This is a genomic window from Kitasatospora sp. NPDC059648 (assembly GCF_042734825.1).
Taxonomy (GTDB): Bacteria; Actinomycetota; Actinomycetes; order Streptomycetales; family Streptomycetaceae; genus Kitasatospora.
In genome coordinates this window covers 73259-130242 of record NZ_JBHWDU010000011.1, presented here as the reverse complement: position 1 = coordinate 130242, position 56984 = coordinate 73259, and the positions used below count along the sequence as shown (strand labels likewise).

The window sequence follows — 56984 nt, the reverse complement described above, 5'->3', positions numbered from 1 at the left end:
ACGCCGCCTTCGAGACCATCCTGCCCGCCCTGGGCAGCGGCAAGTACGACGTCGGCACCGGCAACTTCGGTGTCACCACCGCCCGGCTGAAGACCGTCGACTTCGTCACCTACATCGACGACGGCCAGGGCTTCGCGGTGAAGAAGGACAACACGACGATCCAGCCGGTCACCGACCTGGCCCAGCTCTGCGGGCTGACCATCGGCACCGGCGCGGGCACCACCTTCGAGACCACCCTCAACGGCAGGAAGGGCGTCTGCGCCGACGCCGGGAAGAAGCCGTACGAGGTCAAGGCGTTCAGCGAGGGCGGCGCCCTGCTGACCAGCCTCCAGCAGGGCCGGGTGGACGTCGAGATGTCCACCATCAACGGACTGCGCCACCAGGCCTCGCAGGAGGCCGCGGGGGTGCGCTTCCTCAACGAGTTCCACCGGCTGGACGTCGGCTTCGCCTTCAAGAAGGGCTCTCCGCTCACCCCGGCCTTCCAGGCGGCGGTCAACCAGCTGATCAGGGACGGGACGTACGAGCGGATCCTCCGGAAGTGGGGGCTCGCCGACTCGGCGATCAAGGAGTCGCAGATCAGTCCGCCCGAGCACCCGTGAGCGTCGGGCCCGTCGAAGGAGTCCTCCGATGACCGTCAGCACGCAAGCACCGCCGGCCCCGGCGAGACCGGCCGGCAGCCCCGGCACCGCCGCCGGCCTCGACCCCGGGGAACTGGACGGACTGCGGACCGTCCGCGCCCGGCACCCGTGGCGCTGGGCGGCCGGGATCGCCGCCCTCGTCGTCCTGGTCCAGTTCATCCACGGCCTGGCCACCAACCCCGCCTGGGACTGGGCCACCTTCCGGCTCTACTTCACCGCCGACACCATCCTCCAGGCGATCGGCCGCACCCTCGAACTCACCGCGTACGGCACCGTGCTGGGCTTCGCGCTCGGCGCCGTGGTGGCCGCGATGCGGCTCTCCCGCAGCGCGATCCTGCGGACCCTCGCCTGGGCGTACGTCTGGGTGTTCCGCTCGATCCCGCTGATCGTCCAGCTGGTGTTCTGGTTCAACCTCTCCTACCTCTACAAGCGATTCGGCTTCGGCATCCCGTTCGGCCCGACCTTCGGCGAGTTCGAGACGGTCGGGGTGCTGGGCGCGCTCGGCGCCGCGGTGCTCGGCCTCGGGCTGCACCAGGCCGCGTTCGCCGCCGAGATCATCCGCGGCGGCGTCATCGCCGTGGACGCCGGCCAGCGCGAGGCCGCCGCCGCACTGGGCATCCCGCGCGGGCGGCAGGCCTGGCGGATCGTGCTGCCGCAGGCGATGCGGAGCATCCTGCCGGCCGCCGCCAACGAGGTGATCTCGCTGCTCAAGGGCACCTCGGTGGTCTACGTGATGGCCATCGGCGAGCTCTTCTACCAGGCCCAGGTGATCTACGGCCGGACCGGCCGGGTGGTGCCGCTGCTGATGGTGGCCACGGTCTGGTACGTGGTGCTGACCACGGTGCTGTCGATCGGCCAGTACTACGTCGAGCGCTACTTCTCCCGCGGCGCCCGGCGCACCCCGCCGCCCACCCCGCTGCAGCGGCTCCGGGCCTTCGCACGGAGCCTGCCTGCCCGTACCTCCGGAGGGACCTCGTGACGACACTCACCGGGCCGCAGAGCACCGACGAGCCGCGGACCGCACCGATGGTGCAGGTCCGCGGCCTGCACAAGAGCTTCGGCCAGCTGGACGTGCTGCGCGGGGTCGACCTGGACGTCCCGGCCGGCTCGGTCACCGTGGTGCTGGGCCCGTCCGGCTCCGGCAAGTCCACCCTGCTGCGGGCGATCAACCACCTGGAGAAGCTCGACCGCGGCTACGTCGCCATCGACGGTGAGCTGATCGGCTACCGGCGCTCCGGCGACCGGCTGTACGAGCTCAAGGAGCGCGAGGTGCTGCGCCAGCGCACCGGCATCGGCTTCGTGTTCCAGAACTTCAACCTCTTCCCGCACCTGACCGTGCTGGAGAACCTGGTCGAGGCGCCGATCGCCGCCCTCGGCCGGCCCCGCGCCGAGGCCAGGGCGACGGCGCTGGCCCTGCTGGAGCGGGTCGGGCTGGCCGACAAGGCCGCCGCCTACCCCCGGCAGCTGTCCGGCGGGCAGCAGCAGCGGGTGGCGATCGCCCGGGCGCTGGCCCTGGAGCCCAAGGTGCTGCTGTTCGACGAGCCCACCTCGGCGCTCGACCCCGAGCTGGTCGGCGAGGTGCTGGACGCCATCAAGGACCTCGCCCGCAGCGGCACCACGATGATCGTGGTCACCCACGAGATCGGCTTCGCCCGCGAGGTCGCCGACACCGTGGTCTTCATGGACGGCGGCGTGGTGGTCGAGCAGGGCCCGCCCGCCGAGGTCCTCGACCGCCCCCAGCACGAGCGCACCCGGGCCTTCCTGGCCAAGGTCCTCTAGCCGAGGCCTGTCCGGCGGATCTTCCCCGGCACGCCCTGGTTCCCCGAACCCCAACCCCCCCTCACCGAGCAGGAGTTCCGCCATGTCCCTACCCCGTCGCGCCCCCGTGACCGCCGCCGGCGCGCTCGCCGCCGCCCTCGTCCTGGCCGGCTGCGGCAGCGGGGCCACGGGCGCCTCGGCGGGACTCGCCCCGGCCAAGGGCAGCACCGCGCCCAACGGCACCGTGGTGAACCTGTCGCCCGAGCAGAACCGGGTGACCACCCCCGAGGTCGACGCGATCGCCGCGCTGGTGCCGGAGGAGATCAGGAAGAGAGGCACGCTGAAGGTCGTCGACTCCATCGGCACCACCCCGCCGCTGGACTTCTACGCCAACGACGACAGGACCATCATCGGCGTCGAGCCGGACATCGCCTCGCTGATCGGCAACGTGCTCGGCCTCAAGGTCGAGTTCAACCCGGTCTCCTGGGAGAACATCTTCGTCGGCCTGGACAGCGGCAAGTACGACGCCGGCCTGTCCAACATCACCGTCACCGAGGAGCGCAAGGAGAAGTACGACTTCGCCACCTACCGGCTGGACGTCCTCGGTTTCGAGGCGAAGAAGGGCAGCGGGATCAAGGTCACCGGCGCCAAGGACCTGGCCGGCCGGTCGGTCGGCGTCGCCACCGGCACCAACCAGGAGAAGCTGCTGATCGCCTGGAGCGAGGAGGACGTCCGCAACGGCCTCAAGCCGATCGACATCAAGTACTTCTCCGGCACCGAGTACTACCTGGCGCTCTCCTCCGGCCGGATCGACGTCTACACCGGCCCCAACCCCAGCCTGGCCTTCCACGCCGTGCAGACCGGCGGGACCGAGGTGGTCGGCACCTACTCGGGCGGCGGAGCGGACGTCCTCGGCAAGATCGCGGCGACCACCCACAAGGACAACGGGCTGGTCAAGGCGCTCAACGAGGCGCTCAACGAGGTGATCAGGAACGGGACGTACGGGCAGGTGCTCAAGCGCTGGGGCCTGGAGAGCGAGGCGGTGCAGACCTCCGAGATCAACCCGGTCGGCCTCCCGAAGCCGAAGCCGTAGGTTTCGTTCACCCGTTCGTCCCCGCCCGCCGCTATGGTGGCCCCCGACCCTCCGGCGGCGAACGCCGTTCGGGCCCGGTCGAGTTGGGGGACGGCATGCACAAGGGCGAGGTGCTCGGCGGTCGCTTCCGGCTGGACGAGTGGCTGGGCAGGGGCGGCTTCGGCGTGGTCTGGCGGGCGATCGACACCGTGCTGGACCGGCCGGTGGCGGTGAAGCTGCTGCTGGCCGAGCACGCCACCGACCGGGAGGCGGTCGGGCGGTTCGTCCGCGAGGCCAAGCTGGCCGGCAACCTGTCCAATCCGCACATCGTCACGGTGCACGACTACGGCCGGGTCGCCGACGCCACGGGGGACATCCACTACCTGGTGATGGAGCTGGTCCGCGGCCGTCCGCTGTCCGCGGTCCTCAAGGCCGGCCTGCCGGACCACGGGCGGGCTCTGGTCTGGATGGCGCAGGTCTGCGAGGCGCTGGACGCCGCGCACCGCAGCGGGGTCGTGCACCGGGACATCAAGCCCGAGAACGTGATGATCGCGGACAGCGGGGACCGCGCCAAGGTGCTGGACTTCGGCATCGCCCGGCTGCTCACCCAGTCCACCGGGCTCACCTCGACCGGAAGCGTGGTCGGCACCGTCCCGTACCTGGCGCCCGAGTGCTGGTCCGGCGGCACCGTCGACGGCCGGACCGACCTCTACGCCTTCGGCGTGATGCTGTACGAGGTCAGCACCGGCCGACGGCCGTTCCGCGCGGACTCGCCGTACGAGTACATGCACAAGCACATGGAGGAGATCCCGCCCCGGGTGCGCGGCAGGGACCCGGAGCTGGCCGAGCTGGTCGCCCAGCTGCTCGCCAAGCGGCCCGCGGACCGGCCGGCCGACGCCGGGGAGGTGCTGGAGCGGCTGCGCCGGATCCGGCCCGGGATGCTGCGGCCGGACGACCCCAGCCCGGAGCAGCTGCGTCGCCGGGCCGACCTGGCCTGGCAGCACGGCGCCGGGGGCCGGCCCGGGCAGGCCGTGGAGATCCTGGCGCAGCTGGTCCCCGACTTCGCCCGGATCTGCGGACCGGGTGACCTGCGCACCCTGCGCACCTGCCACGACCTGGCCCTCTGGCTGGCCCGGGACGGAAGTCGCGGAACCGCCGTGGCGCTGCTGGAGGCGTTGACCGGGGAGCCCGGTACGGCCGGGGAGGCCCGGGCCGACCTGCGGCGCGACCTCGCGCACTGGCGGCGGGAGGCCGACCGGCTCGGCCCGGGCCCGGCGCGGGCGACGCTAAGCGCCCGGGTGCTGCTCGGCGGTGGCAGTGGTGGCAGTGGCGGCCCCGACGGCGGCCGGGGCGGCGCCGGCGGCGGCGCGCAGCGCGGCTGAGGCGCCCGCGGCGATCGGGTCGCCGTGCCCGAAGACCGCCGTCTCCACCGGAAGCGCGGCCAGCCGGTGGAAGGCGGCGAGGGCCCGGGTCGGGTCGGTGTGGAACACCCCGGGCCGGGTCTGCCCCTGGACGTTGGACACGACGTCCCCGGTGAAGAGCACCCCGGGCCCGGGCAGGTGCAGCGCGATGCTGCCGTCGGTGTGGCCGGGGACGTGCAGGACCACCGCGCCGCCGCCGATCTCCAGGACGTCCCCCTCCTCGACCTCGCGGTGCACCGGGCAGGGGTCGGCGGGCGGGATCGGCGGCAGGCCGTCCCAGAGCTGCTGCTCGAAGGGGCTGAGCACGGGCGGCGCCGCCGGCTGCTCGCGCCGGATCACCGGAGCCTCCAGCCGGTGCGCCACCACCTCCGCGCTCCAGCGGCGCGCCAGTTCGGCGGCGGAGCCGGTGTGGTCCTCGTGGTGGTGGGTGAGCACGATCCGGCGCACCGTCCGCGGTTCCAGGCCGATGCTGCGGACGGCCTGCTCGATCGCGTCCGCCGATCCGGCGACGCCGGTGTCGATCAGGGTCGGTCCGTGGTCGTCCCGCCAGAGGTAGGCGGTGCCGAACTCCAGGGTGATCATGTGCAATTCGTCGCGTACCCGGGTGATCTCCATGCTCCCGATCATGCGCGCCTCGGCGCCCCGGCACACGGGCGTTCGCCCTGGGCGTGCGGACTTCGCTCCCGGCGGACCGGCCCTGCCGACGCGGGTGTCAACCGTACGGGCCGCCGATTCGGGGCCCCGGGCCACTGTGCGATTTGATGGGAATCCGCCCATCGGAACGGTCTGGTCCACCCGCCGGGCCGTTGATATACCTCGTTGCCAGACTCGGGAGCGGTGTCCGTGCCGCCCCGGTGAGCTGCGACGAAAGGCTGGTGACGGATCGATGAAGCTCCTCCGCGTCGGACCCCCGGGTGCCGAGCGCCCGGTCGTGCTGGGCGAGGACGGCACCGCGTACGACCTCTCCGGGCGGGCCCGCGACCTCGACGGGGCCTTCCTGTCCGGGCTGGACACCGCCGCGCTGGCGCGCGAGGTGGCGGCCGGCGTGCTGCCGGTGGTGGACCTGGACGGCCTGCGGGTGGGTGCGCCGGTGGCCCGGCCGGGCAAGGTGGTCGGCATCGGGCTCAACTACCGCGACCACGCGGCCGAGGCCGGGGCCGCGATCCCGGCCGAGCCCGTGATCTTCCTCAAGCCGAGCTCCACCGTGGTCGGCCCGTACGACGAGGTGCTGGTGCCGCGTGGCGGCGAGAAGACCGACTACGAGGCCGAGCTGGCGATCGTGATCGGCCGCACCGCCCGCTACCTGGACTCGCACGCCGAGGCCGCCGGGGTGGTCGCCGGCTACACGATCGCCAACGACGTCACCGAGCGGGCCTTCCAGTTCGAGCGCGGCGGCCAGTGGGACAAGGGCAAGTCGGCGGAGACCTTCACCCCGCTCGGGCCCTGGCTGGTCACCGCCGACGAGGTGGCCGACCCGCAGGCGCTGGCGCTGCGGCTCTGGGTCAACGGCGAACAGCGGCAGGACGGCAGCACCGCGGAGATGATCTTCCCGGTGCTCGAACTCGTCCGCTACGCCAGTCGGTTCATGGTGCTGGAGCCCGGCGACGTGATCATCACCGGTACCCCGGCCGGGGTCACCCTGGGCCGCCCCGGCACGCCCTTCCTCGCCCCGGGCGACATCGTCGAGATCGAGATCGACGGCCTCGGCCGCCAGCGCCAGGTGCTCGGCAGGGCGTAGCGGCGCGGGCCCGGCCGCCGGGCCGCCCCGACCCTTGGCACGGGGGTCGGGAGGGCCGTCAGCGCGCCGGGGAGGCCCGTCGGCGCGCGGGGGAGGGCCGCCGGCGCGTCGCAGCCACCGTCAGCGGGCCTCCAGCACCGCCCGCAGCCGCTCGGCCCGGTCGGCCCGCGGATCCTCCAGCGCGAGCAGCCCCGCCAGCACCTCCGCCGTCTGCGGATCGTGCAGTGCCGTCGCGGCCGCCATCGCCGTGAACTGGTCCACCAGCCAGTCCCGCAGGCCTTCCACCGGCAGCGCGCGCCCCTCGTCCAGCCAGCTCAGCGACGCCCCCTCGACCACCGCGATCCACGAGCGCACCAGCAGCGTCAGCCGCGGCCCGGCCTCCCGCACCCCCAGGTGCCGCAGGGTCCGCTTGAGCGCCGCCCGCCGGACGTCGTCCACGATCGCCGAGGTCCGGGCCGTCTCCACCACCGAACCGCCGCGCAGCAGCGCCGAGTAGCCCGCGTCGTGCTCGGCCACGAAGGCGAAGTAGCCGTCCAGCACGGCCGCCAGCTGCTCGGACGGCGTCCCGGTCAGCGGTACGGCGAACCGGCTGGTCAGCTCGTCCGCCGCGGTGCGCAGCGCGGCCTCGTACAACTGCTGCTTGCCGCCCGCGAAGTAGCGGTAGACCAGGGGGCGGGAGGCGCCGGCGGCCTCGGCGACGTCGTCCAGGCCGACCTCCTCGGGCGGCCGGGAGGCGAACAGCTCCAGGGCGACCGCGATCAGCTGCTCGCGCCGCTGTTCGACCGGCAGCCGCCGGTAACCGGAGCGGCGCGGACGCGGTGCGGGGGCGGCCGGTGCGGGGGCGGGGTCGGTTGCCGTGGTGGGGCGGGCTTCCATGGAGCCCCAGCGTAATGGGCGTCGGACCGATCGGGGCCTGTCGCGCACCGGATCTTTCCGAACGGGCGTTTGTGCCGCACGGCAATCCGCCCGGCAGGCTCCCACCGGCCGTCAGATCGCCTACCACAGCAGGTCAACGGTCGGTTCCGGGGGCTTGCAATCGGCCCGGGCAACGCGATGATGTCCGGATGGCTGAAGAACTGATCAACTCCGGCGGCGACACCCCCCGCCGCATCGCCGACGGTTACGTCCAGGCCCTGGCCGACCTCGACCCGCTGACCGCGGTCTACCTCGGCCTCAACCCGGAGGACGACCGGCTGCCCGACCTGTCCCCGGCCGGGGCCGAGGCGATCGCCGACCTCGCCCGCCGCACCCTGGCCCGGCTGGACGAGGCCGAGCGGGCCGGCACCGCCGAGGACGAGGCCGAGCGCCGCTGCGCCCGGCTGCTGCGCGAGCGGCTGACCGCCGAACTCGCCGTCCACGAAGCGGGGGAGGACTACCGCGCGGTGCGCAACCTGGGCTCCCCGGTGCACAACACCCGCGAGGCCTTCACCCTGATGGCGACCGCCACCGAGGAGGACTGGCAGCTGATCGGCCGTCGACTGGCCCGGTTCCCGCAGGCGTTGGAGCAGTACCGGCAGACCCTGGCCGAGGGCATCGAGCGCGGCCTGCTGTCCGGCCCGCGCCAGGTGGAGACGGTGGTCGGCCAGTTCGGCGAGTGGCTGGCGGGGGAGACCCCCGGCGGATGGTTCGGCGAGTTCGTCCGGGCCGCGCCGGAGGGCGTGCACGCCGAGCTGTCCGGGCCCGCGGTGGCCGCCGCCGAGGCGCTGGCCGCGCTGCGCGACTGGATGCGCGACGTGTACGGCCCGGCCGCCGCGGGCACCCCGGACACCGCCGGCCGGGAGCGCTACGGCCGCTGGGTGCGCTACTGGACGGGTGCCGACCTGGACCTGGACGAGGCGTACGCGTGGGCCTGGAGCGAGTTCCACGACCTGTACGCGCAGATGGAGGCCGAGGCCGAGAAGGTGCGCCCGGGCGCCGGCCCGATGGCGGCGATGAAGTGGCTGGAGTCGGACGGCCCGGCGATCGAGGGCGCCGACGCCGCCCGGGAGTACCTCCAGGGCCTGATGGACCAGGCCGTCCGGGACCTCCAGGGCACCCACTTCGACCTGGCCGAGCCGGTCACCCGGGTCGAGTCGCGGCTCGCCCCGCCCGGCAGCGCCGCCGCGCCGTACTACACCCAGCCCTCGCTGGACTTCAGCCGCCCGGGCCGGACCTGGCTGCCGGTGCTCGGCGAGGAGCGCTTCCCGGTCTGGGACCTCGTCTCGACCTGGTACCACGAGGGCGTTCCGGGCCACCACCTGCAGCTCGCGCAGTGGGTGTACGTCGCCGACCGGCTGTCCACCTACCAGGTGAGCCTCGGCGGGGTGAGCGCCAACATGGAGGGCTGGGCGCTGTACGCCGAGCGCCTGATGGACGAGCTCGGCTACCTCACCGACCCCGGCCACCGGCTGGGCTTCCTCAACGCCCAGATGATGCGGGCGCTGCGGGTCATCGTCGACATCGGCATGCACGTCGGCCTGGACTTCCCGGCGGACTCCCCGTACCGGCCGGGCGAGCCGGTGACCCCGGAGCACGCGCGGGACTTCTTCGGCCGCTACTGCGGACTGTCCGCCGACTTCCTGGACAGCGAACTGGTCCGCTACCTGGGCATGCCCGGCCAGGCGATCGGCTACAAGCTGGGCGAGCGCGCCTGGCTGCGCGGGCGGGCGGCTGCGCGGGCGGCGCACGAGGCGCGCGGCGAGGAGTTCGACCTCAAGGCCTGGCACATGGCGGCGCTCTCGCAGGGCTCGCTGGGGCTGGACGACCTGGTCGCGGAGCTGTCGGCGCTCTGAGGGTGCGGGACCAGGACTCCGGGACTCGGTCGCGGATCCCGGAGCCCTGGTCCTCGCCCGGGAGCCCTGCTCGCCCCCTGCCGCGCGGAGGGGAGGGGAACGGAGCGGCCCGGGCCGACCGGCGGCGGGTGACTGAAAGTTTGCAGCAAGGCCTTGCAGTCAACCTCCGGCCCCTGCTTGACTCCTGGCCACCGTCCAGGATCAAGGAGGCGCCGTCGTGCGGCAGTCCGAGTCAGTGGAGTTCGACCTGCTCGTGGTGGGCGGGGTGGGCGTGGACACCGTCGTCCGGGTCGAGCGGCTGGAGGTCCCGCCCGGCGACTCGCGGTTCGTCGAGCCGGTGCGCGACTACGTCGGCCACACCGGCAGCGGCGTCGCCCTCGGTGCCCACCACCTGGGCCTGCGCACCGCCCTGCTCGACTTCCTGGGCGACGACCCGCAGGGCGACCTCGTCCGTGCCGCCTACCGCCGCCACGGCCTGCACTTCGCGCACCTGACCAGCCCGTACGGCACCCCGCGCGGGGTCAACCTGGTGGACGCGGACGGCCGCCGGTTCTCCTTCTACGACGGCCGCCACCCCGCCGACCTGCGGCTGCCGCGCGACTTCCACCTCCCGTACGTCGAGCGCAGCCGGCACGTCCACCTGTCCATCACCGGCGTCAACCGGGACATGTACGCCGACCTCCACCGGCTCGGCCGCACCACCTCCACCGACCTGCACGACTGGGACGGTGAGAACCCGCACCACCGCGACTACGCGCTCAACTCCGACCTGGTGTTCCTCTCGGTGGCCGGCTGCCGCGGCCGGCACGAGGCGGTGATGCGCTCGATCCTCGCCGAGGGCCGGGCCGCCGTGGTGGTCGCCACCGCCGGCGCCGAGGGCTGCCACCTGCTCACCCGCGAGGACGGCGTGCCGCACCACCTGCCCGCCGTCGACCCGGGCCGCCCGGTGGTGGACACCAACGGCGCCGGGGACGCCTTCGTCACCGGATTCCTGTACGCCTGGTTCCGCGGCCACGCGCCGCTGGACTGCGCCCGGGCCGGTTCGGCCGCCGGGGCCTTCGCCTGCACCTCGGCCGGTACGCACACCGCCTTCGTGGAGGCGTCCGTTCTCGATACCCTCCTGGGGCGTGTCCGACAATTCGCGCCCGGCGGGAATTGCCGGACAGGCCCACGACACGTCTGACCCGGTGACCTTTTCTCATCGAGCTCCAAGCCTGCGGTAACGACCTTTCCAGGCTGAGGCGTCATAGTCATGGACCGAACGGACGCCAACGAGCACGGCAGGAGACACAGGCATGGGCCAGCACCGCCGCCGGAGTTCGCGCCGCCACCGTCTGCTCGCCCCTTCGCTGTTCACCGCGCTCTCCGCGCTCGTGGTGGCCGCGGTCATGGCCGGAACCCACGGGTTCGACCCGTCCGACGCCTCCGCCGCCGGGAAGGAGGCCCGCCGCACCCGGGCCGCGGCCCCGGCGGGCTCCCCGGCCGCCACCACGGCGGCGCCCGCCTCGCCCGCCCCGGCCGCGGACACCACGCCGAGCAGCACCGCGACCCCGACCCCGAGCGCCACCCCGACCCCCACCGACAGCCCGTCGGCCACCACCCCCGCCGCCCCCGACGCGCACGGCGTGGTGCCGGGCGCGACCGCCCCCGCTCCCGCCGACAACCGGGAGACGGCCACGGTCGGCGCCCTGTTCAGCGGTCCGGTCGGGCCCGGCAACCACTTCTGCACCGCCAGCGTGCTGCACAGCGCCACCGGCAACCTGCTGCTGACCGCGGCGCACTGCCTCACCAGCACCGACGGCGTGACCTTCGCCCCCGGCTACCGGGACGGTTCCGCCCCGTACGGCACCTGGCGGGTGACGGCGATCCACACCGCGTCCGGCTGGACCCAGAACGGCGACGTGGACGAGGACTTCGCGATCCTGGAGACCGCCCCCAGCAACGGCCGCAAGGTCGAGGACGTGGTCGGCGGGAACAAGCTGGGCGCCGTCGAGCCCTTCGGCGCCACCGTCCGGCTCTACGGCTACCCGGCCGACACCGAGGTGCCCAACCTCTGCACCAACACCACCGCCCAGCAGAGCGCCTACCAGCGCGTCATCCAGTGCCCTTCCTACCCGGGCGGGACCAGCGGCGGCCCGTGGATCGACACCGCCACCGGCGACGTGGTCGGCGCCATCGGCGGCTACCAGCAGGGCGGCGACACCGACGACACCTCGTACAGCGCCTACTTCGACCACACCATCGCCGAGCTCTACAACGAGGCCGAGGCCGCCGCCTCCTGAGCCGTCCGGGCCGCGCCCGCTCCCACCAACAGCGTCGTTCCCCGGGCGGGGCCCGCCCGACCGCTCCCGGATCGGCGCCGAACCGCGCCCGGACATGACGAAGGCCCAGATCCGTGGATCAACTCCACTGATCTGGGCCTCGGTTGCACTTCCTGCGAAGTGCCCCCGGTAGGATTCGAACCTACGCACCCGCCTCCGGAGGGCGGTGCTCTATCCCCTGAGCTACGGGGGCCTGCTGGCCTGTCGGTCACTCGCGCGTTCCGACGTGATGAACACTACCAGGCTTCGAGGGCGGTCCGTGCACGGGTTTCCGGAAAGATCGTCGGGCGCGGCCCCCCGGGGGCCCGGCGGGCGGAAGTGCCCAAAGGCCGGACGGGGCGGCGGGGCCGCCGATACCCTCGGTGAGGTGTCGGGAGTGTCCGGGCGGGTCCTCGTGGTGGACGACAGCGAGGTGATCCGCCAGCTGATCAGGGTCAACCTGGAGCTCGAAGGCTTCGAGGTGGTGACCGCAGCCGACGGCGCCGAGTGCCTGGAGGTCATCCGCCGGGTGAAGCCCGACGTGGTGACGCTGGACGTGGTGATGCCGCGGCTGGACGGCCTGCGGACGGCGGCCAGGCTGCGCGCGACCCCGGACACCAGCGCACTGCCGATCGCGATCGTGAGCGCCTGCACCCCGGCGGACCTCGACCTGGGGGAGGCGGTCGGCGTGGACGGCTACCTCGGCAAGCCCTTCGACCCCGCCGACCTGGTGGCCCTGGTCCGGCGCCTGATGCGGGCGGAGGAACGGTCCACCGGGTTCCGCCCTGAGCGAACAGAGCGCACGGATCGCGGCTGACACCCCTGGGCGGGCGGCGCCGGGGCCCCTCCGGGCGTCTCAACCGGCAAACCGAGTGGCGGGCGGGCACCCCGTCTCGCCTACGCTTGGCGTCGTGACCCCCGCAGACCTTTCCCAGGCAATCCAGGCCGCAGTGAGCTCCGCCGTCGAGGCGGGCGAGCTGGCCGTCGCCGTGCCCGAGCACGTGACGGTCGAGCGGCCCAAGAACCGGGACCACGGCGACTACGCGACGAACGTGGCCCTCCAGCTCGCCAAGGCGGCCGGCAAGCCGCCGCGAGCCGTTGCCGAGGTCCTGGCCGAGCGCCTGCGAGGGATCACCGGCGTGGCCGAGGTCGACATCGCCGGTCCGGGCTTCCTGAACATCACCCTGGACACCGCCACCGCCGGTGCGCTCGCCCGCACCATCGTCGAGGCGGGCGAGGCCTACGGCCGCAACGAGGCCCTCAAGGGCCTGCGGATCAACCTGGAGTTCGTCTCCGCCAACCCGACCGGCCCGATCCACATCGGCGGCGTCCGCTGGGCGGCCGTCGGCGACTCGCTGGCGCGCGTGCTGCGGGCCTCCGGCGCCGACGTCACCACCGAGTACTACCTCAACGACGCCGGTGTGCAGATCACCAAGTTCGCCGCCTCCCTGCAGGCCGCCGCGAACGGCCGCGAGGTGCCCGAGGGCGGCTACGTCGGCGAGTACATCGTCGACATCGCCAAGACGCTCACCGACGCCGTCCCCGGCGTGCTCGACCTGCCCGAGGCCGAGCAGCTGGAGGTCTTCCGCACCGAGGGCCTCAAGCTCATGGTCGCCGAGATCAAGCGCTCGATGGACGAGTTCGGCACCCACTTCGACGTGTGGTTCTCGGAGAAGACGCTGCACGACTCCGGCGCCGTCGAGAAGGCCATCGACCGGCTGCGCGAGCAGGGCCACGTCTTCGAGCAGGACGGCGCGGTCTTCCTGCGCACCACCGACTTCGGCGACGACAAGGACCGCGTCCTGATCAAGGCCGACGGCGACAAGACCTACTTCGCCGCCGACGCCGCGTACTACCTGTCCAAGCGGGACCGCGGCGCCGAGGTCGCGCTCTACATGCTGGGCGCCGACCACCACGGCTACGTCAACCGCCTCAAGGCCATCGCGGCCTGCGCGGGCGACGACATGAGCCGCAACATCGAGGTGAAGATCGGCCAGTTCGTGAAGATGCTTCGCGACGGCGAAGAGGTCCGCATGTCCAAGCGGGCCGGCAACATCATCACGATCGACGACGTGGTCGAGTGGATCGGCGTCGACGCCGCCCGCTACACCCTGGCGCGCTCCTCCACGGACTCGACGATCACGCTGGACATCAACATCCTGACCAGCCAGACCAACGAGAACCCGGTCTTCTACGTCCAGTACGCGCACACCCGGATGTGCGGTGTGGCGCGCAAGGCCGCCGAGCTGGGCGTGGACAAGGGCACGGCCGAGCAGTTCAAACCCGAGCTGCTCGCCACCGAGTGGGAGTCCGACGTACTCGGCCACCTCGCCGACTTCCCGCGCGTGCTCACCGCGGCCGGCGAGCTGCGCGAGCCGCACCGGGTCGCCGTCTACCTGGAGAAGCTCGCGGCCAAGTACCACCGCCTGTACGAGAACTGCATGTTCCTGCCCAAGGGCGACGAAGAGCTCACGGACACGCACCGGGCCCGTCTCTGGCTGGTCGAGGCGACGCGCACGGTGCTCGCCAACGGCCTGACGCTCCTGGGCGTGACGGCGCCCGAGCGGATGTAAGCACCACCCCCAAAGCGCACAGCGGGGGGCGGCTGACGGTCAACGAGGACCGTCGCCGCCCCTCGCCATAGGTCTCGAAGGACTGGCACAACGATGAGTCGTTCCGCACATCCCGCAGGCCCCCGCCACGGCGACGTCCTGCCCGAGGGGCACTACCAGGCCCCGCCGGCCGACCTGAACGCGCTCGACCCCAAGGTCTGGTCGCGCACCGTCGCCCGCAACGCCGAGGGCGTGGCCACCGTCGGCGGGATCGACGTCAAGCGGCTGGCGGCCGAGTTCGGCACCCCGGCCTACGTGCTGGACGAGGACGACTTCCGCACCCGGGCCCGCGCCTGGCGGGACGCCTTCGGCACCGACGCGGACGTCTACTACGCCGGAAAGGCCTTCCTCTCCAAGGCGATCGTGCGCTGGCTGCACGAGGAGGGCCTCAACCTCGACGTGTGCAGCGCCGGCGAGCTCGCGGTGGCCCTGGCCGCCGGGATGCCGCCGGAGCGGATCGCGCTGCACGGCAACAACAAGTCGGACGACGAGCTGGAACACGCGGTGAAGACCGGGGTCGGGCACATCGTGGTCGACTCCTACGACGAGATCGAGCGGCTGGCCGCGATCGCCGCCCGCCAGGGCGTGCGCCAGCAGGTGCTGATCCGGGTCACCGTCGGCGTCGAGGCGCACACCCACGAGTTCATCGCCACGGCGCACGAGGACCAGAAGTTCGGCCTCTCGCTGAACGGCGGGGCGGCCGCCGAGGCGGTGCGCCGGGTGCTCGGCCACGACAGCCTGGAACTGCGGGGCATCCACTCGCACATCGGCTCGCAGATCTTCGACATGGCCGGCTTCGAGGTGGCCGCCCGCCGGGTGGTCGGCCTGCTGGCCGGGATCCGGGACGAGCACGGCGTCGAACTGCCCGAGATCGACCTCGGCGGCGGCCTCGGCATCGCCTACACCAGCGAGGACGACCCGCGCGAGCCCGCCGAGATCGCCGCCGCCCTGGCCGAGATCGTCCGCCGCGAGTGCGCCGCCGCGAACCTGGACGCCCCCCGGCTGAGCGTGGAGCCGGGCCGGGCGATCGTCGGCCCGACCGCGTTCACCCTGTATGAGGTCGGCACGGTCAAGCCGCTGGAGGGCCTGCGCACCTACGTCAGCGTGGACGGCGGGATGTCCGACAACATCCGCACCGCGCTGTACGACGCCGAGTACTCGGTGGCCCTGGTGTCCCGCACCAGCGACGCCGAGCCGATGCTCGTCCGGGTCGTCGGCAAGCACTGCGAGTCCGGCGACATCGTCGTCCGGGACGCCTTCCTGCCGTCCGACCTGGCCCCGGGCGACCTGATCGCGGTGCCCGCCACCGGCGCCTACTGCCGCTCGATGGCGAGCAACTACAACCACGCCCTCAAGCCCCCCGTGCTCGCTGTCAGGGACGGTGCGGCGCGGGTGATCGTCCGGCGCGAGACGGAGGAGGATCTCCTGCGCCTCGATATCGGATGACGAAATTCTCGTCTCAGATCATGGAACGACCGTAGATCCGTGCGGAAAGTCCCCGAGACTGGTACGGACCGAAGTTCCCGGCGGCACCGGAAAACCGCCGGAAATACCGAAGCACGAAGAATGCAGAGCGGAGTCGGATGATGCGTACGCGCCCGCTGAAGGTGGCGTTGCTGGGTTGTGGTGTGGTGGGCTCCGAGGTGGCGCGCATCATGACGACGACGGCCGACGACCTCGCCGCTCGCATCGGTGCCCCGGTAGAGCTCGCCGGGATCGCGGTCCGCCGGGCCGGCCGGGTGCGCCCCGGGGTGCCCGAGCACCTGATCACCACCGACGCCGAGGCCCTGGTCAACCGGGGCGGCATCGACGTCGTGGTCGAGGTGGTGGGCGGGATCGAGCCCTCCAAATCGCTGCTGCTGTCGGCCTTCAAGCAGGGTGCCTCGGTGGTCAGCGCCAACAAGGCGCTGCTCGCCCAGGACGGCACCGAGCTGCACGCGGCGGCCGCCGCGGCCGGAGTTGACCTGTACTACGAGGCCGCGGTGGCGGGCGCGATCCCGCTGCTCCGCCCGCTGCGCGAGTCCCTCGCGGGGGACAAGGTCAACCGGGTGCTGGGCATCGTCAACGGCACCACCAACTTCATCCTCGACAAGATGGACACCACCGGCGCCGGCTACTCGGAGGCGCTGGAGGAGGCCACCGCGCTCGGCTACGCCGAGGCCGACCCGACCGCGGACGTGGAGGGCTTCGACGCCGCCGCCAAGGCCGCGATCCTGGCCGGCATCGCCTTCCACACCAAGGTCACCGCGGCGGACGTCTACCGCGAGGGCATCACCGAGGTCACCGCCGCCGACATCGCCTCCGCGAAGGCGATGGGCTGCGTGGTGAAGCTGCTCGCGATCTGCGAGCGGGCCGCCGACGGCGGCTCCGTCACCGCGCGCGTCCACCCGGCGATGATCCCCCTGTCGCACCCGCTGGCCTCCGTCCGCGAGGCGTACAACGCGGTGTTCGTCGAGGCCGAGGCGGCCGGCCGGCTGATGTTCTACGGCCCGGGCGCGGGCGGCTCGCCGACCGCCTCCGCGGTGCTGGGCGACCTGGTCGCGGTCTGCCGCAACAAGCTGGCCGGGGCCACCGGTCCCGGTGACTCGCTGTACACGCAGCTGCCCGCCAAGCCGATGGACGAGGTCGTCACCCGCTACCACGTCAGCCTGGACGTGGACGACCGGGCGGGCGTGCTCGCCCAGGTCGCGTCCGTCTTCGCCGAGCACGGCGTCTCCATCGACACCGTGCGCCAGCAGGGCCGCGACGGCGACGCCTCGCTCGTCGTGGTCACCCACCGTGCCACCGACGCCGCGCTGTCGGCGACGGTCGACAAGCTCCGCGCGCTGGACAGTGTGCGGGACGTGGCCAGCATCATGCGGGTCGAAGGGGAATAAGGAACCAGCCATGAACGCCGTTGCCGAGAACGTCGTCCGAGGCGCGCACACCCACCAGTGGCGCGGCCTGATCGAGGAGTACCGGGACCGCCTGCCGGTCACCGCGGCCACCCCGGTGGTCACCCTGCTGGAGGGCGGCACGCCCCTGGTACCCGCCCAGGTGCTCTCCGAGCGCACCGGCTGCGAGGTCTACCTCAAGGTCGAGGGCGCCAACCCGACCGGCTCCTTCAAGGACCGCGGGATGACGATGGCCATCTCCAAGGCCAAGGAGGAGGGCGCGCAGGCCGTCATCTGCGCGTCCACCGGCAACACTTCGGCCTCCGCCGCCGCGTACGCGGTGCGGGCCGGGATGGTCTCCGCGGTGCTCGTGCCCCAGGGCAAGATCGCGCTGGGCAAGATGGGCCAGGCGCTGGTGCACGGCGCGAAGATCCTGCAGGTCGACGGCAACTTCGACGACTGCCTGACGCTGGCCCGCGAACTGTCCGAGAAGTACCCGGTCGCCCTGGTCAACTCGGTGAACCCGGTGCGGATCGAGGGCCAGAAGACCGCGGCGTTCGAGATCGTCGACATGCTCGGCGACGCCCCGGACATCCACGTCCTGCCGGTCGGCAACGCGGGCAACATCACCGCGTACTGGAAGGGGTACCGGGAGTACGCGACCGACGGGATGGCCTCGCACACCCCGCGGATGTGGGGCTTCCAGGCCTCCGGTTCGGCCCCGATCGTGGACGGCGCGCCCGTCCTCAAGCCGCAGACCATCGCCACCGCGATCCGGATCGGCAACCCGGCCTCCTGGGACTTCGCGCTCGCCGCGCGGGACGAGTCCGGCGGCCTCATCGACAAGGTGACTGATCGTCAGATCCTCGCCGCCTACCGGATGTTGGCCGCGCAGGAGGGCGTCTTCGTGGAGCCCGCCTCGGCCGCCTCGGTGGCCGGTCTGCTGGCCAAGGCGGAGGCCGGTCTGGTCGACCCGGGCCAGCGGATCGTCTGCACGGTGACCGGCAACGGCCTCAAGGACCCGGACTGGGCGGTGGCCGGCGCGCCGCAGCCGCAGGTCGTCCCGATCGACCCGGAGGCGGCGGCCCGGCGGCTCGGGCTGCTCGACTGACGACCGGCCTGACGCTTCGACGGGCCGGCCCTTTCGGGGGCCGGCCCGTCGAAGTTCTCCAGTGACTCTTCTGTGTCAATTCCGCTTCGCATTCCGCTCCCATTCCGTCCCTCCCTTTGACCGGGAGGGGTGCGCATTCCGGCCAGAACCGGCAACACACCAGATCGAAGGCCCACGGGGTGTACCACTGGGGAACCTCTCTTCGATACTCTGGGTTCGGCCGTGTGGCACATGCCCCGGGCCCGTCCTGCACGGGCCGCGCCGACGACTGTGACCGCCAGGCCCGAGGGGCCCGCGGCCCTTCCCCCACCCTCGCACCGACGACGCGCGACGCGCCGCCCGAATTCCCCAGGAGAGTCCACCGCATGGCCGGTCCCGCGTTCCGTGCCGCCGCCGTCCGGGTCAGGGTTCCCGCGACCAGCGCCAACCTCGGCCCGGGCTTCGACGCCTTCGGGCTCGCGCTGGGTCTGTACGACGACGTGGTCGTCCGGGTCTCCGACTCCGGGCTCGCCGTCGACATCGCCGGCGAGGGCGCCGAGACGCTGCCCCGGGACGAGCGCCACCTGCTGGTCCGCTCGATGCGGGCCGCGTTCGACCGGCTCGGCGGCCAGCCGCGCGGCCTCGAAGTGGTCTGCGCCAACCGGATACCGCACGGCCGCGGCCTCGGCTCCTCCTCGGCCGCCATCTGCGCCGGAATCGTGGCCGCCCGCGCGGTCACCATCGGCGGTCCGTCCGCGCTGGACGACGACGCGCTGCTGGCCCTCGCCTCCGAGCTGGAGGGCCACCCCGACAACGTCGCGGCCTGCCTGCGCGGCAACTTCACCATCGCCTGGACCGACGAGGAGTCGGCCAAGGCCGTCGCCCTGGAGCCGTCCGAGCAGGTCGTCCCGGTGGTGTTCGTGCCGGCCGGCGAGGTGCTCACCGAGACCGCCCGCGGCCTGCTGCCGAAGACCGTCCCGCTGGCCGACGCCGCCGTCAACGCGGGCCGTTCCGCGCTGCTGGTGGAGGCCCTCACCCGGCGGCCCGAACTGCTGCTCGCCGCCACCGAGGACCGGCTGCACCAGGACTACCGCGCCTCCGCGATGCCGGACAGCGCCGCACTGGTCGGCGCGCTGCGCGCGGAGGGCGTCCCCGCGGTCATCTCCGGGGCCGGCCCGACCGTGCTGGCGCTCACCGACGAGACGGGCGTCGACAAGGTGCTCGCCTTCGCCGGGCACCACGGCCACGGCGGCGACCAGGCGTTCGCCGCGCACCGGCTGGGCGTCGACCGGACCGGAGCCACCGTGCTCCCGCTGGACGTCTGAGCAGCTGGTTTGGCCCTGCGGCGAGCCGGGCCGTCCGGACACGATTGGCAGGCCCGAGGTCGGGGAATGTCTGAGGGGGTCGGTAGTGTTAATCTCATTGCTGCACCATGTGCCCTCCGGGGCTCGGTGCGCCGCGTCCCGATCCCAGCGCTCCACTGCCGTGGAGCCGCCGCGATGCCCGGGGCGACGATTCTCCGGGAGCCCACCGCAGCGCGTACGCAGCCTGCCTGCGCGACATGCGGCCGCATCCCGAAGCCGTGACGGCACCTGACTCCCACCCGCGGCCTCCCACCTAGAGGCCAGGACGGGCGGAGCGAAGGTCCGCCGTCACGCGACGGGGGCCCGGGATTCGCAGGCAGCGTTGGGGGCAACGCCCTCTGGGGAGGTCGACACACGACCGGCCCGCGCGCCACTCAGCACCACCGTGCTTCATGCACCGCACCTCGCAGCTCTCCCTCGACGGGCTCCCGCCATTCGAGGGACCACCGCCTCGGACCGACGCAGTCGAGCGTTGGTCAGGACAGCACAACCGGTCGCCGAGCCAGACAGGCCGACGTCCGCTCCAGGGAAGGACCCTTAGTGAGCGACTCCACCGATCTGATGGGCGCGCGCCCGGACGCCGAAGCGTCGGACGCGGCCGCCGCCCCCGCCGCCCCGCGCCGCCGCCGCAGTGCCGCCGCGGGCTTGGACGGCATGGTTCTCGCCGAGCTGCAGAAGCTCGCCGCGGACCTGGGCATCACCGGTACCGGGCGCATGCGCAAGAGCCAGCTGATCGAGACCATCAAGGAGAAGAGCGGCGGGGACCCGCTGCTCGCCGCCGGTGGCGCTCCGGCCGCCAAGCGCACCGCCGCCAAGGCGGAGGCCGAGGCCCCGGCCGAGAAGCCGGCCCGCCGCAGCAAGGCCGCCGCCGCCGCTGCCGCGGCCCCGGCCGCCGAGGCGCAGGCCCAGATCGAGATCCCGGTCCAGGCCGCCGCCGAGACCGCCGCGCCGGCCCGTGCCGAGCGCACCCGCCGCCGCGCCACCTCGGCCGCCGGCGCCCCCACCGCCCCGGCCGCCGAGGCCGCCGCCGAGCCCGCCACCGTCGCGGTGGCCGAGCCCAAGCAGGCCGAGCGCCCGGCCGAGACCCGCGGCTTCGAGGGTCGCGAGGAGGGTCGCGAGACCCGTCGTGACCGCCGCGAGCGTCGTGACCGCCGCGAGCCGGGCGAGCGCACCGAGCGCACCGAGCGCCAGGACGGTGCCGACGCGCAGGGCGGACAGGACAGCGAGTCGCGCGAGTCGCGCCGCGACCGCCGCAACCGCCGCGAGCGCGCCGACCGCCAGGGCGGCCAGCAGGGCCAGCAGCAGGGCCAGGGCGACGGCCAGCAGCGCCGCGAGGGCGGCCAGCAGGCCCAGCAGCCGCAGGCCCAGCAGGGCGGCTACGACGACGACGAGTTCGGCGAGGGCCGTCGGGGCCGTCGCGGCCGCTACCGCGACCGCCGGGGCCGTCGCGGCCGCGAGGGCTTCGAGACCGGCGCCGTCGAGCCGCAGATCGGCGAGGACGACGTCCTGATCCCGGTCGCGGGCATCCTCGACATCCTCGACAACTACGCGTTCGTGCGCACGTCCGGCTACCTGCCGGGCCAGAACGACGTCTACGTCTCGCTCGCCCAGGTCCGCAAGAACGGCCTGCGCAAGGGTGACGCCATCACCGGCGCGGTGCGCCAGCCGCGCGAGGGCGAGCGCCGCGAGAAGTTCAACGCCATGGTGCGGCTGGACTCCGTCAACGGCATGGACCCGGAGACCGGCCGCGGCCGCCCCGAGTTCAACAAGCTCACCCCGCTCTACCCGCAGGAGCGGCTGCGCCTGGAGACCGACCCGGGCGTGCTGACCACCCGGATCATCGACCTGGTGTCGCCGATCGGCAAGGGCCAGCGCGGTCTGATCGTGGCGCCGCCGAAGACCGGCAAGACCATGGTGCTGCAGGCGGTCGCCAACGCGATCACCCACAACAACCCCGAGTGCCACCTGATGGTCGTCCTGGTCGACGAGCGTCCGGAAGAGGTCACCGACATGCAGCGGTCGGTGAAGGGCGAGGTCATCTCCTCGACCTTCGACCGCCCGGCCGAGGACCACACCACCGTCGCGGAGCTGGCCATCGAGCGTGCCAAGCGCCTGGTGGAGCTGGGCCACGACGTGGTCATCCTGCTGGACTCGATCACCCGCCTGGGCCGCGCCTACAACCTGGCGGCGCCGGCCTCCGGCCGCATCCTGTCCGGTGGTGTCGACTCGACCGCGCTGTACCCGCCGAAGAAGTTCTTCGGTGCCGCGCGCAACATCGAGAACGGCGGCTCGCTGACCATCCTGGCCACCGCGCTGGTCGAGACCGGCTCGCGCATGGACGAGGTGATCTTCGAGGAGTTCAAGGGCACCGGCAACATGGAGCTCAAGCTCGACCGGAAGCTCTCGGACAAGCGCATCTTCCCGGCCGTCGACGTGGACGCCTCCAGCACCCGCAAGGAGGAGATCCTGCTCGGCAGCGAGGAGTTGGCCATCGTCTGGAAGCTGCGCCGGGTGCTGCACGCGCTCGACTCGCAGCAGGCGATCGAGCTGCTCCTGGACAAGATGAAGCAGACCAAGAGCAACGCCGAGTTCCTGATGCAGATCGCCAAGACCACCCCCGGCTCCGGCGACTGACCGTAGCCGGACGGCTTGTCGAGCACGGAACCCCGGATCGCGCGAGCGGTCCGGGGTTCCGCGCGTCCGGGGCCGGGTTGTTCCAGAGTTGGGACAATGTGGGGCTTTTCGATCTTCTTGTCCGATTTATTGTGGAGCGTATGGCCGAGCACAAGAGGGTCCCGAGTCGCCGCCGCAAGGTCCTGCGGGTGGCCGCCTGTGCGTTCGTCGCGCTCGTCGTCCTCGGCGGCGGCGCGGCCGGGTGGGCCTACCTGAAGCTCAACGGCAACATCAAGAGCATCGACATCGACTCCCGCCTCGGCGACGCCCGGCCCCCGGCCGCCACCGACGGCTCCTTCAACATCCTGGTGCTGGGCTCCGACTCCCGGGTCGGCGAGAACGGCGACCTGGCCGGCGGGGCCACCGGCGACTCCGCCCGTTCCGACACCGCGATGGTGGTGCACGTCGACCAGGCCCATTCCGGGGCCACGATCGTCTCGATCCCGCGCGACACCCTGGTCGACCGCCCGCAGTGCACCGACAGCGCCGGCAGGGCCGTCCCGGCGGCCAAGCGCGCCATGTACAACAGCGCCTTCGAGAGCGGCGGCGCGGCCTGCGCGGTGAAGGCCACCGAGCAGCTCACCGGGCTGCGGATGGACCACTACCTGCAGGTGGACTTCGCCGGCTTCGCCCGGGTCGTGGACGCGATAGGCGGGGCCACCGTGACCACCGCGGTGGCCATCCACGACAAGGACAGCGGGCTCGACCTGCCCGCCGGGCAGCACCACCTCGACGGGCAGCAGGCACTGGCCTTCGTGCGCACCCGGCACGGCGTCGGCGACGGCAGCGACCTCGGCCGGATCGAACTGCAGAAGCAGATGGTCAAGTCGCTGCTCCGGCAGGCCGGCGGGACCGGGCTGTTCTCCGACCCGGTCAAGCTGTGGTCGATCGGCGACACCATGACGAAGAGCATCACCACCGACTCCGCGCTCGGCTCGGTGAACTCCCTGGTGGGCCTGGTACAGGAGCTCAAGGGGATCGGGCCGGACCAGCTGACCACGGTCACCCTGCCGGTGGTGACGGCCCCCACCGACCCCAACCGGGTGGTCGAGCAGCAGCCGCAGGCCGGGACCGTCTGGGCGGCGCTCAGGGCCGACCAGCCGGTCCCGCCGGCGGTCCTGTCCGCCCAGCCGGAGAACCCCGCCCAGGCGGCCCCCACGGCGCCCGCCGCCCCCACCGCGCCCGCGGCGAGGCCCGCCCCGAGGCCCACCGCCAAGGCCTCCGCCGTCCGCTGACCCGCCCGCCGGGCGGAGCCCGGAATATCCCGGAACGGGACCCGGTTTGGGAAGATGCGGCCGGTCCTGGCAGACTGGTCCGTCGGTCCCGGTTCACGTGCGGCACTCCCAGCCGCCGACCCGGTGCCCTCCCGAAAACTAGGAGAACCCCTTGAAGCCCAACGTTCACCCGGAGTACGTGGTCACGAAGGTGACCTGCACCTGCGGCGCCGAGTTCACCACCCGCTCGACCGAGACCAGTGGCGAGATCCGCGCCGAGGTCTGCTCGCAGTGCCACCCCTTCTACACCGGCAAGCAGAAGATCCTCGACACGGGTGGCCGCGTGGCCCGCTTCGAGAAGCGCTTCGGCAAGCAGCACAGCGCGAAGGCCTAGCGCTCATTCGGCGCCGGTTCCCGGTGCCCCCGTACTCGTTGTCGGGGGCGCCGGGGACCGGCGCCGTTCGCGTCCCAGCGCGCGTTCCGCGGCTCCACCGTTCCGACCCCCCACACGTTCCGAATCCCCGGGAAGAAGGCCACCCCATGTTCGAGGCAGTCGAAGAGCTCCTCGTCGAGCACGCCGACCTCGAAACGAGGCTGGCCGACCCGTCCGTCCACGCCGACCAGGCCAACGCCCGCAAGCTGGCCAAGCGGTACGCCGAGCTGACCCCGATCACCCGGGTCTACCGGCAGTGGCGACAGGCCGGCGAGGACATCGAGGCCGCGCGCGAACTCGCCGCCGAGGACCCGGAGTTCATCTCCGAGGTGAAGGACTCCGAGGCGCGCCGCGACGAGCTGACCGAGGAACTGCGGCTGCTGCTGGTCCCGCGCGACCCGAGCGATGACAAGGACGTCATCCTGGAGATCAAGGCGGGCGAGGGCGGCGAGGAGTCCGCGCTGTTCGCCGGCGACCTGCTCCGGATGTACCTGCGCTACGCCGAGCGGGTCGGCTGGAAGACCGAGATCATCGACTCCAACGAGTCCGACCTCGGCGGCTACAAGGACGTCTCGGTGGCCGTGAAGACCAAGGGCAACACCGAGCCGGGCCAGGGCGTCTGGGCCCGGCTGAAGTACGAGGGCGGCGTGCACCGCGTGCAGCGCGTCCCCGCCACCGAGTCCCAGGGCCGCATCCACACCTCCGCGGCGGGCGTGCTGGTCACCCCCGAGGCGGAGGAGGTCGAGGTCGAGATCCTCGCCAACGACCTGCGCATCGACGTCTACCGCTCCTCCGGCCCCGGCGGCCAGTCGGTCAACACCACCGACTCCGCGGTCCGGATCACCCACCTGCCGACCGGTATCGTGGCGTCCTGCCAGAACGAGAAGAGCCAGCTGCAGAACAAGGAGCAGGCGATGCGCATCCTGCGCTCGCGGCTGCTGGCCGCCGCGCAGGAGGAGGCCGAGCGCGAGGCCTCGGACGCGCGTCGCAGCCAGGTCCGCACGGTGGACCGCTCCGAGCGCATCCGGACGTACAACTACCCGGAGAACCGCATCTCGGACCACCGCACGGGGTTCAAGGCGTACAACCTGGACCAGGTCCTGGACGGCGAGCTGAACGCCGTGATCCAGTCCTGCGTCGACAAGGACGCGGCGGCCAAGCTCGCCGCGGCCCAAGAGAACTGAGACCGGCGCGCCCCAGCCCGACGCAAGCCTGAAGCCGGAGCGCAGAAACAAGAGGTCGTACGGATGAACCTGCTGCTCGCCGAGGTGGCCCAGGCCACCCAGCGGTTGGCCGCGGCCGGCGTGCCGTCGCCGCGCTTCGACGCGGAGGAACTCGCCGCCTACGTCCACCACGTCAAGCGCAGCCAGCTGCACACGGTGAAGGACGCCGACTTCGACGCCCGCTACTGGGAGGCGGTCTCCCGCCGGGAGGCGCGCGAGCCGCTGCAGCACATCACCGGGCGGGCCTTCTTCCGCTACCTCGAACTGGAGGTCGGCCCCGGGGTGTTCGTGCCCCGGCCGGAGACCGAATCGGTCGTCGAGTGGGCGATAGACGCGGTGCGCGACATGGACGTCGCCGAGCCGCTGGTGGTCGACCTGTGCTCCGGCTCCGGCGCCATCGCGCTCGCCCTGGCCCAGGAGCTGCCGCGCTCCACCGTGCACGCCTTCGAACTCGACGAGGGGGCGCTGGAGTACACCCGGCGCAACATCGAGGCCAGCCCGGACCGCGCCAGGGTCACCCTGCACGCCGGGGACGCCACCAAGGCCTTCGAGGACGACCGCTCCTGGGACGGCCGCTTCGACCTGGTCATCTCCAACCCGCCGTACATCCCGCTCACCGAGTGGGAGTACGTCGCGCCCGAGGCCCGCGACCACGACCCGCAGATGTCCCTGTTCTCCGGCGAGGACGGCCTGGACACCATCCGCGGCATCGAGCGGGTCGCCGCCCGGCTGCTGCGCCCGGGCGGCGCGGTGGTCATCGAGCACGCCGACCAGCAGGGCGGCCAGGTGCCGTGGATCTTCAACGAGGAACGCGGCTGGACGGACACCGCCGACCACCGCGACCTGAACAACCGGCCGCGTTTCACGACCGCCCGAAGGGTCGGGTCGTGAACATTCGAGCGCCGTACGACCGCCCGAAGGGTCGGGTCGTGAACATTCGAGCGCCGTACGACCGCCCGAAGGGTCGGGTCGTGAACATGGAACGCGGCACGACGGCCCGCAGGCCCGCGCTGTGAGCACCGCCGTGAACGTCATGAGCCATCTCGGAAGGGGACCGCACCGATGAGCCGCCGCTACGACTGTGCCGACGCCGGGGACCGCGCCACCGGCCTGCGCGAGGCCGCCTCGGCCATCCGCCGCGGTGAAATCGTCGTGCTGCCCACCGACACCCTCTACGGCGTCGGCGCGGACGCCTTCTCCCCGGAGGCCGTCGGCGAGCTGCTGGCCGCCAAGGGCCGAGGCCGCAACATGCCCTCGCCCGTCCTGGTCGGCTCGCCGACCACCCTGCACGGCCTGGTCACCGACTTCTCCGAGCAGGCCTGGGAACTGGTGGACGCCTTCTGGCCCGGCGGCCTCACCCTGGTCGCCAGGCACCAGCCCTCACTGCGCTGGGACCTCGGTGAGACCCGCGGCACCGTCGCGGTCCGGATGCCGCTGCACCCGGTCGCCATCGAGCTGCTGAACGCCACCGGCCCGCTCGCCGTCTCCAGCGCCAACAAGACCGGCGGGCCGTCCCCGGCGACCTGCGACGAGGCGCAGGCCCAGCTCGGCGACGCGGTCTCGGTCTACCTGGACGGCGGGAAGGCCGACCACGCCACCGCCTCGTCGATCGTCGACGTCACCGGCAAGGTGCCGGTCCTGCTGCGGGCCGGCGCGATCAGCATCGAGCAGCTGAGGGAGGTCGTCCCCGACCTGGAGGCCGGAAGTTGACGCCCGCCGCCTCGCTCCACGACGGGCCCGGCATAGCACCGTACCTGAGCGTGGGCCCCAGGCCGCTGGACCACTTCCGGATCCTGTTCGTCTGCACCGGGAACATCTGCCGCTCGCCGATAGCCGAGCGGCTCACCCGGCGTGAGCTGGACACCCGGCTCAGCCCCCGGGTGGCCGGGCGGATCCTGGTCGAGAGCGCCGGCACCTGGGGCCACGTGGGCGCGCCGATGGAGGACCACGCCGCGACCGTGCTCGACGAGTACGGCGCCGACAGCGGCGGCTTCACCGGCCGGGAACTGCTGGACGAGCACGTGGTCGAGGCCGACCTGGTGCTCACCGCGACCCTGGACCACCGCGCCCAGGTGATCTCGATGGGCCACGAGGCGGGGCTGCGCACCTTCACCATGAAGGAGTTCACCCGCCTGGTGCGGACGATCGACCCGGGCACACTGCCCGACCCGCGCCGCGGCGCCGACGTCACCGAGCGGGCCCGCGCCCTGGTCCGGGCGGCCGCCGCGCTGCGCGGCTGGCTGCTGGCCGCGACCCCGGAGTCCGACGAGGTGGACGACCCCTACGGGGCCCCGATCGGCATGTTCCGCAACTGCGGCGAGGAGATATTCCACGCGGTCGACCCGGTGGTCACCGCGCTCACCGGCGTCCAGGCGCCGCACTGACGGGCGTACCGGGACCGGCCCTGAGGGCCGAACGGCCCTGCGCCGCCGAGCCGGGTGGCCGAGACGGTCCTACGCTGGGTGGACCGTCCCTGCAGCGCCCGGGAGCCCCGCCATGACCGTCACCGAAGCCGCGACCGGCTCGACCGCGACGACGAGGGGGCGCCCGTGGGCGTCCGAGCCGCTGTACCGGGCGGATCCCCAGATCGCCGACCTGCTGGCCGCCGAGGCCGAGCGGCGCGCCGAGACGATCCAGCTGCTGGCGGGGGAGAACCTGACCAGCCCGGCCGTCCTGGCGGCGCTGACCGGGCCGCTGATCGACAAGTACGCCGAGGGCTACCCCGGCCGCCGGCACCACACCGGCTGTGCGCTGGCCGACGCCGCGGAGCTGCTGGCGATCGACCGGGCGCGTCAACTGTTCTCCGCCCCGCACGCCAACGTCCAACCAAGGTCGGCGACTTCGGCGATGCTGGCGGCCTACGCGGCGCTGCTGCGGCCCGGTGACGGGGTGCTGGCGATGTCGCTGGAGCACGGCGGCCACCTCAGCTGCGGCTCGCGGGCCAACTTCTCCGGCCGCTGGTTCGACTTCACCGGCTACGGCGTGCGCGAGGGCGACGGCCTGATCGACCTCGACCAGGTGCGCGAGCTGGCCCGGCTGCACCGCCCCAAGGCCATCGTCGCGGGTTCGATCTCCCACCCCCGGCACCCGGACTGGGCGGCCTTCCGGGAGATCGCCGACGAGGTGGACGCCTATCTGATCGCCTCCGTCGCGCAGACCACCGGACTGGTCGCGGCCGGGGTGGCGCCCTCCCCGGTGCCGTACGCGGACGTCACGGTGGCGGCCACCCACAAGCTGCTGCGCGGTCCGCGCGGGGGCCTGCTGCTGTCCACCGCGGAGCTGGCCGAGCGGATCGACCGGGCGGTGTTCCCGTTCACCCAGGGCGGCGCGGCGATGAACGAGGTGGCCGGGAAGGCGGTGGCCCTCGCGGAGGCCGGGACGCCCGCCTACCGGGCGTACGCGGAACGGACGGTGTCCGGGGCGCAGACGCTCGCCAGAGGGCTCGCAGAGGCCGGTATGCGCCCTCTGACGGGCGGTACCGACACCCACCTGGTGACCGCCGACGTGAGCCCGCTGGGTGTGACCGGCGTGGAGGCCGAACGGCGCTGCGCCGCGGCCGGGTTGCTGCTCGGCAAGTGCGCGCTGCCGTACGACCCGGCGCCGGCCGCCGAGGCCTCCGGGATCCGCCTGGGCACGGGCACCGTGACCAGCCAGGGGATGGGCGTGCCGGAGCTGACCGAGATCGCCGCGCTGATCGCCCGGCTGTTGTCCGGGGAGGCGACGGCACCGGTCGGGGAGCGGGTGCGGGAGCTGGCGGCGGCCTTCGCGCACCGGGGCTGAGCGAGGGCGCGGGCACGGGTATCCGGATCTCTTACCCGGGAGAGCGAACCGCGATGCGCGTCCCCGGCGTCCGACTCAATAAGCTGTGTGCCGTGGCGACGCACCTCGAACCCCGGGAAGGCAGGGGAGTACCTTCGGTACCTCCCCGTTCGACAGTGATGCAGGAGGCCAGTGGTGCGTGAGTATCTGCTGGTGCTGTTCTGCACCGCCGCCGTCACCTACCTGCTGACCGGCCCGGTCCGGAAGTTCGCCATCGCGGCGGGCGCGATGCCTCCGGTGCGCGCCCGCGACGTGCACCGCGAGCCCACTCCGCGGCTCGGCGGCATCGCGATGTTCGGCGGACTGTGCGCGGGCATCCTGGTCGCCTCGCAGCTGGACAACCTGAGCAAGGTGTTCAACGGCGGCAGTGACATCCGAGCGCTGCTGTCCGGCGCCGGGATCATGTTCCTGCTGGGCGTGCTGGACGACAAGTGGGGCGTGGACGCCCTGGTGAAGCTCGGCGGCCAGATGATCGCCGCCGGTGTGATGGTGTGGCAGGGCGTCACGGTGATCACCCTCCCGGTGCCGGGCGTCGGCCCGGTGGCGGTGAGCCCGACCCAGGGCATGGTCATCTCGGTGACCCTGGTCGTCGTCATGGTCAACGCGGTGAACTTCATCGACGGCCTGGACGGCCTGGCGGGCGGCATGGTCTGCATCGCGGCGATGGCGTTCTTCCTGTACAGCTACCGGCTCTGGTACGGCTACGCGATCACCGACGCGGCCCCCGCCGTGCTGTTCAGCGTGCTGCTGATCGGCATGTGCCTGGGCTTCCTGGCGCACAACATGCACCCCGCGCGGATCTTCATGGGCGACTCCGGCTCGATGATGCTGGGCCTGATGCTGGCCGTCGCCGCGATCTCGATCACCGGCCGGGTCGACCCGGACCTGATCAACAGCGAGACCGGTTCGCAGACCGCCACCGTGCACACCCTGGTGCCGATCTACATCCCGCTGCTGCTGCCGCTGACGGTCATCGCGCTGCCGCTGGCCGACCTGCTGCTCGCGGTGGTGCGCCGTACCTGGGCCGGCCAGTCCCCGTTCGCCGCCGACAAGCGCCACCTGCACCACCGGCTGCTCCAGGTCGGGCACTCGCACAGCCGCGCGGTACTGATCATGTACTTCTGGGCCGCGCTGATCGCCTTCGGCACGGTTGCCTTCTCGGTGACCAACACCGGCCGCACGGTGGTGCTGACCCTCGCCGGGCTCTGCCTGGTCGGCCTGGTGGTGCTGCTGACCCCGCGGTTCCGTCCGCGGGCGCCCCGGGCGGTGCAGTCCTTCGTCCCGCCGCGGTACCGGCGGCAGTCGTCCGCCGCCCCGATGGCTGAACTGTCGGCGAAGGACAAGCAACTTCTCGGTGAAGCCAGCCGGGGCCGGTCCGCCTCCTCCGACCACCACGGGGCCACCGGCCGTCGTTGACCGGGGAGTTGACCATGCGTCAAATGGGCTCACCCGTACGGCTCAACGACTGGGCCGTTGGTGTGACAGGAGCCACACATTCATGGTAAAGCTCTCATCAAATAGTTTGTGATACCGTTCACGAGTACCGAGAACACGCCGAAAGACCTGACAGGTGGAGGACTTCCGTCCCTCGTCGGTCTCCCTCGACGGGCCCGCCGCAGTCGCGGGCGGCCCGGCGGCGGCCACTCGGTCCGGTGTCACCCCGCCACCATCTGTGCCCGTCCCCCGCCACATCGACATGCCGCCGGAGCTGCCGACATGCCGTCCACCGACGCCCGGATCCTCCGAGGCGCCGCGATTCCCACTGCGGTCGCCGGGATCATCGCCATGGCGATCTCCTTCGCCGTCGCCGGTGGGAAGGGCCTGCTCGGCGCCCTCTTCGGCGCCCTGCTCGTGATGGCCTTCTTCAGCTTCGGCCAGATCGCGCTCGACCGGCTGACCAGGTCCAACCCGCAGATCATGATGGCTGCGGCGCTGCTGGTGTACACCACCCAGATCCTGCTGGTGGGCATCGTCCTGGCGGTCTTCAAGAACACCGAACTGTTCAACCGGCAGGCCTTCGCCTTCACCCTGCTCGGGTGCGCCCTGATCTGGACCGGCTTCCAGGTGCGCGGCGCGCTCAAGGCCAAGACCTTCTACGTCGACCCCGGCGCCTCGGAAAACAAGGGTGACAAGCCCTCCGACAAGGGTCGTCAACAGTGACGAGGCCTGACTGTCCCCCCAACGAGGGGGGCGGTGTTTATGCCGCACTGACGGGCTGCTATCGTCCGTCGCAACAACGGAGTACGGGAAGAGGCCAGGTCTGTCCGGACAGTGGACGGATCGCCCCCCGGATCCGCGCAGTCTTCGATGATCCCGCGGTCGCGCAGCAAGCCGTCGCGCGGGGTCGGCGAGAAACCCATCAAGTTCCAGTGCCGCTCCGTGGTCGCAGGCCACGCCGACACACCGAGGTTGCCGTAACCATGCGTCACGACGAAGGAGTCCGCGGTGAGTGCTGAACTCACGTCCTCGCTCGCCTCAGGCAGTTGCCACTTCGGGGACGCTGGCTGCGGCTTCCCGGCCCCGGGCCTGAACGAGTTCCAGTTCAAGCCGATCTTCTCGATCGGCGGCATCGACTTCAACAAGCCGATGCTGCTGTCGATCATCGTCGCGCTCCTGGTCGTCGTGTTCTTCTGGGCCTCGTTCGCGAAGCCGCGACTGGTCCCGGGCAAGCTGCAGCTCGTCGGCGAGATCGGCTACGACTTCGTCAAGCGCTCCATCGTGCTGGAGACGATCGGCAAGAAGGGCGAGAAGTACGTCCCGATGCTGGTCTCGATGTTCTTCTTCATCTGGTTGATGAACATCATGTCGATCATCCCGTTCGCGCAGTACCCCGTGACGGCGACGATCGCGTTCCCGGCCGGCCTCGCGGCCGTCGTGTGGATCACCTACATGACGCTGACCTTCAAGAAGCACGGCTTCGTCGGCGGTTTCAAGAACCTCTGCTGGCCCTCGGGCATCCCCGGCTGGGTCATGTTCATCCTGGTGCCGATCGAGTTCTTCTCGAACATCTTCGTGCGCCCGTTCACGCTCGCGGTCCGAGCCTTCGCGAACATGTTCGCCGGCCACCTGCTGATCGTGATGTTCTCCATCGCCTCCTGGTACCTGCTCAGCCCGACCCTGGGCGCGCTGTACGGCTCGGCCTCGTTCGTCGTCGCCGTCGCCCTGACCGCCTTCGAGCTGCTGGTCCAGTTCCTGCAGGCCTACATCTTCGTGATGCTGGCCAGCAGCTACATCGCCGGTGCCCTGGAAGAGGCGCACTGAGCCACGGGGCCCTCGGCCCCGCCCAAGAACCAACCTCCCGGATCGCCCGGTGGCCAATCACCACCGGTTCACCACCCTGCAAAGGACAACGTCAATGAGCATCCTCGCTGAGGGCACTGTCTACGGTTCCGTCGCCTCCATCGGCTACGGCCTCGCCGCCATCGGCCCCGGCATCGGCGTCGGTCTGATCTTCGGTAACGGTGTCCAGGCCATGGCCCGCCAGCCCGAGGCTGCCGGTCTCATCCGTTCCAACATGTTCATCGGCTTCGCGCTGACCGAGGCGCTCGCCCTCATCGGCATCGTCATGCCGTTCGTCTTCGGCAACAAGTAATCCTGCCGCAGACCCTTTCGAGGAAGGTCCAGAAATGAGCATCGTGGCTCAGCTCGCGGCTGAGGAGAAGATGAACCCTCTTCTCCCCAACACGCCCGAGATCGTTATCGGCCTGCTCTGCTTCTTCATCGTCTTCGGTCTGCTCGGCAAGAAGCTCCTCCCCAGCATCGAGAAGGTGCTGTCGGAGCGCCGGGACGCCATCGAAGGCGGCATGGAGCGCGCCGAGGCCGCTCAGGCCGAGGCCCAGGCCCTGCTTGAGCAGTACCGCGCCGAGCTTGCCGAGGCGCGCCACGAGGCTGCCCGGATCGTCGAGCAGGCTCGCGAGCAGGGCGCTGCCCAGCTCGCCGAGATGCGCGAGGAGGGCCAGCGTCAGCGCGAGGCCATCGTCGCCGCCGGTCACGCGCAGATCGAAGCCGACAAGAAGCAGGCGACTGCCGCCCTGCGCCAGGACGTGGGTTCGCTGGCCACCCAGCTGGCTTCCCGCATCGTGGGTGAGTCCCTGGAGGACCACACCCGGCAGAGCGGCGTGATCGACCGCTTCCTGGACGAGCTGGAGGCCAAGGCCGCCGTTGCTCAGGGTGCGGCCAAGTGATCGGCGCCAGCCGCGAGGCTCTCGCCGCCGGCCGGCAGAACCTGGACAGCCTGACCGACTCCACCACGGTGGACGCGGCCAAGCTCGCCGAGGAGCTCACCGCCGTCACGGCCGTGCTGGACCGTGAGGTGTCGCTGCGCCGAGTCCTGACCGACCCGTCCCGGTCGGGCCAGGACAAGGCTCAGCTGATCACCTCGCTGCTGACCGGTCAGGTCTCCGGCGAGGCCGTGGACCTGGTCTCCGGCCTGGTCCGCTCCCGCTGGTCGGGTTCGCGCGACCTGGTGGACGCGATCGAGGAGCTCGCCGCGTACGCCGAGGTCATCGCCGCGGACAAGGCCGGCGTCCTGGACGACGTCGAGGACGAGCTGTTCCGCTTCGGCCGGGTGGTGAGCGGTTCGCACGAGCTGCGCGCCGCGCTGAGCGAGCCGAAGGCCGGTGCCGCCGCGAAGGCGCAGCTGGTCGGCAAGCTGCTCGGCGGCCGTGCCAACGCCGGCACCGTCCGGCTGGTCACCGCCCTCGTGAACGTGCCGCGTGGCCGTAGCCTGGAGCAGGGCCTGGAGTCCTACTCGAAGCTCGCCGCCGCGCGTCGCGGCCGCATGGTGGCCCTGGTCACCAGCGCGGTGCCGCTGTCGGACGCCCAGAAGGAGCGCCTGTCCGGTGCTCTGGGCCGGATGTACGGCCGCCAGGTCCACCTGAACATCGACGTCGACCCCGAGGTCGTCGGCGGTGTCCGGGTGCAGATCGGCGACGAGATCATCGACGGCACCGTGTCGAGCCGCCTCGAAGGCGCTCGCCAGTCGCTCGAAGGCTGAGCGACCAGCAGCACATCCGACCCTCGGTCGGGAAACCGGTTCCCCAAGGAGCCGGCAAATCGTACGGCCGGTTCATACGACCCGGCCGAGAGTCGAGTACTTGCGGCCCTCAATGGCGGGCCGAGGATCGCAAACTAGGAGAGCAGGGAAGCCTGATGGCGGAGCTTACGATCCGTCCGGAGGAGATCCGGGACGCGCTGGCCGACTTTGTCCAGTCGTACCAGCCGGACGCCGCTTCTGTGGAAGAGGTCGGTACGGTCACTGACGCAGCGGACGGCATCGCGCATGTCGAGGGCCTGCCCTCGGTCATGGCGAACGAGCTGCTGAAGTTCGAGGACGGCACGCTCGGCCTCGCGCTGAACCTCGACACCCGCGAGATCGGTGTCGTCGTCCTCGGTGAGTTCGGTGGCATCGAAGAGGGCCAGACCGTGCGCCGCACGGGCGAGGTCCTCTCGGTTCCGGTCGGCGACGGCTACCTCGGCCGCGTCGTGGACCCGCTGGGCAACCCGATCGACGGCCTGGGCGACATCGCCGCCAGCGGCCGCCGCGCCCTTGAGCTGCAGGCCCCCGGCGTCATGGCCCGCAAGTCGGTCAAGCAGCCGCTGCAGACCGGCATCAAGGCCATCGACGCGATGACCCCGATCGGCCGCGGCCAGCGCCAGCTGATCATCGGCGACCGCCAGACCGGCAAGACCGCGGTGGCCGTCGACACGATCATCAACCAGCGCGACAACTGGCGCTCGGGCGACCCGGAGAAGCAGGTCCGCTGCATCTACGTCGCCGTGGGCCAGAAGGGCTCCACCATCGCGTCCGTCCGCGGCGCCCTGGAGGAGGCCGGCGCGCTGGAGTACACCACCATCGTGGCCGCTCCCGCCTCCGACCCGGCCGGCTTCAAGTACCTCGCCCCGTACACCGGTTCGGCCATCGGCCAGGAGTGGATGTACGACGGCAAGCACGTCCTGATCATCTTCGACGACCTGTCGAAGCAGGCCGAGGCCTACCGCTCCGTCTCCCTGCTGCTGCGCCGCCCGCCGGGCCGCGAGGCCTACCCGGGTGACGTCTTCTACCTGCACTCCCGCCTGCTGGAGCGCTGCGCCAAGCTGAACGACGCCCTCGGCGGCGGCTCGATGACCGGTCTGCCGATCATCGAGACCAAGGCCAACGACGTCTCGGCGTACATCCCGACCAACGTCATCTCCATCACCGACGGCCAGTGCTTCCTGGAGTCCGACCTGTTCAACGCCGGCATCCGCCCGGCCGTGAACGTCGGTATCTCGGTCTCCCGCGTCGGTGGCTCCGCCCAGATCAAGGCCATGCGCTCGGTCGCCGGCCGTCTGCGCCTGGACCTCGCCCAGTACCGTGAGCTGGAGGCCTTCGCCGGCTTCGGTTCCGACCTGGACGCGGCCTCCAAGGCCCAGCTGGAGCGCGGTGCGCGCATGGTCGAGCTGCTGAAGCAGGGTCAGTACCAGCCGTTCCCGGTCGAGGAGCAGGTCGTCTCCATCTGGGCCGGCACCACCGGCAAGCTGGACGACGTCCCGGTCGCCGAGATCCGCCGCTTCGAGCGCGAGTTCCTGGACTTCGTGCGCCTGCAGCACAAGGACCTGCTGGCCGGCATCGTCGAGACCGGTCTGCTGGCCGACGGCACCGTCGACGCCCTGACCGGCGCGATCGAGTCCTTCAAGCAGGGTTACCAGACCGCCGACGGCAAGCTGCTCTCCGAGCAGGCCTGAGTCCGGTAGCGAGGGAAAGGACGTAACGACCCATGGGAGCACAGCTTCGGGTCTACAAGCGCCGGATCCGCTCTGTCACCGCGACGAAGAAGATCACCAAGGCGATGGAGATGATCTCCGCGGCGCGCATCGGCAAGGCGCAGCGCGCGGTGGCGGCCTCCGCTCCGTACGCCGACGAGCTCACCCGGGCGGTGACGGCGGTGGCCACCCGGTCCAACGCCAAGCACCCGCTCACCACCGAGAACCCGAACGCCAAGCGCGCGGCCGTCCTGCTGATCACGGCGGACCGCGGCCTGGCCGGCGGTTACTCGTCCAACGCCATCAAGGCCTCGCTGACGCTCACCGAGCGCCTGCGCGGCGAGGGCAAGGACGTCGTGACCTACATCGTCGGTCGGAAGGGTCTGTCGTACTACACCTTCCGCAACCTGGCGGTGGGGAACTCGTGGACGGGCTTCTCGGACAAGCCGACCTACGGTGACGCGAAGACGGTGGCGGCCGAGCTGATCGAGGCCTTCACGACCGAGGACGGCGGCGTGGACGAACTCCACGTGGTCTCGACCGAGTTCGTGTCCATGCTGACGCAGGACGCGGTGGAGGCGCGGCTGCTGCCGCTGAAGCTGGACGAGGTCCAGCTCAGCGACCAGACGCCGGCCAAGTCGGAGATCTTCCCGCTGTACGACTTCGAACCGTCGGCGGAGGGCGTCCTGGACGCGCTGCTGCCGCGGTACGTCGAGAGCAGGATCTACAACGCGCTGCTGCAGTCGGCCGCTTCCGAGCACGCCGCCCGCCGCCGCGCGATGAAGAGCGCGACGGACAACGCCGGCGAGCTCATCAAGTCGCTCACGCGGCTTGCCAACTCGGCCCGTCAGGCCGAGATCACCCAGGAAATCAGCGAGATCGTCGGTGGCGCCAACGCGCTCGCTGACGCCAGCCGCGGGAGCGAATGAGTATGACCACCACTGTTGAGCCGACCACGGCGACGGGCCGCGTCGCGCGGGTCATCGGCCCGGTCGTCGACGTGGAGTTCCCCGTCGACGCGATCCCGGACATGTACAACGCCCTGCACGTCGAGGTGGACAACCCCGACGGCTCGGGCAAGAAGACCCTGACCCTTGAGGTCGCCCAGCACCTCGGCGACGGCCTGGTCCGCGGCATCTCGATGCAGCCGACCGACGGCCTGGTCCGCGGTTCGCAGGTCACCGACACCGGTGCCGCGATCTCCGTGCCGGTCGGCCAGATCACCAAGGGCAAGGTCTTCAACGCCCTCGGTGACGTGCTGAACGTCGACCAGGCGGAGTTCGACTCCCAGGTCGAGGTCCGGTGGCCGATCCACCGCAAGGCCCCCGACTTCAAGGACCTTGAGTCCAAGACCGAGATGTTCGAGACCGGCATCAAGGTCATCGACCTGCTCACCCCGTACGTCCAGGGTGGCAAGATCGGTCTGTTCGGTGGTGCCGGTGTCGGCAAGACCGTTCTGATCCAGGAGATGATCTACCGCGTCGCCGAGAACTTCGGTGGTGTGTCGGTGTTCGCCGGCGTCGGCGAGCGCACCCGTGAGGGCAACGACCTCATCGACGAGATGGTCGACTCGGGCGTTCTGGACAAGACCGCGCTGGTCTTCGGCCAGATGGACGAGCCGCCGGGCACCCGTCTGCGCGTCGCGCTGTCCGCGCTGACCATGGCGGAGTACTTCCGCGACGTCGAGAAGCAGGACGTGCTCCTCTTCATCGACAACATCTTCCGGTTCACCCAGGCCGGTTCCGAGGTGTCGACCCTGCTCGGCCGCATGCCCTCCGCGGTGGGCTACCAGCCGAACCTGGCCGACGAGATGGGCCTCCTGCAGGAGCGCATCACCTCGACCCGTGGTCACTCGATCACCTCGATGCAGGCGATCTACGTCCCCGCGGACGACCTGACCGACCCGGCCCCGGCCACCACCTTCGCCCACCTGGACGCGACCACCGTTCTGTCGCGTCCGATCTCGGAGAAGGGCATCTACCCGGCCGTCGACCCGCTGGACTCCACGTCCCGCATCCTCGACCCGCGGTACATCGCGCAGAACCACTACGACACGGCCGTCCGTATCAAGGGGATCCTGCAGAAGTACAAGGACCTCCAGGACATCATCGCCATCCTCGGTATGGACGAGCTGTCCGAAGAGGACAAGATCACGGTTCACCGTGCCCGCCGCATCGAGCGCTTCCTCTCGCAGAACACCTACGTGGCGAAGCAGTTCACCGGTGTCGAGGGCTCGACCGTGCCGCTGTCGGAGACCATCGAGGCCTTCAACTCGATCGCCGACGGCAAGTACGACTCCGTCCCGGAGCAGGCCTTCTTCATGTGCGGTGGCATCGAGGACCTGGAGAAGAACGCCGCCGAGCTGGCGAAGAAGTAATCGCGGCCGGTAGCAGCTGAGTGACCGTGAGGGGTGGCCCCCGAGCCTGGGGACCACCCCTCACGTCGCATCGGCTGTGATTCCGGTCAAATCCGTGCCGCCGGTTTCATGCCGGAGGCGCGGGGCCGTTATTCTTACCGAAACTCCCGAGTAATCGGGGGTTGCATGAGCCTAGGAGCCCACGTTGGCTGAGCTGCACGTCGAGCTGGTCGCAGCCGACCGCAAGGTGTGGTCCGGTGCGGCCACCATCGTCGTCGCCCGTACGGCCTCCGGTGACACCGGCATCATGCCGGGCCACACCCCGGTGCTGAGCGTGCTGGAGACCGGCCCGGTCACCATCCGCACGGTGGACGGCGGCACCGTCATCGCCGCGGTGCACGGCGGCTTCATCTCCTTCGCCGACAACAAGCTGTCTCTGCTCGCGGAGATCGCCGAGCTGGCGGACGAGATCGACGTCGCGCGTGCCGAGCGCGCACTGGAGCAGGCCAAGGCCGACCTGGACGCGCACGCCGAGCGTCGCGCCGAGGTCCGACTGTTCGCGGCGCGCGGCCTCAAGGCCCACGCCTGAGTGTGCCGGACCCCGGCTTGGCGGGGTCGACCGACGGTCCCGGGGACGCGTGAGCGTGACCCCGGGACTGTCGTCGTAGTTGGTAGGTCAGCGCGGTCGTCCGGGACGACCGCAACGGGGAACGCGGGTAGCGAGGAGGTAGGTGAGCATGGTCCTCGCGCTTGTGGTGTGTGCGGCGGTCGTGGCGCTGGGAGTGATCGGCCTGATGGCCTTCGCCGTACGCCGCCGCCTGATCCAGCGGGTCGGCGGCACGTTCGACTGCAGCTACCGGCTCAAAATGCCCGCCGACGCCTCGACGCAGCCCGACCTCGACGAGAACGGCAAACCCACCTCCGCCCCGGTCCCCCCGACCGACGGCAAGGGGTGGGTTTTTGGTATCGGCCGCTACAGCGGCGACTCGATCGAGTGGTTCCGGGTCTTCTCGTACGCCCCGCGCCCGCGCAAGGTGCTGCCCCGCCGGGAGATCGAGGTGCTCGGCCGGCGCTACCCGGAGGGCCAGGAGGAGCTGGCGCTGCTCTCCGGCTCGGTGGTGCTGCGCTGCCTGCACAACGGGGCGCCGCTGGAGCTGGCGATGAGCGAGGACGCGCTCACCGGCTTCCTGGCCTGGCTGGAGGCGGCACCGCCCGGGCAGCGGGTCAACGTCGCCTGACTCCGCGGGCTAGGGTGGGCCGCATGGTCAATCTGACGCGCATCTACACCCGTACCGGGGACGACGGCACCACCGCGCTCGGCGACATGAGCCGGACCTCCAAGACCGACCCGCGGCTGATCGCGTACGCCGACGCCAACGAGGCGAACGCGGCGATCGGGGTGGCCCTCGCGGTCGGGGCGCTGCCCGAGGACATCGCGGCGGTCCTCGTCCGGGTCCAGAACGACCTGTTCGACGTCGGCGCCGACCTCTCCACGCCCGTGGTCGAGGACCCGAAGTACCCGCCGCTGCGGGTGCTGCAGTCCTACATCGACCGGCTGGAGGGGGACTGCGACCACTACCTGGAGCAGGTGGAGAAGCTGCGCAGCTTCATCCTGCCCGGCGGCACGCCCGGCGCGGCCCACCTGCACCTGGCCTGCACGGTGGTGCGGCGGGCCGAGCGCTCCACCTGGGCGGCGATCGCCGAGCACGGGGACACCGTCAACCCGCTGACCGCGAAGTACCTCAACCGGCTGTCCGACCTGCTGTTCATCCTGGCCCGGGTGGCCAACAAGGAGCGCGGCGACGTGCTCTGGGTCCCGGGGGAGAACCGCTAGGTCTCAGACCCGCTCGGCCGGGGCCTGCTCCACCACGACCCGGCCGTTCTCGACCCGCACGCCGGCCGGCGGCTCCTTGGGCCAGATCGAGAAGCAGCCGGCGACGATCACGTTCACGACCGCCGCGATGCCCAGCTTCCAGTACCACTGGCCGAAGGTGCCGAAGTGGGCGGAGCCCGCGGAGAGCGGGACGAGCAGGGTGATCAGACCCAGGGTGATCACGGCGGACACGACGGTGCGGCCGGCCAGCTGCCACTCGTACCTGGTCCGCTCCGGGCCGTACTTCGGCGAGGGCAGCGGCTTGGGACCGCCGGCGAAGCGGTGCAGGAAGTGCCGGTCGGCCCAGCGGACCAGCGAGGGGCCGTAGCCGACCGAGAAGCCGGCGTAGCTCGCGGCGAGGGCGTGCATCCAGCCCGCCTCGGCGCCGCCGCGCAGGTTGAGCACGGTGAGCGCGTACAGGGCGAGGTCCACCACCGGCAGGCCGATCAGCAGCACGGTGCTGGTGCGGCGCCAGCGCAGCAGGTAGCGGGCGGAGAGCGCGAGGCCGAGCACGATCCACCAGGAGATCTCGGCCGCGACGATGAGGGTGACGATCACGTTCTGCTCCCGGTCGTGTCGGCGGTGTCTCCAGCCTCGTACGCGGGCGCGGTTCGTGTCGTCGTCGCGCGGTGCCGTCCGGGGCTGCACCTTTCGATGTAGCGGCCTCCTCCGTGGTCGGGAGCCGGTGCGGGGGCCGGGGATGGTGAGATGAGGGTGTGCTCGTACCGTCCGTCTCCCCGCGCCGGCTGGACCGGCTGATCGCCCTGGCCGGGCTGCTCGGCGGCGGGCTGCTGATCGTCTTCAGGGTGTACGACCAGCCCGAGCGCAATCCGCTCTGGTCGGTCCTGCTGACGTTGGTGGTGATGGCCGGGCTGGAGCTGGTCCGGCGGACCCGGCCGGTGCTCGCGGTGACGGTGGGCGGGCTGGCCTGTGCGCTGTGCCTGCTCACCGGCAGTCTGCTGGCGACGCTGATCATGTACACCGATCTGCTGTACGCGGCGGTGGTCTACGGCACCCGGCGGATGTCGAAGGTGCTGCACCTGACCAACGGGTCCACCGTGCTGGTGCTCTCCGGCCTCGCGCTGTACTACGGCGGTACCTCGGCCGGGCTGCTGATCGTGGTGGTCAGCTCGCTGCTCTTCCTGGCGCCGGTGTGGACCGGCGACGTGGTGCGCAAGCACCGACGGGAGGCGGAGACCGAGCGGCTGCGGGCCGAACAGACCGCGCTGCTCTCGGAGATGGACCGGCGCGAGGCGGTCGGCGCCGAACGGGCGAGGATGGCGCGGGAGTTGCACGACGTGGTGGCCAACCACCTGTCGGCGATCGCGATCCACGCCACCGGCGCGCAGTCGGTGGCCAAGCGGCGACAACTGGCCGAGGACGATCCGCTGGTGGAGGTGCTGGCCGTCATCCGGGAGAACAGCGTCCAAGGGTTGGCCGAAATGCGTCGCATGATCGGACTGCTCCGGGACAGCGGCGGGGGAGAGGCCGACGAGTCCTACGCGGCGCCCGACCTGGCCGCGGTGGACGCCCTGCTGGCGAAGGCACGGGCGGCCGGGCAGGACGTGGGGCTGGAGTTCGAGCTGACCGAGGACGGCGAGCGCGGCGAGGTCCCGGTGCCGGTCGGGCTGGCCGCGTACCGGATCGTGCAGGAGTCGCTGACCAACGCGCTCAAGCACGCCGGGCCCGGACTGGTCGCGGTGCGGCTGGAGTTCGGCCCCCAGGAGCTGCGGATCGGCGTCGACAGTCCGTACCGGGACGAGCCGGGCCGCGAACTGCCCGGAGCCCGGGCCGGACTGGTGGGCATGTCGGAGCGGGCCGGGCTGCTCGGCGGCAGCTTCGAGGCGGGGCCGCTGAACGGGTACTGGAGCGTGCGCGCGGTGCTGCCGCGCGGCCGGGAGAGCGAGGAACGGGCATGACGATCCGGGTGCTGGTGGCCGAGGACCAGGCCGCGGTGCGGGCGGCGCTGGTGATGATCCTGCGCGCCGAGCCGGAGTTCGAGGTGGTCGGCCAGGCCGCGGACGGGGAGGAGGCCGTCCGGCTGGCGCTGGAGCTGCGGCCGGACGTGGTGCTGATGGACGTGCAGATGCCCCGGCTGGACGGCGTTTCGGCGACCCGGCAGGTGGTCGGCGCCGGGGCCGCCCAGGTGCTCGTGCTGACCACCTTCGACCTGGACGAGTACGTCTACGGCGCGCTGCGGGCCGGCGCGGCCGGGTTCCTGCTCAAGGACCTGGAGGCGGACACCCTGGTCGAGGGCATCCGGACGGTGGCGCGCGGGGAGGGCATGCTGGCGCCGTCGGTGACCAGGCGGCTGATCGGCGCCTTCGCCCGCCCGGAGCGGCCGGTCGGTCCGGAGGCCCGGGCGGCGGTCGCCGGGCTGACCGGGCGCGAGCGGGAGGTGCTGGCGTGCGTCGGGGCCGGGATGTCCAACGGGGAGATCGCGGCCCGGCTGGAGATGGCGGAGGCGACCACCAAGACCCACGTCAGCCGGATCCTGGCGAAGCTGCGGCTGCGCAGCCGGGTGCAGGCGGCGATCGTGGCCCAGGACCTCGGCCTGACCATCTGACGAGCGTCCTGATCAGCTGACCACGTCGGTTGCAGATCACACTCCCGATCGCTACTGCACGGCGGATTCGGGCACTAAAGTCCGGCGCAGAGCAATGCGGCTCCTTGGCGGCGATCCCTGCCTGAGCCGCCTTCAGGGTCCGCCCGCAGGGCGGCGACGGCATCGGGAGACCCAGCCATGAGCAATGCGTCCAGCAAGCAGATCGCCGTGATCGGTGCCGGCCTGATGGGCGCCGGCATCGCCCAGGTGTCCGCACAGGCCGGCCACCCGGTGGTGCTGCGGGACGTGACCGAGGAGGCGCTGCAGCGCGGCCTGGCGGGCATCCGCGCCTCGTACGAGAAGTTCGTCTCCAAGGGCAAGCTGAGCGCCGAGGACGCCGAGGCCGCACTGGGCCGGATCACCACCACCACCGACCTCGGCGCCGTGGCCGAGGCCGACATCGTGGTCGAGGCCGTGTTCGAGAACCTGGAGGTCAAGGAGGGCGTCTTCCGCGAGCTGGACAAGCTCGCCAAGGACGGCGCCGTGCTGGCCTCCAACACCTCCGCCATCCCGATCACCCGGATCGCCGCCGTCACCCAGCGCCCCGAGTCGGTCGTCGGCGTCCACTTCTTCTCGCCGGTCCCGATGATGAAGCTGGTCGAGCTCGTCCGCGGCTACAAGACCGGCGACGAGACCATGGCCGCCGCCCGCGCCTACGCCGAGGGCGTCGGCAAGGAGGTCGTGGTGGTCAACCGCGACGTGGCCGGCTTCATCACCACCCGCCTGATCACCGCCCTGGTCGTCGAGGCCGCCCGCCTGTACGAGTCGGGCGTGGCCACCGCCGAGGACATCGACACCGCCTGCCGCCTCGGCTTCGGCCACGCGATGGGCCCGCTGCAGACCGCCGACCTCACCGGCGTGGACATCCTGCTGCACGCCGCCCGCAACATCTACACCGAGACCCAGGACGAGAAGTTCGCCGCCCCGGAGATCATGGCCCGCATGGTCACCGCCGGCGACCTCGGCCGCAAGAGCGGCCGCGGCTTCTACCCGTACGAGGCCAAGTGACCCGGAGGGGCTGAACGACCTGGTGGGCCGTGCGATCGGAGCATCGTACGGCCCACTGTGCCGGGGCGGGTGAGTTTCCTCACGCCGGGTGCCGCAGACGGGTGATTTGGGCGGTAATCGAGCGTAGGTGTGGAGAGTTCCTGCGTATATTCCCTCGGACGAGTGGAGTTGCTTCAGACCAGGGCGGAAACCAGCAACCTGCGGCGCTGCTCCACCGTCAGATGAGGGAACCCGGCAGAGCGACCGGGGCCGGGTGCGGACCGAGCCGTCACAGGCGTTCCGCCCGGACCGCCCACCCGGATCCACCCGATCCGGGGCCACCCCGCCTCCCGGCACGGCCGGGACCGGACCCAATCCCGACCAGGCCACCCAGGCGAAGGAGGAGAGCATGCGCATCACCGGCGACCACACGGCGCTGGCCATCGAAGGCCGCCTCGACGTGCGCACCGCCGCCGACGCGCGGGTCCTGCTGCACCAGGCCGTGGACGGCGGTCTCGGCGACCTCGTGCTCGACCTCGCCCGACTGGAGTTCTGGGACGCCACCGGACTCGGTGTGATCATGGGCACCCACCGGCGGGCCGGCCGGATCGGCCGCCGGCTCGTGCTGCGCTCCGTCCCCGCGCAGCTCCAGCGGCTGCTGGTGGCCACCAAGCTGCACCGCATCCTGGCCGTCGACGGCGGCATCGCCGAGGCGCACGTCAGCTAGGACGTCCGGAAGATCCGGAAAGGACGTCCGGAACATCCGGAACGTCCGGAAGGTCCAGCACGTCCGGGCCCCTCCGGCCCGAGCGCCCGTCAGGCCCCTCGCCTGCGGCGATTCCGCCGCCATCCGCCCCGCACCCGGACCGCGCTGCACGGGCGGCCCCGGATGTGCAAGAGTCTGCCCGTCAGATGACGGCCGCCCGGGGCCGGCTGCCCACAGCCCGCCCGCGGCCGCGACCCAGACGTGTGCCGGCCGGCGCGGGACGCCGGCGGCCGACCACGATGCGGAGCAGAACGTGGCACAGCCATCCGGGGAGTTCCGGCAGGAGGTCGCCCGCACCCGAGGCGGCGAACTGGTCTCCGGCGGCCTGCTGGTCGGCGTCGGCGCCCCGGACGGCTCCGAGGCGCGGCCCTGCCCGCCGGAGTGGCGCCCCCGCCCGCGCCGGATCGAACGCAGCGAGCCCGCCCGGGGCCCGGTCGGCGGCGTCGGCCGCGCCGTCGGCCCGCTCGCCCTCGGCGCCGGGCCCACCGACCTGCCGCTGCTCGACCGCGAGGCCGACATCGCCGAACTGCTCGGCCTGCTGGCCGAGGGCCGCTCGATACGCCTGGTCGGCCAGGCCGGCTCGGGCCGCAGCACCCTGCTGTCGGCCGTCGCCGAGGCCGCGGCCGACCTCGCCCCCGGCGGGGTCGTCCAGCTCTGCGGACACCGCCGCACCGCCGCGGACCTGCTCCAGGACCTCTTCGCGGCCACCCACCACGCCCCCGGATTCCGGCCCGACCCGGGCCAACTGGCCGCCCACCTCGCCGGGGTCGGCGCGGTCGTCGTGATCGACGAGGCCGAGCCGACCGGCGCCGAGCTGGAGGAGCTGCTGGCCGCCGCCCCGGGCTGCGCCTTCCTGATCTCGGTCGCCCCCGACACGCCGCCGCTGCCCGCCGACTCCCGGCTGCGGGACCACCTCGTCCCCGGGCTGTCCCGGGCCGCCTGCCTCGCCCTCACCGCCCGGCTGGCCGGGCGGCCCCTGGACGTCGCGGAGAAGGCCTGGGCGGTCGACCTCTGGTTCGAGTCCGAGGGCCTCCCGCTGCGCTTCGTCCAGGCCGCCGCGCTGCTGCGCCAGCGGGACGTCTCGGTGGACGCGCTGGTCGCCGCCGAGGAGGACCGGCAGGACGTCTTCGGCGCGGTCGACGAGCCCGTCCGGGACCCGGACCCGGCGATCCGGGAGGACGCGCTGCGGCGCACCGTGCCGCTGCCCTCCGTCGCCGAGACGGCCTCGCCCGCGGTCCGGCTCGCCGAGGGGCTCAGCGAGCCCGCGCAGGCCGTGCTGCGACTGGCCGTCGCGCTCGGCGGGGAGTGCCCCACCGCGCCGCACCTGCCCGCTCTGATCGACGTCGGCCAGGGCGAGAGCGCCCTGGCCGAACTCGCCGACGCCGGGCTCGCGGTGTCCATCGGCGGCCACCACCGGCTCACCGCCGGCGCGCTCGAACTGCTCGCCCCGCACTGGCCCGCGCGCGGATGCGTCGACGGCGCCGCCCAGCACTTCGCCTGGTGGGTCGGGCACAGCTCGGTGTCGCTGGAGCAGATCGCCGCCGAGGCGGAGGTGCTGATCGGGGTGCTGCTCGCGGACCGGACCGCCGGGCGGCACGAGGCGGTCGTCCGGCTGGCCCGGGCGGCGGCGCCCGCCCTGGCGCTGTCGCTGCGCTGGGGTGCCTGGGAGCGGGTGCTGCAGCTCGGCCTGGAGGCGGCCCGGCACATCGGCTCGACGGTCGACCAGGCCTGGTTCCACCACGAGGCGGGCGTGCACGCTATCTGCCTCCAGCAGCCCTCCCGGGCGCTCGCCGAACTGGAGACGGCGCTCACCCTGCGGGTCACCGCCGGGGAACAGCGCGGGGTCGCCTCCGCGCGCCGGATGCTCGACCTGCTGCGCGCCGACGGCCGGCAGCTGCCGGCCGCCGCGCCCGCCACGGCGGCGCCCGGCCGCGGGCCGGTGATCCGCAAGATCGCGGCCCGGGTGCCGGCGAAGCTGAAGGCCCGTACCGGGAAGCGGCGCGGGGCGGTGGTGGCCTCGGCCGCCGTGCTCACCTTCGGGGTGCTCGGGACGGCGGTGGCGATGAGCCTCACCGGGCCGGACGAGCACAGGGCGAACGACCCGCACGCGCGGCTGGACGAGGTCGGCGACACCGGCAGCGCGCCGATGCCGCTGCCGTCCGCGGACCACAGCCAGGGCACCGCCGGGACCGAACCCGGGAGCCCGGCGGGGACGGAGACCGCTCCGGAGCCCTCGGCGAGCGGCAGCGCGTCGCACTCGCCGGGCGCCTCGCCGTCGAAGCGCCCGAGCTCCTCGCCGGGGGCCACCGGGTCGCAGGCCCCGCCGCAGTCCCAGTCGCCGGTCCCGCAACCTGGACAGCCGCAGGGCGGTACAGCGGGCGGCGGTACCGGCGGTGGCGGTACTCATTCCGGCGGCGGGACCAACCCCACGCCCTCGGCGACCCCGTCCACGACCTCGTCGGCCCCGGCTCCGACCTCCTCGCAGACCGCGTCGGCCACTCCGAGCGGCACGTCGGGCCCGTCGTCGAGCCCGACGAAGAACTGACCGGTCAGAACAGCTTGAGCTTGTCGTCGTCGATGCCGCGCAGCTCGTCGTAGTCCAGCACCACGCAGCCGATGCCCCGGTCGGTGGCCAGGACGCGGGCCTGGGGCTTGATCTCCTGCGCGGCGAAGACGCCCTTGACCGGGGCCAACAGCGGGTCCCGGTTGAGGAGTTCGAGGTAGCGGGTGAGCTGTTCGACGCCGTCGATCTCGCCGCGGCGTTTGATCTCGACGGCGACCGTGGCGCCGTCGGCGTCGCGGCAGAGGATGTCGACCGGGCCGATCGCGGTCGGGTACTCGCGGCGGATCAGCGACCAGCCGGCACCGAGCACCTCCATCCGGTCCGCCAGCAGCACCTGGAGGTGTGCCTCGACGCCGTCCTTGATCAGGCCCGGGTCCACCCCGAGCTCGTGGGAGGAGTCGTGCAGCACCTCCTCCAGCGTGATGATGAGTTTCTCGCCGGCCTTGTTCTCCACCGTCCAGACCCCGTCGGCCTCCTTGAGGGCGCACGGCGGGGACATCCAGTTGAGCGGCTTGTAGGCGCGGTCGTCGGCGTGGATGCTGACGCTGCCGTCGGCCTTGACCAGGATCAGTCTGGTGGCGGAGGGCAGATGGGCGGAGAGCCGACCGGCATAGTCGACTGAGCAGCGGGCAATTACGAGACGCACGGTCGACCACGCTAGCCCACTGGGGCCAGTTGATGCGATTCCGCGACGACCGGGTGAAGAAAGCGCGAACCCCGCGAACATGGAGGTTCGGCGGGCCCGCCGCCGCTCCCCGGCGCTCTGGCGTACGCCCCCCAAAGGCCGCTACGGTGTGTGACGGTACGGATGCGGGGTCGCTGTCAACGGGGATGGAGACTTCAGATGAACGATCCGACGGGATCCGGCCAATCTGGTGCACCACGCCGTGTTTCCGAAGTAATCCCTAGGAATGACCAGCCTGCTCCGCCGTTGACTGCCACGCTGTTCTGACGCGGTCGGTGTTCAGGACGTCACGTCCCGTGGCGCCGCCGCCTTCGCAAAGATGCCGGAAACCCCCCGTCCCACGGTGTTCCGGACATCACCTGCGATTTCGCGCACCCTCACTGTGAGCTTGGACTACGCATGACCACCCGGGCGCCGCGCGGGTGGACCGCGAGAGGAGAATCCATGTCGCTCGACGTCTCACCGGCCCTGCTGGAGAAGGCCGAGCGGGGCGAGGTCGACGAGCGGGAATTCGTCGACTGCGTCCGCGTCTCGCTGCCCTACGCCTGGGACCTGATCAGCTCGTTGGTCGCCCAGGCGAAGGTCGACGGCACCGACTTCGCCGACAACCAGGTGCCGCCGCCCAGCGAGCAGGCCCGCGGCCAGCTGCTGCGCGCCCTGGCCAGCGATGCCATCCGGGGCGCCCTGCAGCGCCACTTCGGGGTCCGGCTGGCGTTCCAGAACTGTCACCGGGTGGCGGTGTTCCTGCCGTCGGCGGCCAACGAGGCGCGGTACGACCGCTTCACCTCCGTCCGGGAGCAGCTGCTCAACCAGTCCGAGGAGCTGCGGGACTGCTGATTCGGCCGGTGTCGGCCGCCCCGTCCCCCGGTGCGGAGGGGGGGAGGGGCGGCGGCCCGGCCCGGCGATGGTCGCGTCAACTCAGCTGCGGCAGCACCTCGGAGCCCAGCCGGGCGATGTTGTGCAGGGTCGCCTCGTGGTCGCCGCTGCCCTCCGCGAGCAGGGCGAACCGCCGGATGCCGGTGCGCTCGGCGGTGGCCAGCAGCCGGTCGGCGCACTGCCTCGGGGTGCCCACCGCGTGGAGGTCGCAGAGGAGTTCGGTGTACTGGTGCGGGTCGCGCATCTTGCGCTCGCGGCCGTCCACGGTGCGGTGGGCGCCCAGCCCGTACTCGAACCAGCCGGGCATCGCGTTCAGCAGGGTGGCCCGGGCGGCCGCGGTGCGGTCGTCCACCTGGGCCACCCCGGCCGCGACGTGCTGGCGGGTCACCCGGCGCAGCTGCTCCTCGCCGCGCCCGGCGGCCAGCCAGGCGGTGCGGTAGAGCTCCAGCATCCGCAATTTGTCGTCGTCGCCGGAGTGCATCCCGAGCAGCATCGGCAGCCCGCGCTCGGCGGCGAGCTTCACCCCGCCCGGGGAGGTGCAGGCGACCACCACCGGCGGGCCGGCCACCGGCCGTCCGGCGGCGTTGCGTTCCTCGCCCAGGCCCTCGGTGTCCTGGCGCTGGCGGGGGAAGCGCACCGGGCCGGACGGGTCGTCCAGCCCGAGCCAGCTGCCCAGGCCCGGGCGGCGCGGAGCCTCGGTGGCCTGCGGCACCACCGCCACCTCGGGGAAGCTGAACTGGGGGCCGTCCGCGCCCACCCGGGAGCCGCGCAGCCAGCGCAGCAGCAGGTCCAGCCGCTCCGGGAAGCCGCTCTCGAAGGCGTCCACGCCGCTGCCGAACACGTCCAGGTCGATCCACGGCCCGCCGCGGCCCACCCCGAGCGTGAAGCGCCCGCCGGAGGTGAGGTGCAGCAGGGCGGCCTGTTCGCCGAGCGCCACCGGGTGAGCGGTGGAGAGCACGCTGACGGCCGTGCCGATGCCGATCCGGCGGGTGCGGCCGAGCAGCAGCGCGGCGAGGGTCGCGGCGTTCGGGCAGACCCCGTACGGGACGAAGTGGTGTTCGGCCAGCCAGACGCTGTCCAGGCCCGCGCGTTCGGCCTCGACGGAGGCCCGGACGGTGCGCTCCAGCACCTCGCCGTGGCTCTGCCCGGGGAACTGGGCGGACAGCAGGAACGCGCCGACCCGCACCGGGGCGGTGTCCGGCGGCAGCGCGCCGGCGCGCTGGGCGGCGGTCAACGGCTCCCCCGCGACGGCGGTCACCGGTGGGACGGAGGTCAGCGTCGGGCCGGGGGCGGGCGGCCGTACGCCGACGGGCCGGCGGGTCTCGGCGCGCGGGCTGGTCTTGGTCATCCTGGGGGCCTCCTCGGGTGCACGCAGGGTCTGCGGGCCCCGCCTGTCCCCTCGTGGGTATCCGATGTCATGTGCCAATGGCACGCTGAACCCCGAATTTCCCCGATGATCGGGTGGATCTCGGCAAAAACACCGGACGGTGGGCCGAAGCCGTGATAGGGGCCCGGGAGGGGGACGGACACCCGTAGGCTGGAACGACTTCGAGACCCCGGAAGAGAGGCAGTCCGCCGTGCCCCGCCGCAACCGGATCAAGAGCGCCGCCCCCCGCGAGAGCGCCGTGCCGGCCGCCGCCCCGCTCGGCGGATCGCTGCGCCGTACCGAGAACTACCAGGGCGACGACTGGGTGGTGCAGACGGTCGCGGGCACCTCGGGGCGGTTCTACCGCTGCCCGGGCTGCGACCAGGAGATCCCGCCCGGGATGGGCCACGTGGTGGCCTGGCCGATGCACGGCGGCGGGGTGGACGACCGGAGGCACTGGCACCGGGCGTGCTGGGGAGCACGGGAGCGCCGGGCCTCCAACGTCCTGCGGGGCCGCGGCGCTCCGCGGTACTGACTCCGTACTCCTCGAACCGGCTGCTCGAACTCCCTCAGGCGTCGCGGCTCTTGAACACCAGCGCGCCGCCGACCAGGGCCGCCGCGGTCCAGGCCAGGCAGATGGTGAAGCCCGCCCAGGGCCCGTACGGCTGGCCGTTCTGCTCGTACACCAGCAGCACCCGCGAGCCGGCGTAGTCGGGGAAGTAGTGGGCCAGGGTCTTGACCTTCGGCACCGCCGAGAGGATCGGCGAGAGCAGGAAGAAGAACGGCACCAGCACGCCCAGTGCGAGCGTCTGGTTGTGCAGCATGGCGGTGACGCCGGCCGAGAACAGGCAGATCATCGTCAGGTACAGCGCCGCGCCGAGCACCGCGCGCAGCACGTTCGGCTCGCTCAGGCTGGTGGAGTGCGAGCCCAGCAGCGCCTGGCCGACGAAGAACGTGACGAAGGCCGTCACCAGCGACACCGCGAGGGCCAGCACGCCGAGCACCATCGCCTTGCCGGCCAGCAGGGTGCCGCGCTGGGGGACGGCGGCCAGGGTGACCCGGATCATGCCGCTGCTGTACTCGTTGCCGATCGCCAGCACGCCGAAGACGATGATGGCCAGTTCGCCGAGCATGATGCCGGAGAAGGCCGTGCCGGTGGCGTCGAACGGGCCCTGGTCGTGCCGCCGGAACTCGGTGAAGTTGTTGTTGGTGAGCAGGGACAGCAGCGCGCCGATGCCCACCGTGACCACGAAGGCCAGTGCGAGGGTCCAGACCGTCGAGCGGACGCTGCGGATCTTCGTCCACTCGGAGCGCAGGATCGCCGGGAAGGACGCCATCTCAGTTCTCCTCCTGCCGTACCGCCGCGGTCGGCCGGTTGCCGTCCGCCTTCCAGCCCGCGCCCCAGTCACCGGGAGCGCCGGCCGCGTCCCGGCCCGGACCCTCGCCCGCGTGGTACTCCACCGAGTCCGCCGTCATCCGCATGAACGCCTCCTCCAACGAGGCCTGCTGCGGGCTGAGTTCGTGCAGCACCACGCCGTGCGAGGCGGCGAGCTCGCCGAGGTCCGCGAGGTCGCCGTCGACCACCTCGTAGGAGCCGTCCGGCCCTGGCTCGTGCCGCAGGCCGGCCCCGGCCAGGACGTCGAGCAGGCGCTCGGGCTGGGGGCTGCGCAGCCGTACGGCGGAGCGGGAGTTGCGCCGGATGAACTCCGGCATCGGCAGGTCGGCGAGCAGCCGGCCCTTGCCGATGACCACCAGGTGGTCGGCGGTGACGGCCATCTCGTTCATCAGGTGGGAGGAGACGAAGACCGTCCGGCCCTCGCCGGCGAGGCGCTTCATCAGGTTGCGGATCCAGAGGATGCCCTCCGGGTCCAGGCCGTTGACCGGCTCGTCGAACATGACGATCTCCGGGTCGCCGAGCAGCGCCGAGGCGATGCCCAGGCGCTGGCCCATGCCGAGCGAGAAGCCGCGGGCCCGCTTGCGGGCGACCGGGGTCAGGCCGACCAGGGCGAGCACCTCCTCCACCCGGCGCTCGGGGATCCGGTTGCTCTGGGCGAGCCAGAGCAGGTGGTCGCGGGCGGTGCGTCCGGGGTGGACGGCCTTGGCCTCCAGCAGGGCGCCGATCTTCTTGAGCGGCTCGCTGAGCTGCCCGTAGCGTCTGCCGTCGATGCTGACGCTGCCGCCGGTCGGGCGGTCCAGGTCCAGGATCATGCGCATGGTGGTGGACTTGCCCGCGCCGTTGGGGCCGAGGAAGCCGGTGACGACTCCCGGGGGGACCGCGAAGCTGAGCCGGTCCACCGCGAGCGTCTTGCCATAACGTTTTGTCAGGTCGTGCAACTCGATCATTGGTGCTCCCTTACTCTCTGTCAGGTTAGGACAAAGCGGATAGGGCGGCCCACTGAGTGGGCCTGCCGAGCCCACCCGAATACGGTGGCTGCATGAGCGAGCGAAGCGAGCGAATCACCGAGAGGTGCGCGTTGGGCCATGCCCCTGCCGAGCGGAACGAGGTGGGCGCATGAGTCGGCTCCCCTCCACAGTGTCCGTCCGCGAGAGCGGAACCGGAACACCACTCGTGCTCCTGCACGCCTTTCCGTTGAACGCCTCGATGTGGTCCGCCCAACTGGACGCGCTGCCCGGGCTGACCGGGGACGAGGTCCGGGTGCTCGCCCCCGACCAACGGGGTTTCGGGGGCACCGAGCTGGGCGCGGACGAGCCCTCGCTGGACCTGGTCGCCGACGACCTGGCGCTGCTCCTGGACGCGGCCGGGATCGACCGCGCGGTGGTCGGCGGGCTCTCGATGGGCGGCTACGTGGCTCTGGCCTTCGCCCGCCGCCACCCGGACCGGCTGTCCGGCCTGCTGCTGTCCAACACCCGTGCCACCGCCGACACCGCCGCCGCCCGGGCCAACCGGGAGCGGATCGCCGTCGCCGTCACTGCCCGAGGCAGCGTGCAGTTGCTGCTGGACGAGCACGTCGCGGCCGGGCAGCTCGGGCCCGACTCCCAGCACCTGGTGGAGCGGGTCCAGGCGATGGTGGCCGCCGCCCCGCCGGCCGCCGTCGCCTGGGCCCAGCGGGCCATGGCGGCCCGTCCGGACTCCCTGGACGTGCTGGCCGGGCTCCGGGTGCCGACCGCGGTGGTCGCGGGCGCCCTGGACGCCCTGGTGCCGCTGGAGGAGGCCGAGCGGATGGCCCGGGCCGCGCCGGGCGCCGAACTGACCGTCGTCCCCGGCGTGGGCCACCTCAGCGCCCTGGAGTCCCCGGGGGCGTTCGACACCGCCGTCCGCCGACTGCTCTCCCGGGTGGCCGCCGGATGAGCCCGGACCCGGCGGGCTGGGACTTCTCGGCCCTGGAGGTGACCGGCCGGATGCCGGTGACGAACCGTGGCGAGGGCCTGGTGGAGCTGACCCTGGAGCCGCTCGGCGAGGACTACTGGATGCGCCCGGGGGAGACCTTCGTCGTCACCTCGTACGGCGACTACGGGTCCGGACACCCGTTCGAGGTGCAGTACTGGCCCGACTCGGTGTCGGTCTGGTGCACCTCCTGGTTCGGCACCGTCTCGGACGACGAGGGCAACCAGCTCAGCAGCGGGCACCAGCGGCCCGACGGGGCCTACCCCCGCTGAGACCGGCCCGGGAAAAGGTGCCCGAGGTGATGACGGGGAGACGGCCGACAGGCCCTCACCCGGGAGGGTGAGGGCCTGCCACGGGCCTGCGTCAGCGGCTGCGTCAGCGCGACTGCTGGGCGGGCACGCCCATGGTGTCGTCGTTCGGCAGCGAGGCGGCGGCCACGGCCGCGCCGGTCAGCGTCGCCAGCATCTCGCGGACGTTGGTCAGCTGGGCGTTGATGCTGTCGCGGCGGTTGGTCAGCGCCGCCAGCTCGCGCTCGGATTCGCTGCGGATGCGGTCCGCCTTGGCGTTGGCGTCCGCCACGATGTCCTCGGACTGGCGCTGGGCCGTCTCGACGGTCTGGCGGGCCCGGCGCTCGGCGTCGGTGCGCAGCTTCTCGGCCTCCAGGCGCAGCTGCTCGGCCCGGTGCTCGATCTCGGCGAGGCGCTTCTCGGCCTTGGCCTGACGGGCGGCCAGGTCGCGCTCCGACTGCTCCCGGCGCTTGGCCAGGTTGGTCTCGAACTCCAGCGCGGCCTGGGCGGCCTTGGTGCGGGTCTCCTCGAAGAGGGCGTCCGCCTCCTCGCGCTTGTTCTGGGCGTCCTTGTTGGCCTCGGCGCGCAGCTGGGCGGAGTCGCTCTTCGCCTTGTCGACGATCCGCAGGCCCTCGTCCTCGGCCTTGGCCTTGCGGTCCTTGGCGTAGTTCTCGGCCTCGGTGCGGACCTGCTGGGCGGCGGCCTCGGCCAGCTCGCGGTGCTGCTCGGCGGCGCGGTGCGCCTCGTCGCGCAGGTCCTTGGCCTCCTCCTCGGCCAGTCGCAGGATCTTCTCGACCCGGGCGCCGAGACCGGCGTAGGAGGGCTCCTGCTCGGCGACCGCCGCCTGGGCGGTCTGGGTCTCCAGGTGGAGCTCCTCGATGCGCTTCTCCAGCGCGCTGATCCGGGTCAAGGCACTGTCACGGTCGGCCACCAGCTTGGTGATCCGCTCGTCGACCTGGGCGCGCTCGTACCCACGGCGCACCAGGTCGAAGCCGTGAGGGGAATGACTGTCGCTCATGGGACTCTGGGCTTCCTGTCGTCAAACCGCTGAGGTGGTTGAGGGAATCCTGACACGGTACCGGAGTGTCGACGGCGAAATGCCGTTGTCTCACGGACAATGACCGCCAATGTCCGCTCAATCGGGTGGTGCGTTCTTGGAGCGATTGCCACCCGACCGGGGAGAGCCAACTCCGGCACCGGCCTTGGCACTCCCGTCCTTCTTGGTGTTGCTTCCCCCGTTGCCCTGGGCGACCGGTGACGGTGCCTCGAACGCCTCCAGTGCCGACAGCACGTCCTGGACCCTGGAGATCTCGGTGTTGATGTCCTTGCGGCGGCGCACCAGCTCGTCCAGCTCCCGCCGGCCCTCGTCGGTGACCCGCTCGGCCTCCGCCTTCGCCTCGGCGATCAGCCGCTCGGCCTCCGCCTTCGCCAGCTCGATCTGCTCCTCCGCCGTGCGGTCGGCCTCGTGCAGCCGCTTCTCGGCCTCGGTCGCCGCGTTGTCGAGCCGCTCCTCGGCCTCCGCCTCGGCCGACGCCAGCTTGGCCTCGGCCTTCTCGATCAGCGCCTCGGCGCGGTCGGTGGAGTTGGCGAGCTTGGTCTCCGCCTCCTTGAGCAGGCCCTCGGCCTTGCGAACGGCGGACAGCCGGACCTTGCTGGCCTCCGCGGAGGCCTCCGAGGTGAGCTCGGCGGCCCGCTCCTCGGCGGCGGCGACCAGGGCGGCGGCCCGGTCCTCGGCCTCGGCCACGGTGGCGACCGCCTGCTCCTCGGCCTCCGTCAGCTGCTCCTGAGCGGCCGTCACCAGCGCGTCCACCCGCTCGCCGGCCGACTTCATGGCCGCCGCGTTCTCCTTGCGGGCCCGCTCGTGCAGCGCCTCCACCTCGGCGTCGGTGCGCTCGCGCAGCTCCTCGGCGCGCTCGCGGATCGCGGTGGCGTCCCGGCGGGCCTCGGCGAGCAGGGCGTCCGCGTCGGAGCGGCCCTTCTCGACCTCGGCCAGACCGGCGGCCTCGCCGGCCGCGACCAGCCGGTCGGCCTCCTTGCGGGCGGCGGCGACCATCGCGTCCGCCTGCTCCTCGGCGGCGGCGGTGGTGGCCAGCGCGGTGGTCTGGGCGTCCTCACCGAGCGCCTCGGCGTCCGCGAAGGCCTTCTCCAGGACGGCCTTGGCACGGTCCCGGGTGGCCTTGTCGAACTGCTCGGCGGCCTCCCGGGTCTCCGCGTCGTAGGCGTCGGCGCGGGAGTGGGTGGCGGCGTCGTACTCGTCGGCCAGCGCGCGGGTGGCGAGGGCGTACTCCTCGGCCTCCGCGCGCAGCCCGGCGGCCAGCTCCTCGGCTTCGGCGACGCTCCGGGCACCCTGGGCCTCGGCGTCGGCCACCGTACGGGCGGCCTGGGCCTCGGCGTCCGCGCGCAGCTGCTCGGCCGCCTCCCGGGCGGCGCGCAGCTCCGCCTCGGCGTCGGCGCGCAGCTGCTCGTCGTAGGCCTGGGCCTCGGCGCGCTGACGGCCGAGCTCGGCCTCGGCGGCCTCGCGCTCGGCGGTGAGCTCCAGCTCGGTCTGCTCGCGCAGCGCGGTGGTCTCGGCCTCGGCCCGGGCGCGCAGGTCGGCGCTGTACTTGTCGGCGGCCTCGCGCACCTCGGCGCTGTACCGCTCGGCCGCCTCGCGCACCTCGGCGGCGTACCGGTCGGCGGCCTCGCGCTGCTCGGTCGTCTCGCGCTCGGCGAGGGCGCGGGTCTCGGCGGCGTCCTGCTCGGCCCGCTCGCGGGTGTCCGCGGCCTCCTGCTCGGCGGTGGCGCGCAGCGCGGCGATCTGCTCGGCGGCGGCCTCGTGCAGGCCGGCCACCGACTGGCGGACCTCGGCGGCCTCCTCCTCGGCGGCGGCGACCAGTTCGGCGCCCTCGGCCCTGGCCGCGGCGACCGCGTCCTCGCCGTCGGCCCGTGCCTGCTCCAGGACGGCGGTGGCCTCGGCGCGGATGCCGTCGGCGGTGGCGCGGGCCTCGGACAGTTCCCGGCCTGCCTCGGCCCGTACCGTCTCGGCCTGCTCGTTGGCCAGCGTCAGTTCGGCGGCGGCCTTCTCGCGGGTCGCCTTGGCGTCCTCGGCGGCCTCGGCCCGGCGCTGCTCGGCGGCGGCCGCGGCCTGCTCCAGCAGCTCCTCGGCCTCGGTGCGGAGGTCGACCGCGTACTGCTCGACCTCGGCGCGCACCTCGGTGGCGTGCTGTTCGGCCTCGGTGCGGACGCGGTCGGCGTAGGCCTCGGCGTTCTCGCGCTGCTGGGTGGTCTCCTGCTGGGTGAGGGCGCGCAGTTCGGCGGCGGCCTGCTCGGCCTCGGCGCGCTGCTCGGCCGCGTACCGGTCGGCGTCCTCGCGCTGCTCGGCGGCGTACCGGTCCGCCCCCTCGCGCAGCCCGGCCGTCTCGGCGGCGGTGCGCTCGGCGAGTTCGGTGGCGTGCCGTTCGGCCTCGGTGCGGACGCGGTCGGCGTAGGCCTCGGCGTTCTCGCGCTGCTGGGTGGTCTCCTGCTGGGTGAGGGCGCGCAGTTCGGCGGCGG

The 56984-nt window shown here is 72.3% G+C and carries 52 protein-coding genes, 1 tRNA gene and 1 pseudogene (1 of these 54 cut by a window edge); 44 read left to right on the top strand and 10 right to left on the bottom strand.

All coding sequences use genetic code 11. The annotated features are described in order from the left end of the window. From ACFV1W_RS10110 to ACFV1W_RS10090, 5 genes are all read left to right on the top strand, one after another. Positions 1 to 599, top strand: partial view of an ABC transporter substrate-binding protein gene (locus ACFV1W_RS10110; RefSeq protein WP_380414856.1) — the 3' portion only. It extends 349 nt beyond the left edge of the window; the window shows 599 of its 948 coding nt (coding positions 350-948); its start codon lies off the left edge, out of view; it ends in the stop codon at positions 597 to 599. Positions 600 to 627: 28 nt separating this feature from the next. Continuing rightward, complete coding sequence (locus tag ACFV1W_RS10105; RefSeq protein ID WP_380414854.1) at positions 628 to 1617, top strand: amino acid ABC transporter permease; 990 nt, start codon at positions 628 to 630, stop codon at positions 1615 to 1617. 47 nt (positions 1618 to 1664) lie between these two features. Next, positions 1665 to 2417, top strand: a complete 753-nt coding sequence (locus ACFV1W_RS10100; RefSeq protein WP_380414906.1) for an amino acid ABC transporter ATP-binding protein — start codon at positions 1665 to 1667, stop codon at positions 2415 to 2417. Between the two features lie 82 nt (positions 2418 to 2499). Next, positions 2500 to 3489, top strand: coding sequence for an ABC transporter substrate-binding protein (locus tag ACFV1W_RS10095; RefSeq protein ID WP_380414853.1), 990 nt, complete (start codon positions 2500 to 2502; stop codon positions 3487 to 3489). Between the two features lie 95 nt (positions 3490 to 3584). Next, a complete protein-coding gene (locus tag ACFV1W_RS10090; protein WP_380414852.1) occupies positions 3585 to 4850 on the top strand; it encodes a serine/threonine-protein kinase in 1266 nt (421 codons plus the stop codon). Here the strand turns inward: ACFV1W_RS10090 and ACFV1W_RS10085 are convergent. After that, positions 4755 to 5504 carry an MBL fold metallo-hydrolase gene (locus ACFV1W_RS10085; protein ID WP_380414850.1) on the bottom strand — a complete coding sequence of 250 codons (750 nt, stop codon included), beginning with the start codon at positions 5502 to 5504 and terminating at the stop codon, positions 4755 to 4757. The genes ACFV1W_RS10090 and ACFV1W_RS10085 overlap by 96 nt on opposite strands. A gap of 271 nt (positions 5505 to 5775) precedes the next feature. Here ACFV1W_RS10085 and ACFV1W_RS10080 point away from each other — a divergent pair, with 271 nt between their 5' ends. Further along, positions 5776 to 6627 (top strand): fumarylacetoacetate hydrolase family protein, encoded by an 852-nt coding sequence (locus ACFV1W_RS10080; RefSeq protein WP_380414849.1) that lies wholly within the window; start codon positions 5776 to 5778, stop codon positions 6625 to 6627. Between the two features lie 120 nt (positions 6628 to 6747). On the opposite strand, the gene ACFV1W_RS10075 is transcribed toward ACFV1W_RS10080, so the two are convergent. Continuing rightward, complete coding sequence (locus ACFV1W_RS10075; protein ID WP_380414847.1) at positions 6748 to 7503, bottom strand: TetR/AcrR family transcriptional regulator; 756 nt, start codon at positions 7501 to 7503, stop codon at positions 6748 to 6750. A 188-nt stretch (positions 7504 to 7691) separates the two neighbouring features. On the opposite strand from ACFV1W_RS10075, the gene ACFV1W_RS10070 reads away from it, so the two are divergent. The 3 genes from ACFV1W_RS10070 to ACFV1W_RS10060 all read left to right on the top strand — a co-directional run bounded on the left by ACFV1W_RS10070 (position 7692) and on the right by ACFV1W_RS10060 (position 11680). Further along, positions 7692 to 9398, top strand: a complete 1707-nt coding sequence (locus tag ACFV1W_RS10070; protein WP_380414845.1) for a DUF885 domain-containing protein — start codon at positions 7692 to 7694, stop codon at positions 9396 to 9398. Between the two features lie 217 nt (positions 9399 to 9615). Then, positions 9616 to 10581 (top strand): carbohydrate kinase family protein, encoded by a 966-nt coding sequence (locus tag ACFV1W_RS10065; RefSeq protein ID WP_380414843.1) that lies wholly within the window; start codon positions 9616 to 9618, stop codon positions 10579 to 10581. Positions 10582 to 10693: 112 nt separating this feature from the next. After that, positions 10694 to 11680 (top strand): trypsin-like serine peptidase, encoded by a 987-nt coding sequence (locus tag ACFV1W_RS10060; RefSeq protein ID WP_380414841.1) that lies wholly within the window; start codon positions 10694 to 10696, stop codon positions 11678 to 11680. Between the two features lie 160 nt (positions 11681 to 11840). On the opposite strand, the gene ACFV1W_RS10055 is transcribed toward ACFV1W_RS10060, so the two are convergent. Then, positions 11841 to 11912: transfer RNA gene (locus ACFV1W_RS10055), tRNA-Arg, on the bottom strand. Between the two features lie 183 nt (positions 11913 to 12095). Here ACFV1W_RS10055 and ACFV1W_RS10050 point away from each other — a divergent pair. The 26 genes from ACFV1W_RS10050 to ACFV1W_RS09925 all read left to right on the top strand — a co-directional run bounded on the left by ACFV1W_RS10050 (position 12096) and on the right by ACFV1W_RS09925 (position 39933). Then, a complete protein-coding gene (locus tag ACFV1W_RS10050) occupies positions 12096 to 12515 on the top strand; it encodes a response regulator (protein ID WP_380414904.1) in 420 nt (139 codons plus the stop codon). A gap of 94 nt (positions 12516 to 12609) precedes the next feature. Next, positions 12610 to 14271: an arginine--tRNA ligase gene (gene argS, locus ACFV1W_RS10045; RefSeq protein WP_380414839.1), complete on the top strand. Its 1662-nt coding sequence runs from the start codon at positions 12610 to 12612 to the stop codon at positions 14269 to 14271. A gap of 93 nt (positions 14272 to 14364) precedes the next feature. Beyond that, on the top strand, positions 14365 to 15756 hold the full coding sequence (gene lysA / locus ACFV1W_RS10040) for a diaminopimelate decarboxylase (RefSeq protein ID WP_380414837.1): 1392 nt from the start codon (positions 14365 to 14367) through the stop codon (positions 15754 to 15756). A 137-nt stretch (positions 15757 to 15893) separates the two neighbouring features. Continuing rightward, the gene (locus ACFV1W_RS10035) at positions 15894 to 17186 is read left to right on the top strand and encodes a homoserine dehydrogenase (protein ID WP_380414835.1); all 1293 of its coding nucleotides are present in this window, start codon (positions 15894 to 15896) and stop codon (positions 17184 to 17186) included. A 10-nt stretch (positions 17187 to 17196) separates the two neighbouring features. Then, complete coding sequence (gene thrC, locus ACFV1W_RS10030; RefSeq protein ID WP_380414833.1) at positions 17197 to 18294, top strand: threonine synthase; 1098 nt, start codon at positions 17197 to 17199, stop codon at positions 18292 to 18294. A gap of 365 nt (positions 18295 to 18659) precedes the next feature. Continuing rightward, positions 18660 to 19598: a homoserine kinase gene (thrB, locus tag ACFV1W_RS10025; protein WP_380414831.1), complete on the top strand. Its 939-nt coding sequence runs from the start codon at positions 18660 to 18662 to the stop codon at positions 19596 to 19598. A 579-nt stretch (positions 19599 to 20177) separates the two neighbouring features. Then, positions 20178 to 22271 carry a transcription termination factor Rho gene (gene rho, locus ACFV1W_RS10020; RefSeq protein WP_380414830.1) on the top strand — a complete coding sequence of 698 codons (2094 nt, stop codon included), beginning with the start codon at positions 20178 to 20180 and terminating at the stop codon, positions 22269 to 22271. 140 nt (positions 22272 to 22411) lie between these two features. Then, the gene (locus tag ACFV1W_RS10015) at positions 22412 to 23545 is read left to right on the top strand and encodes an LCP family protein (protein WP_380414828.1); all 1134 of its coding nucleotides are present in this window, start codon (positions 22412 to 22414) and stop codon (positions 23543 to 23545) included. A 151-nt stretch (positions 23546 to 23696) separates the two neighbouring features. Further along, positions 23697 to 23918, top strand: a complete 222-nt coding sequence (rpmE, locus tag ACFV1W_RS10010) for a 50S ribosomal protein L31 (protein ID WP_316526281.1) — start codon at positions 23697 to 23699, stop codon at positions 23916 to 23918. 146 nt (positions 23919 to 24064) lie between these two features. Beyond that, complete coding sequence (gene prfA / locus ACFV1W_RS10005) at positions 24065 to 25141, top strand: peptide chain release factor 1 (RefSeq protein WP_380414826.1); 1077 nt, start codon at positions 24065 to 24067, stop codon at positions 25139 to 25141. Positions 25142 to 25204: 63 nt separating this feature from the next. Then, entirely contained in the window at positions 25205 to 26071 is an 867-nt protein-coding gene (gene prmC / locus ACFV1W_RS10000; protein ID WP_380414825.1) for a peptide chain release factor N(5)-glutamine methyltransferase, read from the top strand. Positions 26072 to 26242: 171 nt separating this feature from the next. Next, positions 26243 to 26890, top strand: a complete 648-nt coding sequence (locus tag ACFV1W_RS09995) for an L-threonylcarbamoyladenylate synthase (RefSeq protein WP_380414824.1) — start codon at positions 26243 to 26245, stop codon at positions 26888 to 26890. Positions 26891 to 26940: 50 nt separating this feature from the next. Then, complete coding sequence (locus tag ACFV1W_RS09990; protein WP_380414822.1) at positions 26941 to 27564, top strand: protein-tyrosine-phosphatase; 624 nt, start codon at positions 26941 to 26943, stop codon at positions 27562 to 27564. 112 nt (positions 27565 to 27676) lie between these two features. Then, entirely contained in the window at positions 27677 to 28960 is a 1284-nt protein-coding gene (glyA, locus tag ACFV1W_RS09985) for a serine hydroxymethyltransferase (protein ID WP_380414821.1), read from the top strand. 174 nt (positions 28961 to 29134) lie between these two features. Then, positions 29135 to 30415 (top strand): MraY family glycosyltransferase, encoded by a 1281-nt coding sequence (locus tag ACFV1W_RS09980; protein ID WP_380414820.1) that lies wholly within the window; start codon positions 29135 to 29137, stop codon positions 30413 to 30415. 300 nt (positions 30416 to 30715) lie between these two features. Continuing rightward, a complete protein-coding gene (locus tag ACFV1W_RS09975; protein ID WP_380414818.1) occupies positions 30716 to 31159 on the top strand; it encodes a hypothetical protein in 444 nt (147 codons plus the stop codon). 285 nt (positions 31160 to 31444) lie between these two features. After that, on the top strand, positions 31445 to 32260 hold the full coding sequence (gene atpB / locus ACFV1W_RS09970) for a F0F1 ATP synthase subunit A (RefSeq protein ID WP_380414816.1): 816 nt from the start codon (positions 31445 to 31447) through the stop codon (positions 32258 to 32260). A gap of 94 nt (positions 32261 to 32354) precedes the next feature. Then, complete coding sequence (atpE, locus tag ACFV1W_RS09965; RefSeq protein ID WP_030282059.1) at positions 32355 to 32591, top strand: ATP synthase F0 subunit C; 237 nt, start codon at positions 32355 to 32357, stop codon at positions 32589 to 32591. A 34-nt stretch (positions 32592 to 32625) separates the two neighbouring features. Beyond that, the gene (locus ACFV1W_RS09960) at positions 32626 to 33183 is read left to right on the top strand and encodes a F0F1 ATP synthase subunit B (protein ID WP_380414814.1); all 558 of its coding nucleotides are present in this window, start codon (positions 32626 to 32628) and stop codon (positions 33181 to 33183) included. Continuing rightward, positions 33180 to 33995, top strand: coding sequence for a F0F1 ATP synthase subunit delta (locus ACFV1W_RS09955; RefSeq protein ID WP_380414812.1), 816 nt, complete (start codon positions 33180 to 33182; stop codon positions 33993 to 33995). The genes ACFV1W_RS09960 and ACFV1W_RS09955 overlap by 4 nt, the downstream gene beginning before the upstream one ends. 155 nt (positions 33996 to 34150) lie before the next feature. Beyond that, positions 34151 to 35725: a F0F1 ATP synthase subunit alpha gene (gene atpA, locus ACFV1W_RS09950; RefSeq protein WP_380414810.1), complete on the top strand. Its 1575-nt coding sequence runs from the start codon at positions 34151 to 34153 to the stop codon at positions 35723 to 35725. Between the two features lie 32 nt (positions 35726 to 35757). Continuing rightward, on the top strand, positions 35758 to 36672 hold the full coding sequence (locus ACFV1W_RS09945; RefSeq protein ID WP_380414808.1) for a F0F1 ATP synthase subunit gamma: 915 nt from the start codon (positions 35758 to 35760) through the stop codon (positions 36670 to 36672). Between the two features lie 2 nt (positions 36673 to 36674). Beyond that, complete coding sequence (gene atpD, locus ACFV1W_RS09940; protein WP_030282048.1) at positions 36675 to 38120, top strand: F0F1 ATP synthase subunit beta; 1446 nt, start codon at positions 36675 to 36677, stop codon at positions 38118 to 38120. Between the two features lie 184 nt (positions 38121 to 38304). Then, on the top strand, positions 38305 to 38688 hold the full coding sequence (locus ACFV1W_RS09935; RefSeq protein WP_218201844.1) for a F0F1 ATP synthase subunit epsilon: 384 nt from the start codon (positions 38305 to 38307) through the stop codon (positions 38686 to 38688). 148 nt (positions 38689 to 38836) lie between these two features. Continuing rightward, complete coding sequence (locus ACFV1W_RS09930) at positions 38837 to 39337, top strand: DUF2550 domain-containing protein (RefSeq protein ID WP_030057523.1); 501 nt, start codon at positions 38837 to 38839, stop codon at positions 39335 to 39337. A gap of 23 nt (positions 39338 to 39360) precedes the next feature. Continuing rightward, the gene (locus ACFV1W_RS09925) at positions 39361 to 39933 is read left to right on the top strand and encodes a cob(I)yrinic acid a,c-diamide adenosyltransferase (protein ID WP_380414805.1); all 573 of its coding nucleotides are present in this window, start codon (positions 39361 to 39363) and stop codon (positions 39931 to 39933) included. Between the two features lie 3 nt (positions 39934 to 39936). Here the strand turns inward: ACFV1W_RS09925 and ACFV1W_RS09920 are convergent, their stop codons facing one another. After that, entirely contained in the window at positions 39937 to 40530 is a 594-nt protein-coding gene (locus ACFV1W_RS09920; protein WP_380414803.1) for a hypothetical protein, read from the bottom strand. Positions 40531 to 40688: 158 nt separating this feature from the next. On the opposite strand from ACFV1W_RS09920, the gene ACFV1W_RS09915 reads away from it, so the two are divergent. The 5 genes from ACFV1W_RS09915 to ACFV1W_RS09895 all read left to right on the top strand — a co-directional run bounded on the left by ACFV1W_RS09915 (position 40689) and on the right by ACFV1W_RS09895 (position 46875). Beyond that, positions 40689 to 41891 (top strand): sensor histidine kinase, encoded by a 1203-nt coding sequence (locus ACFV1W_RS09915; RefSeq protein WP_380414801.1) that lies wholly within the window; start codon positions 40689 to 40691, stop codon positions 41889 to 41891. Beyond that, positions 41888 to 42538, top strand: a complete 651-nt coding sequence (locus ACFV1W_RS09910) for a response regulator (RefSeq protein WP_380414799.1) — start codon at positions 41888 to 41890, stop codon at positions 42536 to 42538. The genes ACFV1W_RS09915 and ACFV1W_RS09910 overlap by 4 nt, the downstream gene beginning before the upstream one ends. Before the next feature lie 177 nt (positions 42539 to 42715). Then, the gene (locus ACFV1W_RS09905) at positions 42716 to 43585 is read left to right on the top strand and encodes a 3-hydroxyacyl-CoA dehydrogenase family protein (protein WP_380414797.1); all 870 of its coding nucleotides are present in this window, start codon (positions 42716 to 42718) and stop codon (positions 43583 to 43585) included. A gap of 388 nt (positions 43586 to 43973) precedes the next feature. Further along, positions 43974 to 44291, top strand: coding sequence for an STAS domain-containing protein (locus tag ACFV1W_RS09900; protein ID WP_030282030.1), 318 nt, complete (start codon positions 43974 to 43976; stop codon positions 44289 to 44291). Between the two features lie 292 nt (positions 44292 to 44583). Then, a complete protein-coding gene (locus ACFV1W_RS09895) occupies positions 44584 to 46875 on the top strand; it encodes an ATP-binding protein (RefSeq protein ID WP_380414795.1) in 2292 nt (763 codons plus the stop codon). A gap of 4 nt (positions 46876 to 46879) precedes the next feature. Here ACFV1W_RS09895 and nucS read toward each other — a convergent pair whose 3' ends face one another. Continuing rightward, positions 46880 to 47539, bottom strand: coding sequence for an endonuclease NucS (nucS, locus tag ACFV1W_RS09890; protein WP_380414793.1), 660 nt, complete (start codon positions 47537 to 47539; stop codon positions 46880 to 46882). A 483-nt stretch (positions 47540 to 48022) separates the two neighbouring features. Between nucS and ACFV1W_RS09885 the strand changes: the two genes are divergently transcribed. Continuing rightward, positions 48023 to 48415, top strand: a complete 393-nt coding sequence (locus ACFV1W_RS09885; protein ID WP_380414792.1) for an SCO5389 family protein — start codon at positions 48023 to 48025, stop codon at positions 48413 to 48415. Positions 48416 to 48491: 76 nt separating this feature from the next. On the opposite strand, the gene ACFV1W_RS09880 is transcribed toward ACFV1W_RS09885, so the two are convergent. Beyond that, positions 48492 to 49640, bottom strand: a complete 1149-nt coding sequence (locus ACFV1W_RS09880) for an LLM class flavin-dependent oxidoreductase (protein WP_380414902.1) — start codon at positions 49638 to 49640, stop codon at positions 48492 to 48494. Between the two features lie 391 nt (positions 49641 to 50031). Between ACFV1W_RS09880 and ACFV1W_RS09875 the strand changes: the two genes are divergently transcribed. Continuing rightward, on the top strand, positions 50032 to 50355 hold the full coding sequence (locus ACFV1W_RS09875) for an ATP/GTP-binding protein (protein ID WP_380414790.1): 324 nt from the start codon (positions 50032 to 50034) through the stop codon (positions 50353 to 50355). Positions 50356 to 50389: 34 nt separating this feature from the next. Here ACFV1W_RS09875 and ACFV1W_RS09870 read toward each other — a convergent pair whose 3' ends face one another. Then, entirely contained in the window at positions 50390 to 51157 is a 768-nt protein-coding gene (locus ACFV1W_RS09870) for an ABC transporter permease subunit (RefSeq protein ID WP_380414788.1), read from the bottom strand. 1 nt (position 51158) lies between these two features. Further along, the gene (locus tag ACFV1W_RS09865; protein WP_380414786.1) at positions 51159 to 52163 is read right to left on the bottom strand and encodes an ABC transporter ATP-binding protein; all 1005 of its coding nucleotides are present in this window, start codon (positions 52161 to 52163) and stop codon (positions 51159 to 51161) included. 169 nt (positions 52164 to 52332) lie between these two features. Between ACFV1W_RS09865 and ACFV1W_RS09860 the strand changes: the two genes are divergently transcribed. Next, positions 52333 to 53130: an alpha/beta fold hydrolase gene (locus ACFV1W_RS09860; protein WP_380414784.1), complete on the top strand. Its 798-nt coding sequence runs from the start codon at positions 52333 to 52335 to the stop codon at positions 53128 to 53130. Further along, on the top strand, positions 53127 to 53438 hold the full coding sequence (locus tag ACFV1W_RS09855; protein ID WP_380414782.1) for a hypothetical protein: 312 nt from the start codon (positions 53127 to 53129) through the stop codon (positions 53436 to 53438). Before ACFV1W_RS09860 ends, ACFV1W_RS09855 begins: the two co-directional genes overlap by 4 nt. A 103-nt stretch (positions 53439 to 53541) precedes the next feature. Here the strand turns inward: ACFV1W_RS09855 and ACFV1W_RS09850 are convergent, their stop codons facing one another. Together ACFV1W_RS09850 and ACFV1W_RS09845 are read right to left on the bottom strand one after the other, a co-directional pair. Further along, a complete protein-coding gene (locus ACFV1W_RS09850; protein ID WP_030282004.1) occupies positions 53542 to 54471 on the bottom strand; it encodes a cellulose-binding protein in 930 nt (309 codons plus the stop codon). A 117-nt stretch (positions 54472 to 54588) separates the two neighbouring features. Beyond that, positions 54589 to 56984 (bottom strand): annotated as a pseudogene (locus tag ACFV1W_RS09845) (hypothetical protein); the annotation flags it as partial.

Coding starts and splice junctions, on each gene's coding strand:
- ACFV1W_RS10105 (WP_380414854.1), top strand. CDS start 628: ATGACCGTCAGCACGCAAGCACCGCCGGCCCCGGCGAGACCGGCCGGC.
- ACFV1W_RS10100 (WP_380414906.1), top strand. CDS start 1,665: ATGGTGCAGGTCCGCGGCCTGCACAAGAGCTTCGGCCAGCTGGACGTG.
- ACFV1W_RS10095 (WP_380414853.1), top strand. CDS start 2,500: ATGTCCCTACCCCGTCGCGCCCCCGTGACCGCCGCCGGCGCGCTCGCC.
- ACFV1W_RS10090 (WP_380414852.1), top strand. CDS start 3,585: ATGCACAAGGGCGAGGTGCTCGGCGGTCGCTTCCGGCTGGACGAGTGG.
- ACFV1W_RS10085 (WP_380414850.1), bottom strand. CDS start 5,504: ATGGAGATCACCCGGGTACGCGACGAATTGCACATGATCACCCTGGAG.
- ACFV1W_RS10080 (WP_380414849.1), top strand. CDS start 5,776: ATGAAGCTCCTCCGCGTCGGACCCCCGGGTGCCGAGCGCCCGGTCGTG.
- ACFV1W_RS10075 (WP_380414847.1), bottom strand. CDS start 7,503: ATGGAAGCCCGCCCCACCACGGCAACCGACCCCGCCCCCGCACCGGCC.
- ACFV1W_RS10070 (WP_380414845.1), top strand. CDS start 7,692: ATGGCTGAAGAACTGATCAACTCCGGCGGCGACACCCCCCGCCGCATC.
- ACFV1W_RS10060 (WP_380414841.1), top strand. CDS start 10,694: ATGGGCCAGCACCGCCGCCGGAGTTCGCGCCGCCACCGTCTGCTCGCC.
- lysA (WP_380414837.1), top strand. CDS start 14,365: ATGAGTCGTTCCGCACATCCCGCAGGCCCCCGCCACGGCGACGTCCTG.
- ACFV1W_RS10035 (WP_380414835.1), top strand. CDS start 15,894: ATGATGCGTACGCGCCCGCTGAAGGTGGCGTTGCTGGGTTGTGGTGTG.
- thrC (WP_380414833.1), top strand. CDS start 17,197: ATGAACGCCGTTGCCGAGAACGTCGTCCGAGGCGCGCACACCCACCAG.
- thrB (WP_380414831.1), top strand. CDS start 18,660: ATGGCCGGTCCCGCGTTCCGTGCCGCCGCCGTCCGGGTCAGGGTTCCC.
- ACFV1W_RS10015 (WP_380414828.1), top strand. CDS start 22,412: ATGGCCGAGCACAAGAGGGTCCCGAGTCGCCGCCGCAAGGTCCTGCGG.
- prfA (WP_380414826.1), top strand. CDS start 24,065: ATGTTCGAGGCAGTCGAAGAGCTCCTCGTCGAGCACGCCGACCTCGAA.
- prmC (WP_380414825.1), top strand. CDS start 25,205: ATGAACCTGCTGCTCGCCGAGGTGGCCCAGGCCACCCAGCGGTTGGCC.
- ACFV1W_RS09995 (WP_380414824.1), top strand. CDS start 26,243: ATGAGCCGCCGCTACGACTGTGCCGACGCCGGGGACCGCGCCACCGGC.
- glyA (WP_380414821.1), top strand. CDS start 27,677: ATGACCGTCACCGAAGCCGCGACCGGCTCGACCGCGACGACGAGGGGG.
- ACFV1W_RS09975 (WP_380414818.1), top strand. CDS start 30,716: ATGCCGTCCACCGACGCCCGGATCCTCCGAGGCGCCGCGATTCCCACT.
- atpE (WP_030282059.1), top strand. CDS start 32,355: ATGAGCATCCTCGCTGAGGGCACTGTCTACGGTTCCGTCGCCTCCATC.
- ACFV1W_RS09960 (WP_380414814.1), top strand. CDS start 32,626: ATGAGCATCGTGGCTCAGCTCGCGGCTGAGGAGAAGATGAACCCTCTT.
- atpA (WP_380414810.1), top strand. CDS start 34,151: ATGGCGGAGCTTACGATCCGTCCGGAGGAGATCCGGGACGCGCTGGCC.
- ACFV1W_RS09945 (WP_380414808.1), top strand. CDS start 35,758: ATGGGAGCACAGCTTCGGGTCTACAAGCGCCGGATCCGCTCTGTCACC.
- atpD (WP_030282048.1), top strand. CDS start 36,675: ATGACCACCACTGTTGAGCCGACCACGGCGACGGGCCGCGTCGCGCGG.
- ACFV1W_RS09930 (WP_030057523.1), top strand. CDS start 38,837: ATGGTCCTCGCGCTTGTGGTGTGTGCGGCGGTCGTGGCGCTGGGAGTG.
- ACFV1W_RS09925 (WP_380414805.1), top strand. CDS start 39,361: ATGGTCAATCTGACGCGCATCTACACCCGTACCGGGGACGACGGCACC.
- ACFV1W_RS09910 (WP_380414799.1), top strand. CDS start 41,888: ATGACGATCCGGGTGCTGGTGGCCGAGGACCAGGCCGCGGTGCGGGCG.
- ACFV1W_RS09905 (WP_380414797.1), top strand. CDS start 42,716: ATGAGCAATGCGTCCAGCAAGCAGATCGCCGTGATCGGTGCCGGCCTG.
- ACFV1W_RS09900 (WP_030282030.1), top strand. CDS start 43,974: ATGCGCATCACCGGCGACCACACGGCGCTGGCCATCGAAGGCCGCCTC.
- ACFV1W_RS09885 (WP_380414792.1), top strand. CDS start 48,023: ATGTCGCTCGACGTCTCACCGGCCCTGCTGGAGAAGGCCGAGCGGGGC.
- ACFV1W_RS09870 (WP_380414788.1), bottom strand. CDS start 51,157: ATGGCGTCCTTCCCGGCGATCCTGCGCTCCGAGTGGACGAAGATCCGC.
- ACFV1W_RS09865 (WP_380414786.1), bottom strand. CDS start 52,163: ATGATCGAGTTGCACGACCTGACAAAACGTTATGGCAAGACGCTCGCG.
- ACFV1W_RS09860 (WP_380414784.1), top strand. CDS start 52,333: ATGAGTCGGCTCCCCTCCACAGTGTCCGTCCGCGAGAGCGGAACCGGA.
- ACFV1W_RS09855 (WP_380414782.1), top strand. CDS start 53,127: ATGAGCCCGGACCCGGCGGGCTGGGACTTCTCGGCCCTGGAGGTGACC.
- ACFV1W_RS09850 (WP_030282004.1), bottom strand. CDS start 54,471: ATGAGCGACAGTCATTCCCCTCACGGCTTCGACCTGGTGCGCCGTGGG.